Consider the following 57,330-nt stretch of genomic DNA (forward strand, 5'->3'; position numbering starts at 1 on the left):
ATGGTCACCGCCGTCGAGCGCCGCTTCGGCACGACCAAAGTCCCGCATGCCGTCGAATGGCTGTCAGACAACGGCAGCGCCTATATCGCGAAGGAGACCGCCAACACTGCCAGGGCCCTCGGCCTGATGCTGCTCTTCACGCCCGTGCGCAGCCCGGAGTCGAACGGCATGTCCGAGGCCTTCGTCAAAACTCTGAAACGGGACTACGCCAGCATCACCGTCCTGCCCGACGCCGACACCATCCTCGCCTTGCTCCCCGACTGGATCGAGGATTATTGCGAGGTTCACCCGCACTCAGGCCTGAAGTTCCGCTCGCCTCGTGAGTTCATAAGGCTCAGTGCCTAAACCCAACAGCCGCCTGTCCGGCGAAATGGGGTCCACTCCAGTCTGGAAGGTTGGGGTGGCACATATCACTCCGGTCGAGCCGATGGGCGCGCGCGAACCCGGTAACCAACGATGCCTGCTGGATGTGGACGCGCATCCATGCGAAATCGGCAAACTCGGCGTAGACGCTTGCGGTGGGGTGGCGCGCCAGAAAACGTCGCCGAACCCGCGAAAACGCCTCGTGAGAGCGTGGGATCTCCTCGGCATCGCCATTGAGCGTCATGCGAGGCTGAGAGAGCGGGTCGCCTCGTGCGACGTCCCTGATCATCAGCGATGCCTGCCCGTCGCGCAGTAGTGCCGCAGTATGGCGCGCCAGTTTCGAGACGAGCAGAACGGGATCCCCCTCGTGTCGGTCGCCACGAGAACGCGGCTGTCGGCGGGTGCACCGGTGTCCGGATCGATGCAGGCGAGCGCCGCATGGCGGGCTTCGCCACGAAGCGCACGGGCCGCTTGCCGCACGACGTCGTCGACCGGCTGGAACGGCGAGCGTGCGGCTTCGGTCATGCTATCCTCTTCCCTCGCGCGCGACATCGATGGACCTCGATGCCTCCCATTCCGGCCCGATGTGATCTATCTGCAAGGCCTAAGTCATCATGGCTGTGCGCGTGCCGCGGCATTGCCTTTCTCGATCGTGGAACTCGCATGAACCAGGCTCTGACCGATCGTATTCTCGCTGCTCTTCGCGACATTCCGATGCCGGGGGGCGGCCCCGACGTCGTGACGCGCGGCATGGTGTCGGAGATTTTCGTAGGGGACGGCAAGGCCTTCTTCTCGCTCAGCGTGCCCGCCAGCGAAGCCGATCGCTTCGAGGGCTTTCGCCGAGAGGCAGAGCGGGTGGTCACCGAGATCGACGGCATTCGCTCGGCGATGGTCGCCCTGACCGCCGAGCGCAAGGGCGGCGGGCTGGCGTCGCGTCCGGCGCCGACCCCGCGCGCCGCGCCGCCGCCCCAGCCCCATCATCATCCACGCCCCCGCCCGGCCAGCGCGGCTTCGCCCGCCGCTCCGGCGCAGCCCAAAGGCGCCAAGATCGGCGTTCCCGGCATTGCGCGCATCGTGGCGGTGGCGAGCGGCAAGGGCGGGGTCGGCAAGTCCACCACGGCCGTCAATCTCGCGCTCGGGTTCCAGTCGCTGGGCCTGCGCGTCGGCCTGCTCGACGCCGACATCTACGGCCCGTCCGTGCCGCGCCTTCTCAACCTGAAGGGCCGCCCGGAAACCGTGGGCGGGCGCACGATGGTGCCGCTGCAGGCCTATGGCCTGAAGGCGATGTCCATGGGCTTCCTCGTGGAGGAGGAGACGCCGATGATCTGGCGTGGGCCGATGGTGATGTCGGCGCTGACGCAGATGCTGCGCGAGGTGGAATGGGGCGAACTCGACATGCTCGTGGTGGACATGCCGCCCGGCACCGGCGACGCGCAGCTCACCATGGCCCAGCAGGTGCCGCTGGCCGGCGCCGTGATCGTCTCGACGCCGCAGGATCTCGCGCTCATCGATGCGCGCAAGGGGCTGGCGATGTTCCGCAAGGTCGAGGTGCCCGTGCTCGGCATCGTCGAGAACATGAGCTACTTCATCGCACCCGACACCGGCACCCGCTACGACATTTTCGGCCATGGCGGAGCACGGGCTGAGGCCGAGCGGCTCGGCGTGCCGTTCCTTGGCGAGGTGCCGTTGGAGATGGTGATTCGCGAGAGCTCCGATGCGGGGCATCCGGTCATGGCTTCGCAACCGGACGGACGTCATGCCGCGATCTATCGCGAGATCGCGACACGCACGCTCGCGTCGATCGAGGGCGTGGCCGCGTCCAGCGTCAAGGCACCGACGATCGTTTTTGAGTGAATGGTCGGAAAATAGTCTTGCGTACGAACTGCTATCCGGTCGAAATGCGCTCTTCCGGCAGCAATGGCGCTGTCCTCGACGTTCATGGGAGAACGCATTCATGCGTCTGACGAACACGCTTCTCGCCGCGACGGCCATCGTCCTGGCCCTTGGTTCGGCGGCTTCCGCCAAGACCTTCGTGTTCTGCTCGGAAGGCTCGCCCGAAGGCTTCGACCCCGGCCTCTATACGGCGGGAACGACGTTCGATGCTTCCGCCCATCCGATCTACAACCGGCTGGCCGAGTTCAAGAAGGGCACGACCGAGACCGAGCCGGGCCTCGCGACCAGCTGGGACATTTCGCCCGACGGCCTTCAGTACACGTTCAAGCTGCGTCCCGGCGTCAAGTTCCAGTCGAATGCCGACTTCACCCCGACGCGCGACATGAACGCCGACGACGTGGTGTTCTCCTTCGATCGCCAGGGCAACAAGGACAACCCGTACAACCAGTACGTTTCCGGCGCATCCTGGGAATACTACGCGTCGATGTCGATGAACGAGATCGTCAAGTCGGTCGAGAAGGTCGACGACATGACGATCCGCTTCACGCTGACCTCGGCCTATGCGCCCTTCATCGCCAACGTCGCGATGCCCTTCGCCTCCATCATGTCGAAGGAATATGCCGACAAGCTGGCCGAGGCCGGCAACCAGGCGCAGCTGAACCAGGCGCCGATCGGCACCGGCCCGTTCCAGTTCGTGGCCTACCAGCCCGACGCAGTGATCCGCTACCAGGCCTTCGCCGACTATTGGGGTGGTAAGCAGCCGATCGACGATCTCGTCTTCGCGATCACCAAGGACGCTTCGGTTCGCCAGCAGCGTCTGCTCGCCAACGAGTGCCAGCTCATGGCCTATCCGAACCCGGCCGACGTACCGGGCCTACAGGCCAATGCCGACCTCACGGTCGCCGAGCAAGAAGGTCTCAACATCGGCTTCCTTGCCTACAACACGCAGATGGCACCCTTCGACAAGCCGGAGGTCCGCAAGGCCCTCAACATGGCCATCGACAAGGACGCCATCATCTCGGCCGTCTACCAGGGCGCCGGCCAGAAGGCGAAGGCGCCGATCCCGCCGACCATGTGGTCCTACAACGACGCGCTGAAGGACGATGCCTACGATCCGGAAGCGGCGAAGAAGGCGCTCGAGGCCGCCGGCGTCACCGACCTCTCGATGAAGCTCTGGGCGATGCCGGTGTCGCGCCCCTACAACCCCAACGCCGCTCGCATGGCCGAGTTGATCCAGGCCGATTTCGCGAAGGTGGGCGTCAAGGCTGAGATCGTGACCTACGAGTGGGGCGAGTATCTCGAGCGCTCGAAGGACGTGAAGCGCGACGGCGCGGTGCTGCTCGGCTGGACCGGCGACAACGGTGACCCGGACAACTTCCTGGCCGTGCTGCTCGGCTGCGACGCCGTGGGCGGCGCCAACCGGGCGCAGTGGTGCAACCAGGACTTCAACAAGCTGATCCAGGAAGCCAAGACCAAGCCGACGCAGGACGAGCGCGCCAAGCTCTACGAGCAGGCGCAGGTGATCTTCAAGGATCAGGCGCCTTGGTCGACGATCGCCCATTCGGTGGTCTACGTGCCGATGCGCAAGAACGTCACAGGCTTCGTCCAGAGCCCGCTCGGCGACTACACGTTCGACGGCGTCGACATCACGGAGTAACCGATCGATCGGAACCATCAGGGAAGGGCGGCTTCACGGCCGCCCTTTTCCGTTTGGTCAAAATCTTTCGTTTCCTACACGATTTCAAACCGCTATCGGGTGCGCCGACGGCAAAACCTTTGTAGAACGCTTCCATGTTGCGCTTTCTCTTCGCTCGTATCGGCGTTCTCCTGCCGACCTTCGTCGGCGTCGCCGTCGTCGCCTTCTCGTTCATCCGCCTGCTGCCGGGAGACCCGGTCACGCTGATGGCGGGCGAGCGTGGCATCACGCCCGAGCGCCATGCGCAGCTGACGGCGCTGCTCGGCTACGACCAGCCGCTGCCGGTCCAGTTCTGGTACTATCTGACGAACCTGTTCCAGGGTGACTTCGGCACGTCGATCGTGACGCGCCGCCCGGTGCTGACCGAGTTCCTGACGCTGTTTCCCGCCACGGTCGAACTGTCGCTCGTCGCGATCTTCCTCGCCGTCCTCATCGGCGTGCCTGCCGGCGTCGTCGCCGCGGTGAAGCGCGGCTCTTGGATCGACCAGTCGATCATGGGGACGGCGCTCGTCGGCTATTCCATGCCGATCTTCTGGTGGGGCCTGCTGCTCATCATCTTCTTCTCGGGAACGCTCGGCTGGACGCCGGTCTCGGGTCGCATCTCGCTGATGTATTTCTTCCCGCCGGTCACCGGCTTCATGCTGGTCGACAGCCTGATCTCCGGCCAGCGTGGGGCCTTCTCGTCGGCGCTGAGCCACCTCGTTCTGCCGGGGATCGTGCTGGCCACCATTCCGCTCGCGGTGATCGCGCGCCAGACCCGCTCGGCGATGCTCGAGGTGCTGGGCGAGGACTACGTGCGCACCGCGCGCGCCAAGGGCCTCGGGCAGGGCCGCATCATCGGCATCCATGCCTTGCGCAACGCGCTGATTCCCGTGGTCACCACGATCGGCTTGCAGATCGGCGTCATGCTCGCCGGCGCGATCCTGACGGAGACGATCTTCTCCTGGCCGGGCATCGGCAAGTGGATGGTCGATTCGGTGTTCCGCCGCGACTACCCGGTTGTGCAGGGCGGCCTTCTTCTCATCGCGCTCGTCGTGATGTTCGTCAATCTCGTGGTCGATCTCCTCTACGGCCTGATCAACCCGCGCGTGCGCGCCCGATAGGAGCCGAGATCCATGTCGCATATCGAAGCCCAGGAAGCGGCCGAGGGCGTCGGCTCGCTCATCCCGCAGCGCACGCCGACCCCGAGCGGACGCCGTCAGGTTCTGCGGGAGTTCTGGTATTATTTCTCCGTCAACCGCGGCGCCGTCGCGGGTCTGGCCGTGTTCGCGATCGTGGTCTTCGTCGCCGCCTTCGCCACGGTCATCGCCCCGCATGACCCGATCCTGCAAAACCGCGACGCGCTGCTCGTGCCGCCGTTCTGGATGGAGGGCGGACGCTGGTCCTACCTGCTCGGCACCGACGCGGTGGGACGCGACATCCTCTCGCGCCTGATCTACGGCGCGCAATATTCGCTGTTCATCGGCACGTTCGTGGTGGTGCTGGCCGTCTCCACCGGCATCGTCATCGGGCTCGTCGCCGGATATTTCCGGGGCTGGGTCGATACCGTCATCATGCGGGTGATGGACGTGATCCTCGCGTTCCCGTCGCTGCTGCTGGCGCTGGTGCTGGTCGCCATCCTCGGGCCTGGCCTCGTCAACGCGATGATCGCCATCGCGCTGGTGCTGCAACCCCATTTCGTGCGGCTGACGCGCGCCTCGGTGATGGCCGAGAAGGAGCGGGAATACGTGACGGCCGCGCGCGTGGTCGGCGCCGGACCGCTGCGCCTGATGTTCGTCACCATCCTGCCGAACTGCCTGGGTCCGCTGATCGTGCAGGCGACGCTCTCCTTCTCGAACGCCATTCTCGATGCCGCCGCGCTCGGCTTCCTCGGCCTCGGCGCGCAGCCGCCGACGCCGGAATGGGGCACGATGCTGGCCGAGGCGCGCGAGTTCGTGCTGCGCGCCTGGTGGGTCGTGACCTTCCCGGGCCTCGCCATCCTCGTCACGGTGCTCGCGATCAACCTGGTCGGCGACGGCCTGCGCGATGCGCTCGATCCGAAGTTGAAGAAGAGTTGAGAAGGGATGGCGAACGGTTGGCTCGCTCCGGCCCTTCTTGCAGCGATCGTCGCGGCGCTGGTGAGCGTCGTCGGCTGGTTTGCGACGGCGCGGCAATCCGTCTGGCTGGAGCAGCGGCGACGACTGGAGCGGATGCGGGACTTCCAGATTGCGCTACGCGCCGAGATCCGCGCGGAGCTCGTGGATCTCGAAGCCTACGATCTGGAAGAAGCGTATGCCGCAATTCGCGATCGCTATGCGAACGAACCAGGTTTTTCGGTACGGGTCTCGGCGCCGCCGAGGCATCCGATCTTCGAGGCGATCGTGGACGAGATCCACGTCCTGCCGGAAGAGGTGATCGATCCCGTCGTTCTCTACGCGCGCCAGCGTTGGGAAATGGAAGGTGTCGCGAACGACATCCGAGACCCGAGCTTCAACGCCCTGTCAGCGGAAAGGCAGTTGGACGTGGTCGGGGACTACGTGAATGCGAGACGTCGCCTCACGACGCTCGCGCAAACAGCCGTCGCCGCTCTCGGTCAACTGCCAAGATGACGACGGAAAGTTGCTGCTCAGTAGAACGGGCGGCGTCCGCTCGGCTCGCGGATCGGCACCACGACCGGCAGGGGCTTGGGCTGGGGGCGGGGCGCCACCCATTCGAGGACTCGGTTCCAGAACGACATCGTTTCCGTCTCCATCAATTCCCGATGAACGTAAGATCCCCAGTCGGAAAGTTCAAATAGAGATATGTCCCTTCTCTCCCTTCGAAACCTCTCCGTCACCTTCGAGACCGCGGCCGGCCCGTTCCGCGCGGTGGACGGGGTCGACGTCACGGTGGAGCCGGGCGAAGTGCTCGGCATCGTCGGCGAATCCGGCTCGGGCAAGTCGGTCGCGATGCTCGGCCTGATGGGCCTGCTGCCGCCCTCCGCCACCGTCACGGCCGACGAGATCCGCTTCGAGGGCCGCGACATGCAGGCGATGAGCCCGCGCGAGCGGCGCTCGATCATCGGCCGCGACATCGCGATGATCTTCCAGGAGCCGATCGCCAGCCTCAACCCGTGCTTCACCGTCGGCTACCAGATCAAGGAGGCGCTGAAGGCGCACACCGATCTCGACCGCAAGGCGCGGCAGGCTCGGGCGATCGAGCTTCTCGGCGCCGTCGGCATCTCCGAGCCCGAGCGCCGGCTGCGCGTGTTTCCGCACCAGCTCTCGGGCGGCATGAGCCAGCGCGTGATGATCGCCATGGCCACCGCCTGCCGACCGAAGCTGCTCATCGCCGACGAGCCGACCACCGCCCTCGACGTGACGATCCAGGCGCAGATCCTCGATCTCCTCGTGGACCTGCGCGAGCGCTACGGCATGGCGATGATCCTCATCACCCATGACATGGGTGTGATCGCGGAAGCCGCGAACCGTGTGGTCGTTCAATATGCGGGGCAGCAGGTCGAGCGCCAGCCGGTGCAGACGCTGTTCGACCAGCCGCATCACCCCTATACGGCGGCGCTTCTCTCGGCGATTCCCGAGCGCGCCACCACCAAGCGCCTGCCGACCATCCCGGGCATCGTGCCGGGGCAGGGCAACCGGCCGGACGGCTGCCTGTTCAACCCGCGCTGCCCGAAGGCCGACGATCGCTGCCGCAGCGTGGTGCCGCCGCGCCAGCCGCCCGCGCTCGGCGAGGCGCTCTGCCACTACCCCGAAAACATGCCACAGACCCGCGAGGCCGCCTGATGGGTGCGATCATCACCGCCAAGGATCTCAATCAGGTCTACGAGGTGGGCGGCGGGCTCTTCCGCAAGGCCGGCTCGCTGAAGGCCGTGAAGGACGCGAGCTTCGAGGTGGCCGAGGGCGAGACGCTGGCGATCGTCGGCGAATCCGGCTGCGGCAAGTCGACGCTCGCCCGCATGCTGACGCTGATCGAGATCCCGACCGAGGGTCAGCTGACGATCGACGGCGTGCGCATCGAGAAGGGCGACCGCTCCGCGGTGGCCAAGCTCCGCTCCACCGTGCAGATCGTCTTTCAGAACCCCTACGGCGCGCTGAACCCGCGCCAGAAGGTCGGCGCCATCCTCGAAGAGCCGTTGAAGATCAACACCAAGCTCTCGGCCACCGAGCGCCGTGCGAAGGCGGAGGCGGGGCTGGCCGAGGTAGGCTTGCGGCCCGAGCATTACGACCGCTACCCGCATATGTTCTCGGGCGGCCAACGCCAGCGCATCGCCATCGCGCGCGCCATCATGCTGGAGCCGAAGATCCTCGTGCTCGACGAGCCGGTCTCGGCGCTCGACGTGTCGATTCAGGCGCAGATCCTCAACCTTCTGGCCGACCTGCAGGAGCGGCTGGGGCTGACCTACGTCTTCATCAGCCACGACCTCTCCGTGGTGCGCCACGTCGCGAACCGGGTGATGGTGATGTATCTCGGCAGGCCTGTGGAGATCGCCCCGGTCTCCGCCGTCTATGCCGAGCCGCTGCATCCCTACACGCGGGCGCTGCTCTCGGCGACGCCGGCGACGCGGCCCGAGGACAAGGTCGAGCGCATCCGCCTCAGCGGCGAGCTGCCGTCGCCCTTCAATCCGCCGCCGGGCTGCTCCTTCAACCCGCGCTGCCCCTTCGCCAACGACCGCTGCCGCTCCGAGCGGCCCGAACTGACGCGGCACGGCGAGACGATGGTCGCGTGTTTCGCGGTGGACGAGGGGCGCTTGCCGCATCTGCAGCGCGCCGTCGCCGCCTGACGAGTGTCGTCCTTCCCCCATCAGGGGAAGGTAGGTTGTCCTGAGAAGCCGAAGCCCGAAAGGTCAGCCGCGCGGCGATAGCACGGCTTGAAGCTCGCGCGTCCCGATGCGGCCGAGCAGGCGGCCGCGGTCGGCGACGACGACATCGCCGCGCGCTAAGGCCGGCAGCACGCGCGTCAGCGGCGTGCCCACCTGCACGAGGCCGGCGAAGGACGAGGCGACGTCGTCGGGCGCGATCGGTCCCATCACGTCCTCGGCCTGAAGGAAGGACACCGGGCTGAGTTCGCTGAGATAGGCCGCGACATGCGGCGTCGCGGGTTCGAGCAGCAGGTCGCGCGGCGTGCCGGCCTGCACGAGGCGGCCGTTGTCGAGCACGGCGATGCGGTCGCCGACGCGCAGCGCCTCGGCGGGGTCGCGGCTCGTCAGCACCACGCTCTTGCCCGTGCGCTCGCGCAGGCGCCGCAACGCTCCCACCATCGAAGGGTCGCGCCACGCGTCCACCCCGTCGAACGGATCGTCGAGCAGCAGGATCGGCTGCCCACCGAGCGCGGCGACGAGCAGTTGCACGCGCGGGCGAAGGCCCGGCGGCAGGTCGGCGATGCGAATCTCGCCCCAGTCGCGCAGTCCGGCGTTGGCGAGTTCCAGCGTCGCGCGAGGGGCGCGGTCGCTTCTCGGCGTGCCGTGCCTAGCGAGCGCGGCGATCACCGTTTCCGCGATGGTGCTTTTCGGGGTGAGCGCCACCGGGCCGGCAACGAGCGCCGCCGCCTCCTGCGCCCAGCGGTCGCGCTGGCGCTTGGTGGCCGAGCGCAACTCCACCGGCCCGGAGGCGGTCTCGGCCGCGACGCTGCCGCGCTCGGGCGCGAGATCGCCGTGCAGCACCGCGAGGAGCGAAGACTTGCCCGATCCCGGCGCGCCGAGCACCACGAGGATCTCGCCGGGGTGGATGTCGAGATCGACGTCGATCAGCGCCACGGCCGTCTCGGTGGCGAGGCGAACGGCGTGCAGATCCTCGCCGCGATCGGCTCGGTCGAGGGCCGCACCAGGGCGGCGGCCATGCGTGGCGGCGAGGCGGCGAACGTGGATCTGCGGGGTCATGGCCGGCTTATGCGGCAGCGGCCCGGACCGCGCAAGCGACGTGGGCGAGGCCGCCCAAGCGACGTGGCCGAGGCGAGGCGAGCGAGGTGCGGCGGCGCCCGTTCAGACGGGCAGGGCGGTGGTGTTCTTGATCTCCTCCATCACCGCATAGGTGTGGGTCTCGCGAATGCCCGGCAGCTCCAGCAGCGCCTTGGCAAGGAAGGCGCGGTAGGCGTTCATGTCCTTCACGCGGGCCTTGAGGAGATAGTCGAACCCCCCCGCCACCATGTGGCATTCCATGATGTCGCCGTTCGCCTTGGCGGCCGCGCCGAAGGCGGTGAACACGTCCTCGCTCGTGCGGTCGAGCTTCACCTCGACGAAGACGATGAGCCCGCGGTCGAGCTTCTCGGGCGAAAGCCGCGCGTGGTAGCCGAGGAGGAAGCCCTCCCGCGTCAGCCGCTTCACCCGCGCCGCGGTGGCCGTGGGCGAAAGGTGGACGCGCTCGGCGAGTTCGATGACGCTGAGCCGGGCCTCGGTCTGCAGCGCCCGGAGGATCTTGCGGTCCTTTTCGTCGAGGTCGGCGTTTTCCATCGGCAGGGCTCGTGTCGGTGGCGGGATGCGTCGTTTCTTCCCGCATAAACGATGGGATCCGCGCCGGCGAGGGCTGCTATGAAAACGCGACCCCGTTCGCCCCTCGAAGGATCGTTCGCCGATGTCCGTCTCGCCATTTTCCGCGCCCTATTCCCCCAGCGACGCGCAGGCCGTCGCCGAGCTTCTCGAGCGCGAGGCGAGCTTCGGACCGGACGACGCGAAGGTGAAGCGTCGGGCGCGATCCTATGTCGAGACGATCCGTTCGCGCTCGGGCGGCGTCGGCGCGGTGGAAGACTTCATGCGCGAGTTCGGCCTCTCGACCCGCGAGGGTCTGGCGCTGATGGTGCTGGCCGAAGCGCTGCTGCGCGTGCCCGACACGGAGACGCAGGACCGCCTGATCGAGGACAAGATCGGCGCCGGCGACTGGGCCAACCGCGAGCCGATCGTCGACCAGAAGCTGATGGCGGCCTCGGCCTGGGCGCTCGGCCTCTCGGCCCGCATCATCCAGCCCGGCGAGAAGCCGTCCGGCGTCGTGTCGTCGCTGGTCAAGCGCCTCGGCGCGCCGGCCGTGCGCACCGCGACGCGCCAGGCGATGCGCTTCCTCGGCCGCCAGTTCGTGCTTGGCGAGACGATCGAGGACGCGCTGGAGCGGGCGCGGGGGCTGGAGAAGAAGGGCTATCGCCACTCCTACGACATGCTGGGCGAGGGCGCCCGCACGAAGGACGACGCCGCGCGCTACTTCAAGTCCTATGCCGACGCGATCGAGGCGATCGGGCGCAAGGCCGGCAACAAGGCGCTGCCGGACCGGCCCGGCATCTCCGTCAAGCTCTCGGCGCTGCATCCGCGCTACCACCCGACGCATCGCGAGACCGTGCTCCGCGAACTCGTGCCGCTCGTCGCCGATCTCGCGCAGAAGGCGCGGGCCTACGATCTGAACTTCACGATCGACGCCGAGGAGGCCGAGCGGCTGGAACTGTCGCTCGACGTGATCGACGCGGTGGTGCGCTCGCAGGACTTCCGCGGCTGGACCGGCTTCGGCCTCGCCATCCAGGCCTATGGCAAGCGCGTGGTGCCGGTGATCCGCCATCTCGACGCGCTCGCCGAGGAGACGGGAATCCGCATGATGGTGCGCCTCGTGAAGGGCGCCTATTGGGACACCGAGATCAAGCAGGCGCAGGAAAAGGGGCTGGCGGGCTTTCCCGTCCACACCGTGAAGCCGGCGACGGACCTCTCCTATCTCGACGCCGCCAACGAACTGCTGCGCCGCCGCGAGCGGCTCTATCCGCAGTTCGCCACGCACAACGCGCTGACGGTCGCGGCGATTCTGGAAATGGCGGGCGAGAACCCCTCGGGATTCGAGTTCCAGCGCCTGCACGGCATGGGCGAGTCGCTCTACGAAGCGCTCCGCGACGACACGAAGGGCGCGGTCGCCTGCCGCATCTATGCGCCGGTCGGCGGCTACAGCGATCTTCTCGCCTATCTCGTGCGGCGCCTTCTGGAAAACGGCGCCAATTCCTCCTTCGTCGCCAAGGTCGGCGACGCCAAGGTGCCGGTGGACGAACTTCTCGTGCATCCGCGCGATCTCCTGAAGGGCGGTCGCACCACCCATGCCGGCGTCGCCACGCCGGCCGCGCTCTTCGGTGCCCGCGCCAATTCGAAGGGCACCGAGTTCGGCGATCGCCGCGCGCTCGCCTCTCTGCTGCGCGCCCGAGACGGCGCCAAGGTCAGTGGCCTGACGGCCGATCCCGCGAGCGGGCTCGACGCCGCCGCGCCGGCCGAGATCCGCTCGCCGGTGGACGGGGCGGTGGTCGGACACAGCCGCTTCCTCACCGCGCAAGGCGCCACGGCGCTGGTGGAGCGCGCCAAGGCCGGCGTGCGCGCGGCCGAGGCGGTGCCGGCCGCGACGCGCGCCGCGCAGCTTCGCCGTGCCGCCGACCTGATGGAGGAGCGGCAGGGAACGATTCTGGCGCTTCTCACCCGCGAAGGCGGCAAGACGCTCGACGACGGCATCGCCGAGCTGCGCGAGGCCGTGGACTTCTGCCGCTTCTATGCGGCGGAGGCCGAGCGGATGTTGATCCACCCCGTGCCGCTGCCGGGGCCGACGGGCGAGGAGAACCGCCTCGTCTATCGCTCGCGCGGCGTCGCCGTCTGCATCTCGCCCTGGAACTTCCCGCTGGCGATCTTCATCGGCCAGGTCGCGGCGGCGCTCGCCGGCGGCAATGTCGTCATCGCCAAGCCCGCCCCGCAGACGCCGCTCATTGCGAAGCTCGCGGTGGATCTCCTGCACGAGGCGGGCTTCGCGCGCGACGTGCTGCATTTCGCGCCGGGTGGCGGAGAATGCGGCGCGGCGCTGACGGCCCATCCCGCCACCGCGCTCGTCGCCTTCACCGGCTCCACCGACACGGCCTTCGCCATCAACCGCGCGCTCGCCGCGCGCAACGCGCCGATCGCGCCGCTCATAGCGGAGACCGGCGGGCTCAACGCGATGATCGTCGATGCCACGGCGCTGCCCGAGCAGGTGGCCGATGACGTCGTGCGTTCGGCCTTCCGCTCGGCCGGCCAGCGCTGCTCGGCGCTGCGGCTGCTCTTCGTGCAGGCCGACGTCGCCGATCGGATGCTCAGGATGATCGAGGGCTCGGCGCGCGAGCTGCATGTTGGCGATCCCGCCGAGCTCGAAACCGACGTCGGCCCGGTGATCGACGCCGCGCAGCTCGCCATGCTGAACGCGCATATGACGGACATGAAGCGCACGCAGAAGGTCCGCTTCACCGGCGAGACCGGGCCGGCGCTGCCGGAAGGCGGCCATTGGTTCGCGCCGGCGATTATCGAGCTCGACCGCGCCGAGGCCATGACGCGCGAGATCTTCGGCCCCGTGCTGCACGTCATCAGATGGAAGGCCGGGGAGCTCGGCAAGGTCTGCGACGCCATCGAGGCCACCGGCTTCGGCCTGACGCTCGGCGTCCACTCGCGCATCGACGAGACCATCGACTTCGTGAAGGAGCGGCTGACGGTCGGCAACGTCTACGTCAATCGCAACATGATCGGCGCCGTGGTCGGCTCGCAGCCCTTCGGCGGCTCCGGGCTCTCGGGCACCGGACCGAAGGCGGGCGGGCCGAACTACCTCGCCCGCTTCGTGCGCGAGCAGGTGATCTCGACCAACACCGCCGCCGCCGGCGGCAATGCCAGCCTGATCGCCGGCAGTGGCGAGTAAGCCTTCCGGCTCGACGATCGCCGATTGTCGGGCCGGGCACGCCATGGTTAACCTTCGCAGGGCCCAAGCCGCCGCAGAGTGGACGGGCGTTTCGGGAAGGGACTGCAGATGATCAGCCGTATCGGCCTCAAGGGGCTCGTCGTCGCCGCCGCACTGCTCGCGCCTCACGGATCGTGGGCGCAGCAGACGGCGCCCGCCTGGACGGCGTCCTGGGGCGCCAGCCCGGTCTTCGATGTCGGACCGGAACTGAGCAACACCACGGTACGCCAGTTCGTGCGCCTCTCGGCCGGCGGGTCGCAGGTGCGCATCCGCTTCTCGAACGAGACGGGCAGCGTACCGCTGGTGATCGGCGCCACCAACCTCGCGCGGCCCGGCAACGCGGCTGGCTCGATCGATGCCGCCTCGGCGGTGCCCCTGACGTTCGCGGGGGAGACCACCGTCACCGTGCCGCCGGGCGCCCCCATGCTGTCGGATCCGGTGGATCTCGCTGTGGAACCGCTCTCGACCCTGGCCGTGACGATGCACGTGACGCGCTGGACCGGGCCGTCCGTGATCCATCTCGACGCCGTGCAGACCGCCTACATGGTGGAGGGCGACCATGTGGCGGAGGCCGAGTTCACTCAGCCGAAGACCGCTCTGAGCCGCTTCTATCTCAGCGGCGTCGAGGTCTCCTCGCCGGGTCGCGCCGCGCCAGCGCTCGTCGCCTTCGGCAATTCCATCACCGACGGCTACCATTCCACGGTGGACGCCAATCGTCGCTGGCCCGATCGCCTCGCCGAGCGCCTGTCGCAGCGCGGTGGGGGCCGCGACGTCGGTATCGTCAACGCCGGCATCAGCGGCAACCGCGTGCTGCACGACCGGCCGGAGGAGATGTTCGGCCCGAGCGCGTTGGCGCGGCTCGATCGCGACGCGCTGGCGCAGCCCGGCCTGCGCTGGCTGGTGGTGATGGAGGGGATCAACGACATCGGCCATTCGACCTCGGCGGGCCTGACCGAGCAAACCGTCACCGCCGACCAGATCATCGCCGGGCACCGGCAGATCATCGCGCGCGCCAAGGCCAAGGGGATCAAGGTCTACGGCGCGACGCTGACGCCCTTCGAAGGCACGGTCTTTCCCGGCTACTTCACGCCGGAGGGCGAGACGAAGCGGCAGGCGGTCAACGCCTGGATCCGGACGGGAGGCGCCTACGACGCGGTGATCGACTTCGACGCGGTGCTGCGCGACCCCGCCGACCCGGCGCGCATGAAGGCCGAATTCGACGAGGGCGATCACCTTCACCCCAACGACGCCGGCTACCGGGCGATGGCCGATTCGATCGATCTGGCGCTGTTCGACTGATCCCGAAGGGCAGCGTCGCTGGGAAAACGCAACACCGGGGTGTTTCCTTCGGCGCCGGGATGAGGCACCTCCTCGGCGAAGACGGACCGGACGAGGGACCCCGAGACATGAGCGAGCCGACCTCCGACATCGCGATCGCGCGCCGTGCCTCCAAGCGGCCCATCACGGAGATCGCCGCGCGGCTCGCCATTCCCGCCGAGGCCGTGATCCCCTACGGCCGCGACAAGGCCAAGATCGACGTCGGGTTCCTGCGCGGGCTGGCGGATCGCCCGAGCGGCAGGCTCATCCTCGTCACCGCGATCAACCCGACGCCGGCCGGCGAGGGCAAGACCACGACGACGGTGGGGCTCGGCGACGGGCTGAACGCCATCGGCAAGCGCGCGGCGATCTGTCTGCGCGAGCCCTCGCTCGGTCCCTGCTTCGGCCAGAAGGGGGGCGCGGCCGGCGGCGGTCATGCGCAGGTCGTGCCGATGGAGGACATCAACCTCCACTTCACCGGCGATTTCCATGCCATCACCACGGCGCACAATCTCCTCGCCGCGATGATCGACAACCACCTGCACTGGGGCAACGCGCTGGGGCTCGACCCCCGCCGCATCGTCTGGCGCCGCGTCGTCGACATGAACGACCGGGCGCTGCGCGACATCGTCCAGTCGCTCGGCGGCCCCGCCAACGGCCTGCCGCGCGAGAGCGGTTTCGACATCACGGTGGCCTCCGAGATCATGGCGATCGTCTGCCTCGCCGCCGATCTCGAAGACCTGGAAGCGCGGCTCGGGCGCATCGTCGTCGGCTACCGGCCCGACAAGAGCCGCGTCTACGCGCGCGACCTCAAGGCCGACGGCGCGATGGCGGTGCTCCTCAAGGACGCGATGCTGCCGAACCTCGTGCAGACGCTGGAGAACAATCCGGCCTTCGTCCATGGCGGGCCCTTCGCCAACATCGCCCACGGCTGCAACTCGGTGGTGGCGACGCGCGCGGCGCTGCGGCTGGCCGACTACGTGGTGACGGAAGCGGGCTTCGGCGCCGATCTCGGCGCCGAGAAGTTCTTCGACATCAAATGCCGGCAGGCGGGCCTGACGCCCGACGCCACGGTGATCGTCGCGACGGTGCGCGCGCTCAAGATGAACGGCGGCGTTGCCAAGGCCGATCTCGGTCGCGAGGACGTCGCGGCCGTTGCGCGCGGCGCCGTCAATCTGCAGCGCCACATCGGCAACTGCCAGAGCTTCGGCGTTCCGGTGATCGTCGCGATCAACCATTTCGGGACCGATACGGATGCAGAGATCGCAGCCGTGCGAGCGGCGGCCGAAGAGGCCGGCGTCGAGGCCGTGCTCTGCCGGCATTGGGCGCAAGGCTCGGCCGGCATCCTCGAACTGGCCGAAAAGGTCGCGGCGCTCGCAGACGGCGGCACGGCGCGCTTCAAGCCGATCTACGCGGACGAGACGAGCCTTCTCGGCAAGATCGAGACCGTGGTGAAGGACATCTATCACGGCGTCGCCGTCACCGCCGAGCCGGCGGTGTTGCGCGAGCTCGAAAGCTTCGAGCGCGACGGCTACGGGCATCTGCCCGTCTGCATGGCCAAGACGCAGTACTCGTTCTCCACCGACCCCGGCCGTCTCGGCGCGCCGAGCGACCATGTCGTGCACGTGCGCCAGGTGCGTCTCGCGGCCGGCGCCGGCTACGTCGTGGCGATCTGCGGCGACATTCTCACCATGCCCGGCCTGCCGCGCCACCCGGCGGCGGAGGCGATCCGTCTGAACGAGGAGGGGCTGGTCGAAGGGCTCTTCTGAGGAGCCCGGCGCGCCGCCGCTTGGCGGGCGTTCGCGCGAGGCGTAGCGTCGCGAGCGTCGATCTGGGAGGATACGCATGAGCGAAGAGCTGGTCTTCTACACGAACCCGATGTCGCGCGGGCGCATCGTGCGGTGGATGCTGGAGGAGGTGGGCGCTCCCTACCGCACCGAGCTTCTCGAATACGGCACCACGATGAAATCGGCCGAGTACCGGGCGATCAATCCGATGGGCAAGGTGCCGGCGATCCGTCACGGCGCGGCGGTGGTGACGGAGGCCGCCGCGATCTGCTGCTATCTCGCCGACGCCTTTCCCGAGGCCGGGCTCGCGCCGGAGCCGGGGCCGGCCCGCGCCGACTATTATCGCTGGTTGTTCTTCGGCGCGGGGCCGCTGGAGGCGGCGATCACCAACCGCTCGATCGGCGTGTCGGTGGCGGAGGACCAGAGCCGCATGGTGGGCTACGGCACGTTCGAGCAGACGATGGCGACGCTCGATTATGCGGTGTCGCGCCACCCGTTCGTGGCCGGAGACCGGTTCACGGCGGCCGACGTCTATGTCGGCGCCGGCATCGGCTTCGGCCTGCGCTTCGGCTCGATCGAACGCCGCCCGGCCTTCGTCGCCTATCACGAGCGGCTGGCGAGCCGCCCGGCGCTGCGGCGGGCGCAGGAGATCGACGACGAACTGATGCGCAGAATGCAGGCTTCGGCCGAGTGATGCCGCGGGCGAACCAGCGCCCGTGGCGGGCCTTGGGCGCGCCCGGTTCGCCGCATTTGCGAAGCACTGGCAAAGAGGGGATTCAGCCGTTTTGCCGTTGCGGGCGCGCGGTGCTTCGGCTACCTGTTTCGTCATGACGAACGTGCGCAACACGACCAATTGGTGGCAGACCCGCTCCTAAGGCGGCTTTGCGAACCCTTGCACGCGTTCGACGAACAAAGGCCGCACCGGATGATCCGGCGGCCTTTTTTTGCGTTTGGTGGCCGCGAGGGCCGGTGCTCTCTCTCGGAGTGAATGTCATGACCCTCGAAATCGATGCCGACGGCGCCTTCCACTACGTGACCGAAGGCGGCGTCTCCGTTGCCCGCACGCGGCGCGACGTGCCCTATGCCGGTGCCATCGAGCCCTATGTCGACCGGCTCGACACGCGCCGCGGCGCCGTCTTCTCGTCGAACTACGAGTATCCCGGCCGCTATACGCGCTGGGACACGGCGATCGTCGATCCGCCGCTCGCCGTGACGTCCTCGGGCCGCAAGGTCTGGATCGAGGCGCTGAACGAGCGCGGCCGGGTGCTCATCGGCTTCATCGCCGAGGCGCTGGCGGGGCACGAGGACATCGCCGAGGCGAGCGTCGGCGAGACCCGCATCGACCTGACGGTGGCGCTGCCCTCGCGCGCCTTCACCGAGGAAGAGCGCTCGCGCATGCCGACCGTCTTCTCGGTGCTGCGCGCGATCGTGGCGCTGTTCAAGTCCGATGCGGACAGCGATCTCGGCCTCTACGGCGCCTTCGGCTACGATCTGGCCTTCCAGTTCGATCCGGTGGTGCAGACGCAGCCGCGCGACGGCACGCAGCGCGACCTCGTGCTCTACCTGCCCGACGAGATCCTGATGGTGGATCACTATGCGGCGAGGGCCTATGTCGAGGCCTACGAATTCGAGAAGGACGGACACACGACGGCGGGTCTTCCCGGCGGCGGCGAGGACGCGCCCTTCGCGCCGGCCGACCGCATTCCGCCGCGCGGCGACCACAAGCCCGGCGAGTATGCCGCGCTGGTGCGCCGCGCCAAGGAGAAGTTCATGCGCGGCGACCTCTTCGAGGTCGTGCCGGGGCAGACCTTCTACGAGCGGGCCGAGCACAAGCCCTCCGAGATCTCGCGCCGGCTGAAGGGCATCAACCCCTCGCCCTATTCCTTCTTCATCAATCTCGGCGGCAACGAGTTCCTCGTCGGCGCCTCGCCGGAAATGTTCATCCGCGTCTCCGGGCGGCGGGTCGAGACCTGCCCGATCTCCGGCACGATCCGGCGCGGCGAGGACGCGATCTCCGATTCGGAGCAGATCCTCAAGCTTCTGAACTCCAAGAAGGACGAGTCCGAGCTGACCATGTGCTCGGACGTCGATCGCAACGACAAGAGCCGCGTCTGCGAGCCCGGCTCTGTGCGCGTCATCGGGCGCCGGCAGATCGAGATGTATTCGCGCCTCATCCACACGGTCGACCATATCGAGGGCCGGCTGCGCGAGGGCATGGACGCGATGGACGCGTTCCTCTCGCACGCCTGGGCCGTGACGGTGACGGGCGCGCCGAAGCTCTGGGCGATGCGCTTCATCGAGGCGAACGAGAAGAGCGCCCGCGCCTGGTATGGCGGCGCCGTCGGCATGATGCATTTCAACGGCGACATGAACACCGGCCTGACCCTGCGCACCATCCGCCTGAAGGACGGCATCGCCGAGGTGCGCGCCGGCGCGACGCTTCTCTACGATTCCAACCCGGAGGAGGAGGAGGCCGAGACCGAGCTGAAGGCTTCCGCCATGATCTCCGCCATCCGCGAGGCCGGCGCGTCGAACGCGGCGCCCGGCGCCACCGAGCGGGCGAAGGTCGGCGTCGGCGTGAAGATCCTGCTCGTCGATCACGAGGACAGCTTCGTCCACACGCTCGCCAACTACTTCCGCCAGACCGGCGCCGAGGTGGTGACGGTTCGCACGCCCGTGCCCGAGGAGATCTTCGACCGCGTGGCGCCCGACCTCGTGGTGCTCTCGCCCGGTCCCGGCAAGCCCGACGATTTCGACTGCCGCGGCACGATCGCCCTGTCGCGCCGGCGCGGCACGCCGATCTTCGGCGTCTGCCTCGGGCTCCAGGCGCTGGCCGAAGCCTATGGCGGCACGCTGCGCACGCTCCACGTTCCCGTCCATGGCAAGCCGTCGCGGGTGCGGGTGTCGAACAGCGGCATCATCTTCTCGGGGCTTCCGAGTGAGGTGACGGTCGGCCGCTACCACTCGATCTTCGCCGATCCCGTCCGCCTGTCGAAAGATTTCGAGGTCACCGCCGAAACGGAGGACGGCGTGGTGATGGCGTTCGAGCACAAGAGCGAGCCGGTGGCCGCCGTGCAGTTCCACCCGGAGAGCATCATGAGCCTGGGCGGCGACGCCGGCATGCGGATGATCGAGAACATCGTCGCGCATCTGCCGCGGCGCTCGCGCGTCAAGGCGGCTTGAGCATGGCGGCCGCGGCGGCGTTCTCGGTCGTCGAGGATCCCGGTCGGCTGGTGAAGCGCACCGCGGCAATGACGATCGGCGTCGCCTGCGCCGTGTTGGCGATCAAGTATCTCGCCTACATGGTGACCGGGTCCGTCGCGCTCTTCTCGGACGCGCTGGAATCGATCGTCAACGTGGTGGCCGGCCTCGTCGCCCTCTGGGCGGTGAGCGTCTCCTACAAGCCGGCCGACAGCGACCACCCGTTCGGGCACACCAAGGCGGAGTATTTCTCCGCCGTCATCGAGGGTGTGCTCATCGTCCTGGCGGCGCTGCTCATCCTGCGCGAGGCCTGGGGGGCCTATCTCAGTCCGCGCGCAATCGAGGCGCCGTTGCTCGGCATCGCCATCAACGGCGTGGCGACCGCGATCAACCTCGTCTGGGCGCAGGTTCTCGTCCGCAAGGGTCGCGAGCACCGCTCGCCGGCGCTCGACGCCGACGGCCGCCACATCATGGCGGACGTCGTGACGTCGGTCGGCGTGCTCGCAGGACTCGCCATCGCCGGCGCCACCGGCTGGTCGATCCTCGATCCCGCACTCGCCGCGCTCGTCGCCCTCAACATCCTGCGCGAGGGCTGGAAGGTCGTGGCCTCCTCGCTCTCGGGGTTGATGGATCGGGCGCTCGACGCGCAGGAGGAAGCGCGCGTTCGCGAGATCATCTCGAAGTATGGCGAGGGCGCTCTCGAGGTCCACGACGTGAAGACCCGGATCGCCGGCCGCGCCATCTTCATCGAGTTCCACATGGTGGTCGCCAGCTCCATGTCGGTCGGTGCCGCGCACGTGATCTGCGACCGACTGGAAGATGCGCTGCAGGCGGAGTTCGACGGGGCGCGCGTTCTTATCCATGTCGAGCCCGAGGCCGAGGCCAAGCAGGTCGGCGTCCCCGTCATCTGACGAAGCGGCGGTGCCCCCGCGCTTCGCGATCATGTCGATCCGAAGGCGAAGCGCGGGGTTCCGTCGCTATGACGCAACGCACTGTTCAGGATCCGCATCTCGCATCTGCGAAGAGAGTGATTACATCCTGATCATCGACCGGCGGCACCGTGGCTCTTCAAGAGGCAGACGGAGTTATGCCGGCTCAGGATCAAGGAAAAACAAAATGAAGATCGTTGCTTTCGCTTCCGCCGCTCTCGTCTCCTTCGCCGCCCTGACGGGCGCCGCTTCGGCCGCCGGCATCGTCCCCGGCTCGGACCACTTCACCGAGGCCCGCGCCGACTACGAGGCTAATACCGTCATCGTCGGCGTGACCCAGGCCCCCGGCGTGATCGCAAACACCGGCGCGACGCAGGCCTACGGCTACCCGACGACCGGCTCCGAGGACGGCATCATCCCGGGCTCGCGCGCCACGACCCACGCCCAGGAGACACGCGACTTGAACGCCGTTTCGCGTGGCACCTTCCACAATGGCTACCGTGTGGTTCCGGTCACGAACGGCAACTACGTTCCCGGTTCCGACTCGTTCTGATCACGCGGACCGTGACATCGAAAGGCTCGACCGGCGACGGTCGGGCCTTTTTCGTCTGAGCGCCCTTGCTTTCGCGGCCCGCATCGGCGAGCTTGGCGGCATGAAACGCGTCGCCGATCCCTTCGGACCTGTAGACATCGCCGTGGCGCCTGCCGCGGCTTTCGTCGTTTCGCTCGATCTCGGCCTTCTCCTCGCGCTTATCCGCGACCGTCGGGCCCATTGATCGAAGGGACGCCCGGCGGTCGAAGCCGGCGCATCCCGCCCCTTGTTCCTTCGGCTTTACATCCCCGTCAAATCCTCGGAAAGACGCGCCAGGCCGCATCGTGATGCGCCACCGTCTTCGCCGAACGAACAAGGTAGTTCCATGTCCCAGTCCGCCCCGGTGATGGCGAAGGCCGCCACGAAGTATCAGCCCTATCCCGCCGTCGATTTGCCCGACCGCCAGTGGCCGAGCCGCCAGATCGAAACCGCGCCCATCTGGTGCTCGGTGGACCTGCGCGACGGCAACCAAGCGCTCGTCGATCCCATGGGCCAGGACCGCAAGGCGCGCATGTTCGCGCTTCTGAAGGCGATGAAGTTCCGCGAGATCGAGATCGGCTTCCCCTCGGCCTCGCAGACCGACTTCGACTTCGTGCGCTGGTGCATCGAGGAGGGCGGCGTGCCCGACGAGATGTCCTTGCAGGTGCTCGTACAGTGCCGGCCCGAGCTGATCACCCGCACCTTCGAGAGCCTGGAAGGCGCGCAGCGTCCGATCGTCCATTTCTACAATTCCACCAGCGAGCTGCAGCGCCGCGTCGTGTTCGGCAAGGACCGCGCCGGCATCCGCCAGATCGCCGTCGATGCTGCCAAGATGATCGCCGAAATGGCCGACAAGGCCGGTGGCGGCTTCCGCTTCGAATATTCGCCCGAGAGCTTCACGGGCACCGAGCTCGATTTCTCGCTGGAGATCTGCAACGCCGTCGCCGAGGTGATCCGCCCGACGCTGGAGAACCGGCTGATCTTCAACCTGCCGGCGACGGTGGAGATGTCGACGCCCAACATCCATGCCGACCAGATCGAATGGATGAGCCGCAATCTCGACAATCGCGACGCCATCATCCTGTCGCTGCATCCGCACAACGACCGCGGCACCGCGGTGGCCGCCACCGAGCTCGGCTTGCTGGCCGGCGCCGACCGCGTCGAAGGCACGCTGTTCGGCAATGGCGAGCGCACCGGCAACGTCGATCTCGTGACGCTGGCGCTCAACATGTTCACGCAAGGGGTGGACCCCGGTCTCGACGTCTCCGACATCAACGGGATCAAGGAGGTCTACGAGTACTGCAACCAGCTCGCGATCCCGGAGCGTCACCCTTACGTCGGCGAGCTCGTCTACACGGCATTCTCCGGCTCGCATCAGGATGCGATCAACAAGGGGTTGAAGGCGGCGAAGGTCGCCAACTCGCCGCTCTGGGAGGTGCCCTATCTGCCGATCGATCCGAAGGACGTTGGCCGTTCCTACGAGGCGATCATCCGCATCAACTCGCAGTCCGGCAAGGGCGGCATCGCCTACGTGCTGCAGGCGGACTACGGGCTCAATCTGCCGCGCAGCCTGCAGGTCGAGTTTCGCGAGGACATCCAGCGGATTACCGATGACGAGGGCCGCGAACTGCCGGTGAAGCGGATCTACGACCGCTTTGTCGAGCGCTACGTCGACCAGCCGGGCGCGCGATTCGAATATGTCGATCACATCACCCGCACCGAGGGGCAGAAGACGCAGCGGATCGTGGAGGCGACGATGCTCGACCGGGGGCAGGAGGTCCAGATCGTCGGGCGCGGCACCGGCGCGATCGACGGCTTCATGGATGCGATCACCCGCCATCTCGGCACGGACCTCTCCGTCGCCGACTATTCCGAGCATTCGCTGCAACGCGGATCGAACGCCTCGGCCATCTCCTACATGGAGCTGGAGCACGATGGCGGGCGCGTCTTCGGCGCGGGCATCGACCAGAACGCCACGACCTCCTCGCTGCGGGCGATCGTCTCGGCGGTGAACCGGTTCGTGGACAATTAAACTCGAATGGTTCCGAACCGGGGTCGGCAGGGGGCGTTGTGCCCTCTGAAGGCTCCGGTTCGGTTTCGCGAAAGCTCGCTCGGATAGTCCGGAGAAGATCCGCGCGTCGGCCATGATGGCCGGCGGACCTGCGGTCGCAGCCGAGGTGGCAAGATGGCCGATGCGAGGACCGCGATGGCGGTGTCGAATGGAACGAAGCGTCTGGCCGACGCCGTGCGCGCGGCCAAGATCGCCGCCGCCCAGCGGACCGACATCGTGGTGGACATCCGCGAGGCCGATCGCGCGCGTCTCGAGATCTTCGCCGAGGAGCTGCAGCCGATCATCGACGCGGTGCCGGCGGGCGACGACCTGTTCGACTTCTCGCTCTCGGGCGGGCCGCAGCCGCGCTTCTGGATCGACGGCACGGCGCAGGTGATGATGGCGCGCGACCGCCGCACCTACCGGTTCGTGCGCGAGACCCGGCTCGGCCGGGTGACGCTGGCGGAATCCACCGAAACGCATCTCATCGTCGACCGCGTGACCGACTATGTGGCCGAGCGGATCGTGGAGCGCGACAAGGCGCTGGCGGTGCATGACGGCCTCGGTCACCGCGCCGCGCCGGAGCGGGCGCAGACCCCGCTGACGGCGCCCATCGCGACCGACGATCCGCTGCGGCTGCCGCCGCGCTCGCGCTCGGCCGATTTCGTCATCGCGCTGTCCTGGCTGATGATCGGCATCGTCGCCGGCTGCGGCATCCTCCTTCTGATAACGTCGATGCGCGGCACGCCGCTGTTTTGAGCCCCTCGTTTACAATTGCCGGCCGACGGCGGCTCGTCTGCGCCGCTGCACGGCCAGCAGCACGCCGCCGGCGACGAGACCCCAGAACGGCGCGCTGATCCCGAGGAAGCTCGTGCCCGATGCGGTGACGAGAAAGCAGATCGTCGCGGCCTCGCGCTCGGCGCGGTCCGTCATCGCCGCATGCGCGGAGGCCGACAGCGCGCCCACCAGCGCCAGTCCCGCCATCGCCTGTACGAGGAGCGGCGCCTCGCCGGCAAACGCCGTGACGATGCCGGCCGTCAGTCCGAACAGGACGTAGACGATCCCCCCAATGATTCCCGCCCACCAGCGCTGCGATCGGTCGGGCCCAGCCTCGTCGCCGGCGCAGATGGCGGCGGTCATCGCAGCGAGGTTCACCGAATGGCCGCCGAACGGTGCGGCGATCAGCGTCGACAGGCCGGTGATGGTGAAGAGCGGGGCGGGCGAGGGCGCGTAGCCGCTGACCTTCAGCACTGCGAGGCCAGGAATGTTCTGCGAGGCCATCGTCACGACGAAGAGCGGCAGCGCGATGCCGACGATCGAGGCCAGCGTGAACTCCGGCCGCACGAACACGAGATCGGGCACGATCGGCCCCGCGAGCGGCGCCGCGCCGGCATGGCGCCAGAGGATGATCGTGACGGTGACGAGCGCGGCGGCCGGCACGGCGAAGAGCCGACGCCATTGACCCACCACCAGCCAGGTTCCCGCGATCGCGAGGCCGGCAGCCGGGCTCTCGGCCACCGCGCGCACCGGCGCAAGGCAGAGGGCGAGCAGGATACCGGCGAGCATGGCGTTGGCGAGCGACGATGGGATGGCCGCGATGGCGCGGCTGAGCGGACGAAACAGGCCGCTCGCCACCACGAAGACGCCGGCCAGCAGAAACGCCCCGACCGCAACGGGGAACCCGCCCTCGGGCATGCCGCTGGAGGCCAGCAGCGCGGCGCCGGGCGTCGACCATGCGATGGGAATGGGCATGCGCAGGCGCGCCGACATCACGATGCCGCAGCAGCCCATGACGATCGACAGGATCATCAGGCCGGACGCCGCCTGCTGCGGCGTGGCGCCGGCGGCGGTCAGCCCCTGCAGGATGACGGTGAAGGAACTGGTGAAGGCGACGAAGGACGAGAGGACGCCGGCGGACAGGGCGGCAAAAGGCGGCGCTCGCATCGGCGACTTTCAGGCAGACGTGGATCGTCCGATCGCCTTATGGCGCTGGCCGTGCCGCCGCAAGAGAGATGCACCGCGACGGCGGCTCGGTCAGGGCGAGACCGCTGCCGGCGCCGCGTCCACCCTAGGGCTGGCATCGACCGCCGTCCCGTTCGCGAGGAGGCGGCGCTCGCGGATCCAGCCGATGCCGGACCCGTCGGCCGCGTGTCCACGCTCGCGCTGGGTCAGCGACCAGCGTCCGGGCTCGCCTTCGATCTCGAACAGGTTGTAGCGCGAGGCCGGCTTGCTGCCGCCGGCGTTCTGGCTGGCCGAGGGCACGCCGACCACCGGCACCTTTTCGCCGTCCGGTCCGCTCAGCCAGTAGAGCGTGTCGAGATGCGTGTGGCCGTGCAGCACGAGCTCGGCGCCGACGTCGTGGATGACCTTCGAGAAGAACTGCTTGCCGATGAGGCGCTTCGACCAGGCGGCGGCGCCTGCGATCGGCGGATGATGGATCATCACCACCCGGAACAAGCCTTTCGCCTTCGCCTCGGCCAGCAGCTTGGCGGTGGCGAGCGCTTGGCCGCGCTTGAACGTGCCGGTGGCGAAGAAGGGCACGGTGGCCTCGGCGCTGGACGTGCCGACGATCGCGACGTTGCCGCGAACGCGCAGATACGGGAAGTGCCGACCCGCAATGCTGCGGCCGCCGTCGCCGATGAGATAAGGGTGCCATTCGCGATAGGCGCGGGCGAGTGCTCCCGGCACGTAGGCGTCGTGATTGCCGGGTACGAGCGACACCAGCGCGGGATCGCCGAGATCCTCGAGCCAGATGCGGGCGCCGGCGATCTCGGTCTTCGTCGCGAGATTGACGAGGTCGCCGGTGACGGCGACATGGTCGGGATGCTGCGCCTTCATGTCGGCCACGAGGCGCAGCAGCGTATCGCCGAACATGGCGCGCTTCCGGTTGCGCTGCCAGTTGATGTAACCCGTGATCCGCTTCGAAGCGAGCTCCCGATAGGAGAGTTCGGGAAGCGGCCCGAGATGGATGTCGGAGAGATGTGCGAGGCGAAACATGAGGGCTGAACTAGCCGGCCCGCCGCGATTGGGAAGGGCCGAGCGTTGAAGCCGTCCGCCACCAGACTCCTGTCGAAGGGTCTGCGCGCCGTTGCCCTGTTGCGCCGCCCGATGACGCTCGGCGTGCGCGTCGCGGCGTTCGACACGGCGGGGCGGATCTTCCTCGTGCGCCATGCCTGGCGGCCCGGATGGTATCTGCCCGGCGGCGGCGTCGACCCCGGCGAAACCGCGGAGGCGGCGGCTCACCGCGAGGCGCAGGAAGAAGGACGTCTGACGCTCGGCCCCGCGCTCACGCTCGTCGCGATCTACTACAATCGCCGTCAGGGCCGTGATCACGTCGTGCTCTATCGCAGCGACGACGCCGTGCAGACCGCGTCCCGGCCGGCCGATCGGGAGATCGCGGAGGCGAAATTCTTCCCCCTCAATCGGCTTCCCGACGGCGTGACCCCGGCGACGGTGCGACGCCTCGCAGAACTCGGCGGCGAGCGCCCGATCGCAGCCGACTGGTAGGCTCCGAGTTCAGCCGAGCCGGTCTCGGCCGTGCGGAACGGCGAGATCCTGCTCCGGCCCGAGCGGCACGATGCGGGTCGGATTGATGGTGCCGTGGCTCTCGTAATAGTGGTGCTTGATGTGGTGGAAATCCGTCGTCTCGGCGACGCCGGGCCACTGGTAGAGTTCGCGCATGTAGGCGGACAGGTTCGGATAGTCGGCGATTCGCTGCCGGTTGCACTTGAAGTGGCCGACATAGACGGGATCGAAGCGGATGAGCGTCGTGAACAGGCGCCAGTCGGCTTCGGTGACGCGCGAGCCGACGAGATAGCGCTGACGGCCGAGCCGCGCCTCCAACTCGTCCAGCGTCTCGAACAGCGTGTGGAACGGCTTCTCATAGGCGCCCTGCGTCGTCGCGAAGCCGCACTTGTAGACACCGTTGTTGACGGCCTCGTAGACGAGATCGTTCACCGCATCGATCTCGGCCTTCAGCTCCACCGGGCAGAAATCCTCGCGGTTGCCGGTGATGCCGTCGAAGGCGCCGTTGAACATGCGTAGGATCTCGGACGATTCGTTGCTGACGATCGTTCCCTCCTTCTTGTCCCAGAGGACGGGCACCGTGACGCGGCCGGTGTAGTGCGGATCGGCCTTCAGATAGACCTCGTAGAGCTTCAACGCCCCGTTCACGCTGTCGGGGATCGTGCCCTGCCGGTCGGAGAACTCCCAGCCGTTCTCGCCCATGAACCAGTCCACCACCGACAGCCCGACGAGATCTTCGAGGCCCTTCAGCCGGCGTAGGATCAGCGTCCGGTGGGCCCAAGGGCAGGCGAGCGAGACGTAGAGATGGTAGCGCCGGGCCTCGGCCGGCACGGCCTCCTGGCCCTCCGGGCCGGAGCGGCCGTCCGCCGTCACCCAGCGCCGGAAGCTCGTCGTCGTGCGCTGGAACGCGCCGCCGGAGGATTTCGTGTCGTACCACTGGTCCTGCCACTTGCCGTCGACCAAAAGGCCCATCGCTTCCTCCATCCGCTTCCTGTCGCCCCAGCATAAGGCAAGGGGCCCGGCGCCGTTCCCGCCGCCGCGACGACGCATCGTCACCGCGGCGGCATCCGATCGTGCCACGGTTCGCGCTGGACGGACGCTAGACACAATGCTATCGACGCCCGCCGGTCTCGTGCCGGCACCCCGAAGCGATGGGATCCCCGAGACGATGGCCCTCCTGCGACGACGACGCGCCGTATCGGCCTCGGCCGCCCGGAACCGCCATTCCGCCGCCTGACCTCCACGAGGCCTCGGGCGCGCGGATCGAACCGACCCGCGTCTTCAGGACTCGTTCCATGCTTTCCCGCCTTCAGGACAGTGATCTGCGCTTCGTCGCAGAACTGCCGAACCACGCTGCCGTCATCGATCGGATCTGCGCCGAGGCTTTCGGCCCCGGCCGTTTCGTGCGCGCAGCCGAACGCGTGCGTGAAGCCGCGCCGCACGATCCCCGCCTTTCGCTGGTCGCCGTCCTCAATGACGAGGTGGTGGGATCGGTGCGCCAGACGCGCTGCGCCATCGGCACGACGCCCGTGGTCATGCTCGGCCCGCTGGCGGTGCGCCCCGCCTTCAAGCGGCGCGGCATCGGGCGGACGCTTCTGGCAATGGCAGCCGAGGTGGCGGCCGAGGCCGGCGAGCGGGCGATCTTCCTCGTCGGCGACCGCGCCTACTACACGCCCTTCGGCTACCGGCCACTGCCGGTGGGCAGCGTGCGCATGCCCGGCCCGGTCGACGAGACGCGGATTCTTGGGCTGGAACTGGTGGAGGGGTCGCTCGACGGCGTCGGCGGGATGGTGGGTCCGCGCCACTGATCGGTCAGGTGCGCCGACGCGCCCGAACGAAAGACCGCGCTAGCGACGGTGTTCTCCGATCAGGACAGAAGGCCGTAGTTCCCTTCGAGGCTGCTGCGGCGGCCGAGATCGTCTTCGTGGGCCGCCAGCCAGCGCTCGGCGGCCGCGCGGCCGAGATCGCGCAGGTCCGTCAGCTCCGACCAGCGCGTGTCCAGCTTGCCGATCGTGCCGCGCCGCGTCAGCGCGTCGCCGGCCGAGATCATGTGCAGTCGCAGCGACGCGATCCGCCGCAGCACCGGGTTTTCGAGATCCTCGCCCTTGGCGAGGCGCGCGACCTCGGTCAGCATGCGCAGATCCCGCAAGAGCGAGGCGTTGAAGGTGATCTCGTTGACGCGGCCCATGATCTCGGTCGGCTCCTCCGGCACGCCCGCGCGCACGAAGGGCGTCACCTGCACGATGAGGATGTCGGTGGTTCCCCGATCCTCGGCGAAGAAGGGCGTCAGCACGGGATTGCCGAGATAGCCTCCGTCCCAATAGGCGCGGCCGTCGATCTCCACCGCGCGAAAGATGTCGGGCAGGCAGGCGGAGGCGAGGAGCGCGTCGGCCGTCAGTTCCTCTCCGGTGAAGACACGGGCGGTGCCCGACTCGACGTCCGTTGCCGAGATGAACGTGGGCGTCTGCGTCTGCCGGCGCAGGAGATCGAGATCGACGGCGGTCTCCACGACCCGGCGTAGCGCGTTGGCACGGGGCAGCCCGGCCGAGTAGGGCGAGACGAACTGGTTGAAGAACTGGATCCGCTCCAGCGCCCGGTGAAGCAGCGAGCGGGGAAGCGGGAAGAAGGGAATGGAATTGACGGCCGCGCCGAGCGGCGACAAGCGAGAGACCGTCTGCCAGAGGTCGAGAAGCGCGGCGCGGGCCGCCGCCGGCCCCTCCTTCGCAAGGCCGACCGCCAGACTTGCCGCGTTCAATGCCCCGGCGCTCGTGCCGCTGACGGCGGCGATCTCAAGACCGTCCACCTCCAGCAGCCGGTCGAGGACGCCCCAGGTGAAGGCGCCGTGCGCGCCGCCGCCCTGAAGGGCGAGACAGACTCTTGGCATGATCCGCGTCTCCGTTCACCTCCCGATGGTGCCCGTCTCCCGCCCGTCTCGGGAAGGTTCGGCGTGACGGTTCGTTCCCTCAGCGCCCCTCGCGATACCAGGTGGCGGAGATCGCCAGCAGCAGGACGGCGAGCCCGAGGAAGCCGGCGAAGAGCGGCGTGCGCTCGACGCCGCGCAGCACGGTCTCGTCGGTGGTGCGAAGGCCGATCCAGTCGCGGCCCTCGGCATCCGCCCGGCCGGCCACGGGCACGATGCGCGGCACCTCGATGTCGCCGGTCGCGCCGGCCAGGCGCCGCGTGCTGCCGCCCATCGCCTCCGCCAGCGGCTGGAGCTTCGCCTCGGTCGAGATCGCCTCGCGATATTCGCGCGGATTGACCGGCCCGATATTGGCGAGCGCCCGCAGTTCGCCGTTGGCGATCTGGTAGAGGCCGAGTTCGGTGGTCTCCAGCGTGCCCCGCCATTCGCCGGCTCCCTGATCGACCAGCACCAGCTGTGTCGCCTGCCCCGAGGGCGTCACCACCGTCGCGGGGCCGGGATCCTCGCCGATCGTGCGGCGGGTGACCACGAGTTCGCTGCCCGCGCCCTCGGCGTCGAGCGCCTCCTCCTCGAGCTGGGGCTCCTTCATCAGCCAGTGCGCGAGGCGGCGGAAGAGCGGCACGTGCGGGCCGCCGCCCTCGTAGCCGCGCGACCAGAGCCAGCCCTGATCCGACAGCAGCAGCGCGACGCGGCCTTCGCCGGCGCGGTTGAGGACGAGCAGCGGCTTGCCGTCCGGCCCGTTCATCACCGTCTCGCCCTGCACCGGGCCGACGTCGACCGTGCGGAACCAGGGGCTCCAGTTCGGCGGCGAGACCTCCGAGCCCGGCAGGCCGCGCGTCACCGGGTGCTTGCGGCCGAGATCGGAGAGGACGGGCCGGAAGGCACGCTCGTCCACGGCGCCGGTCGGCATCGCCGGCAGGATCGCCGAAAGCGGCGAGTTGGCCACCGAATCCGGCCCGGCATATTCGGGGCCCGACGCGATGAGCATGGCGCCGCCGTTCTCCACGTATTGCGCGATGTAGTCGTAGTAGAGCGTCGGCAGCACGCCGCGACGCTGGTAGCGGTCGAAGATGATGAGGTCGAAATCGTCGATCTTCTCGACGAAGAGCTCGCGCGTCGGGAAGGCGATGAGCGACAGCTCGTTGATCGGCGTGCCGTCCTGCTTCTCGGGCGGGCGCAGAATGGTGAAGTGGACGAGATCCACCGCCGCGTCGGATTTCAAAAGGTTGCGCCAGGTGCGCTCGCCGGCATGCGGCTCGCCCGAGACGAGGAGCACGCGCAGGTTCTCGCGGATGCCGTCGATGACGGCGATGGCGCGGTTGTTGACGGGCGTGATCTCGGTGGGCTCGCGCGCCGCCGAGAGTTCCACGATGTTCTTGCCGGCGCGCGGCAGGGTGATCGACACGTTGGCGTCGCGCCCCGGCACCGCGCTCTGGCGTTCCACGAGATCGCCGTTGAGGAAGATCTGCACGTCCACCGGGTTCTGCGACGCCTTCGGTCCTTCCTCGACCACACGGTAGGTCACGGTCTGCGGCTGGTCCACCAGTCCGAAGCGCGGCGAGGTGACGAGTTCCAGCCGGCGGTCGAACTCGTCGGGCCGGCCCGTCACGAGCCCGTGCACCGGCGCCGAGAATCCGAGTGCGGCGGCGCTGGCGGGAATGTCGTGGACCTGCCCGTCGGTGACCATGATCGCGCCGCCGACGCGCGAGGGCGCGACGTCGCGCAGCGTCGTACCGAGCGCGCCGAAGAGAGCCGTCGTGGCGTCGCCCTCGCCGGTGGATCGCGCCTCGACGGTGCGGACCTCGAACTCGGGATGGCCGGCGAGATCGGCCTGCAGGGCGGCGACGGCGGCGTCGGTCTGGGCGGTGCGCTCGCCGATCGTCTGGCTCTGCGAGCGATCGACGACCAATGCGACGACGCTCTTCAGGGGGGCGCGCTCCTCGCGCAGCACCACGGGGTTGAGGATCGCGAGCAGCAGCGCGGCAATGGCGAGCACCCGCATCACCGAGCCGCGCAGGCGCGCGAAGAGGAGGGCGGCGGCGAGCGCCAGCGCCGGCACCGCGAGGAGAGCGATCCCCGTCCACGAGAAGAAGGGCGAGACGTCGATCGACCAGTTCATCGCGTCACTGCCCCAGCCGTTCGAGGAGCGCGGGCACGTGGACCTGGTCGGCCTTGTAGTTGCCGGTCAGCACGTACATCACGATGTTGACCCCCGCTCGGTAGGCGTATTCGCGCTGCGAGGGATCGGCGGAATCGGTGGGGAAGACGAAGAGCCCGTTTTCGTCCACCGCCCAGGCCGAGGCGAAGTCGTTGGACGTGATGAGGATCGAGGAGACCCCGTCGCCGGCGCTGGCGGAGCGCGCCTCGGCATCGGCCGAGCGCACGAGCGACTCGACCCAGAGATCCCCGCCGGTGTGGCGGCCGGGAAAGCCGTCCATGATGTAGAAGGCCTTGGTCAGCACGTGGTCGGCCGGCACCGGCTCCAGCGGCGGAATGTCGAGATCGACGAGGATATCGCGCAGCCGGCGCTGGCCGGGCGAGACGGCGCCGCTGTTCAGATCGCCGCTCATCGCGTCGCCCTCGACGTCGAAGAGGACGGTGCCGCCCTGTTTCATGTAGGCGTCCACCCGGCTGATCGCCGCGGCCGTCGGCATCGGCGCGGAGGCATGCACCGGCCAGTAGAGGATGGGGAAGAAGGAGAGCTCGTCCTCGGCGATGTCGACGCCGAGCGGGTCGCCCGGTTCCAGTGCGGTCTTCGAAGCGATGTATTGCGAGAGCCCGTGGAGCCCCTCGCGCGAGATCTCGTCGGTGGCCGCGTCGCCGGTCTCGACATAAGCGAAATGCGTCGTCTCGGTGGCTGCGATGGCGCGGGCGGTGTCGATGTTCTCCAGCCCATCGGTCGCGGCCGTGGGAGAGGACACGGGCGGCGTCGGAACCTGCGCCTCGGCGCGGGGCGGGGCGGCAAAGGCGAGAAGCACAGCGGCGAGCGCGACGGCCGGCAGGGCTGAAGCGGTGCGCCGGCGCGTCAGCGTGCGGGCCGCGCGGCCGAAGACGCCGTTCAGCCAGAGCAGCGCCAAGGCGTCCAGTGCGAAGAGGGCGATCGCGGCGGCGAAGAGCCAGGGCGTCAGGTCGGTGGCGTCCGCCGTGCCGTAGGCGCGCGAGACGCTGGGGATGCCGAGATCGAAGGCTTCGAGCGGGCGGAGCGTCGCGTCGGCGGCGAGAAGGTTCAAGGCGCGATATCCATCGGATGTCCCGTAGAGGCCCGGCGGGTTCTCTGGCGTCACGGCGGGCGTGGCGCCGGCGGCGACGGTGAGCGGCTTCACGTCGACGCCGGGCGGGGTGAGGCGGCCGGCGCCGTCCATGATGCGGTAGGGCGGCAGGATCTGCGTGCCCGTCTCGTCCGCCGTGGTGGCGGAGGCGCGCGACAGGGTGACGACGCGCCGGAGCATGTCGACGAAGGCGCCGGAGATCGGCAGGTTCGACCAGGTGGCCTCGGCGGTGGTGTGGAAGAGCACGATGCTGCCGGCGCCGCGCGCGGCGGCGGTGACGATCGGCGTGCCGTCGCGAAGGCTCGCCCAAGTGTGGTCGGCGAGATCGGCCGAGGGCTCGGCGAGGATCTGGCGCGCCACGGTCACGTCGTCGGGGATGGCGATGCCGGCGAAGGGGCTCGCCGGCGCGATCGGCGCCACGGTCTGCGGCTCCGACCACGAGAGCGCCCCGCCGAGCTGGCGCTCGCCGCCGCGAAGCCGCACCGGGACCAGCGTGTCCTCGGCCGTCGAGGCGGCGAGACGCGGGCCGGCGAAGCGCAACAGCGTGCCGCCGCGCTCCACGAAACCGGCGAGGGCGTCCGTCGCGGCCGGCGGCATGACGCCGATGTCGGCGAGCACGATCACCGAGGGGCGCTGCTCGACGAGCGCGGGAATGGCGGTGGCGAGATCGGCGCTTCCGGCACGCACGAGATCGGCGAAGGGCTCCAACGCACGGGTGATGTAGTAGAGCGGCGAAAGCAGCGGCTGCGCGAGATCGGCGGCCTCGCCCGAGACGAGCCCGACCTTGCGCCGCTGGAAGCTGTCGTCGACGAGGCGCACGGCGGCGGCGTCCGCCGCCCCGTCGCGCTCGATCCGCGCGATGTCGTTGCGCAGCTCCACCGGCACCGCGAAGCGCGCCTCGCCCTTCGAGGCCCCGGCCGCGAAGACCAGCGGCGCGCGGCCGATCTCGCGCTCCTGCACGTCGAGCGCGCGTAGAACCACGCTCGCCGACGCGGCCTCGCCCTCGGCGCGCACGCCTTGGATGACGAGGGCGTCGGTGGCGTTTTGGGCGCCGGTCAAACCGACGAGGCCGGCCACCGATGGCGCGTAAAGGATCGACTGCGCGGGCTGCAGTGCGCGCAACGCCGCGGCAGCCGCGCTCGTGCCGGCGGTGTCGAGCCCGTCCGACAGAAGGGCGACGCTGGCACCGGGTGTGCCCTGCAGGACACCAGCGAGGCGGGTGGCGGCTGCGAGGCGGTCGGTCGGGATGGGCCGCGGCTCGGCGGCTGCGAGGCGCTCCAGCGCCGTCGCCGGTTCCACCGGCGCGGGATCGTTGGCGGCGCCCTCTGCCGTCAGCAGCAGCGAGACGGGGCGGCCGGCCTGTCCGGCCTCGCGCACGAGGCTCTCGGCGGCGCCGCGCTGCGCCGGCCAGCCGCGGGCGCTGGCCCAGCCGTTGTCGAGCACCACCACCACCGGCCCGTCGCCGGTCAGCGCGCTCTCGCGCGGGTTGAGGATCGGCGCGGCCAGCGCCAGGATGACGAGCGCGGCGAGCGCAAGGCGCAGCAGCGTCAGCCACCACGGGCTCTTGGCGGGCGTCTCCTCGCGCTTCACCACGCGCTCGAGGATGCGCAGCGGCGGGAAGGTCTCGCTCTGCGGACGCGGCGGGGTGAGGCGCAGCAGCCACCAGATGGCGGGCAGCACGGCGAGCGCCGCCAGCACCAGCGGCGCGCCGAAGGACAGGGCGAGGCCGCCCATCAGGCGCGCGCTCCCGCGGCCTGCGGCAGGCCGCTGAGGCGCCCGTGCACGGCGATCAGCGGCTCGGAGGTCCACCGGTCCGTGGCATGGAAGACGTGGCTCCAGCCGAGATGCCGGCAATGGTCGGCGAGAAGCGTGCGGCGGGCGTCGAACAGGGTGCGGTATTCCTCGCGGATGGCCTCGGCCCGGCCGGCTGTCAGCTTGGCGCCGGTCTCGGGATCTCGAAACTCCGTCCGCCCATGATAGGGGAAGCTGACCTCGGCGGGATCGGCGATCTGCACGAGATGGCCGCGAACGCCACGCTTGGCAGCGGCGTCGATGCGATCGACGATCTCCTCGATCGGATCGAGGAAGTCGCCGACGAGCACGACTTCGGAGAAGCGCCGGAAGCGCTCGATGTCGGGAAAGCCGGCCGGGGGACGGCTGGTCATCAGGGCGCCGGCGATGCGCTCCGAGGCGTTGCGCGCCGAGACGGGATCGAGCACGCCGGGATAGCCGACCCGCTCGCCCGAGCGCGACAGGAGTTCGGCGAGCGCCAGCACGATCACCAGCGCCCGGCTCTCCTTCGAGACGAGGCCGTCGTTCGACTGGAACAGCATGGAGGGCGAGGGGTCGGCCCAGAGCCAGACGGTCTGGGCGGCCTCCCACTCGCGGTCGCGCAGATAGACGTTGTCGTCGCGCGCCGAACGGCGCCAGTCGATCCGCGACACCGGCTCGCCGTCGACGAAGGGGCGGAACTGCCAGAAGTTCTCGCCCGCGCCGCGCCTGCGGCGGCCGTGCCAGCCGGTGGTGACGGTGGCGACGACGCGGCGCGCCTCGACGAGGAGATCGGGCAGCAGCGCGGCGCGCTGGCGGGCGCGCAGCAGCGCCTCGTGGCCGGTGGTGGGCTCGGAGACGCGCCCGAGGGTCGCCATCGCGCTCAGCCGACCGAGCGGGTCAGGGAGGCCACGACGTCGCGAACGCCCGTGCCCTCGGCGCGGGCGGCGAAGTTCAGCGCCATGCGATGCTGCATGATGGGCTCGGCCAGCGCCCGCACGTCGTCGATCGAGGGCGCGAGGCGCCCTTCGTAAAGCGCGCGGGCGCGCACGCAGGTCATCAGCGACTGGCTGGCGCGCGGGCCCGGCCCCCAGGCGATGTGCGCGTCGGCCTCCTTCGAGCCGTGGCCGGGGCGCGCCGAGCGCACGAGCGCGAGAATCGCTTCCACCACCGTCTCGGGCACCGGCATGCGGCGCACCAGCATCTGGATCTCTCGCAACCGCTCGGCCGACATCACCGGGGCGGCCTTCTCTTCGGCGACGCCGGTGGTGGCGAGGAGGATCTTCCGCTCGGCGTCGAGCGTCGGGTAGTGCACGTCGACCTGCATCAGGAAGCGGTCGAGCTGGGCCTCGGGCAGGGGGTAGGTGCCCTCCTGCTCCAGCGGGTTCTGCGTCGCCAGCACGTGGAACGGGGCGGGCAGGTCGTGCCGCTCGCCGGCGACGGTGACGTGATATTCCTGCATCGCCTGAAGCAGGGCCGATTGCGTGCGCGGCGAGGCGCGGTTGATTTCGTCGGCCATCAGCAGCTGCGCGAAGACGGGGCCGCGCACGAAGCGGAACGAGCGCCGGCCGCCGGCATCCTGGTCCATCACCTCGGTGCCGACGATGTCGGAGGGCATGAGATCGGGCGTGAACTGGACGCGCTTGGCGTCGAGCCCGAGCACCACGCCGAGCGTCTCCACGAGCTTGGTCTTGGCGAGGCCGGGCACGCCGACGAGCAGCGCGTGGCCGCCGGCCATGATGGCGACGAGCACCTGCTCGACCACGCTCTCCTGCCCGAAGATCACCCGGCCGACGGCTTCCCGCGCGGCTGCGATGTCGGCGAGCGCCGTCTCGGCCTGGGCCACCATCGCCTTCGGGTCGAGAACCGGTTCGGTGGGTGCGAGAATCGTCATCCTGCGGTCTTCCTGCTGGGGGATCGCGGCATCGCCGACGTCGCCGGGAACCATTGGACCGGCTGGCCCGTCGTCTGGCAAGCACGTGGCGCGCAACTATTTCGTGACGGGCAAGGCCGGCCAAAATAAGACCGCCGGGGCCGGCGCCGGGCCCGGTGGCGACGCCCTGCCACGGCTCGCGCGGATATGAGAGGAGACAGGATGCCACAGGGCGGAAACGATCAGATCGACCGCGACGGGTCGGGCGTCTCCCTCGAAGCGCTCGCCTCGCGGGCCGAGCGGGCGGGCGTCGGCGCTCCGCCGGTGGAGCGATGGAACCCCACGCATTGCGGCGAGATCGACATGCTCGTCGATGCCGACGGCCGCTGGTTCCACGAGGGAACGCCAATCGAGCGCGAGGCCCTGGTGCGCCTGTTCTCCAGCATTCTGCGCCGCGAGGCCGATGGCAGCTTCGTGCTCGTCACCCCTGCCGAGAAGATGACGATCCGCGTGGAGGACGCGCCCTTCGTGGCGGTGGAGTTGAGCGTCGCGGGCGAGGGGGCGAACCAGGTCGTGAGCTTCCGCACCAACTTGGGCGATCTCGTCGCGGCCGGTCCCGATCATCCGCTGCGCTTTGCCGAGGGCGGCGAGGGCTTTCGCCCCTACCTCACCGTGCGCGGCGGACTGGAGGCGCGGCTGACGCGCTCGCTGGCCTACGATCTGGCGGGGCTCGTCGAGGAGACGGCGGAAGGCCTGCGCCTGCGCTCGAACGGCGCGAACTTCGCGGTTCCCTCCGCATCGGGCGCATGAGCGGGCAGGCCGGAATGTTCGACGTCGCGGATCTGCGCCATCGGCTCGATGCGCGGGGCGCGGCGCTCTTCGAGCCCGACGACGGCGACCATCGGCTCAACCCCGAGCTGGAGGCGACGATCGGCGAGGCCGCGACCCGCGAGGCCGCCGTTCTGGTCGGGATCGTGGACCGCGAGGCGGGGGCGAGCGTGCTCCTCACCACGCGCGCGGCGGGCCTGCGGACGCATTCCGGCCAGATCGCCTTTCCTGGCGGCGCGGTCGATCCCGGCGACTCTGGCGTCGAGGCGGCGGCGCTGCGCGAGGCGCAGGAGGAGGTCGGTCTGGACCCCCGGTTCGTGGAGGTGCTGGGCCTCCTGCCGCGCTACCGCACCACCACGGGCTTCGCGATCACGCCGGTGCTGGCGATCGTCCAGCCCGGTTTCTCGCTGCGGCCCAACCCCACCGAGGTGGACGACGTGTTCGAGGTGCCGCTCGCCTTCCTCATGGACGAGGCCCACCACGCCCGTGACAGCCGCGTCTGGAAGGGCCATATCCGGCACTTCTACACGATGCCGTTCGGCGAACGGCACATCTGGGGCGTCACCGCCGGCATCCTGCGAACGCTCTACGAAAGGCTCTACGCATGGTGACCCGCATCGAGGCGGAATGGCTCCGCGATCCCCTCCTCCAGTCGCTGCTCTCCGCACTTTCGGCGGGCGGCGAAGAGGCGCGGGTGGTCGGCGGCGCGGTCCGCAACACGCTGATGGGACTGGCCATCACCGACATCGACGTGGCCACGACGACGCTGCCGACCGAGACGGTGCGGCGCATTGAGGCGGCGGGCTTTCGCGCCGTGCCGACCGGCATCGAGCATGGCACCGTCACGGCCGTGCGCGAAGGGCGCGCGTTCGAGGTGACGACGCTGCGGCGCGACGTCGAGACCGACGGCCGCCACGCCAAGGTCGCCTTCGGGCGTGACTGGAAGGCCGACGCCGAACGCCGCGACTTCACGATCAACGCGCTGACCTGCGATGCGACGGGCGAGGTCCACGACCTCGTCGGCGGCGTCGCCGATCTCGAGGCCGGCGTGCTGCGCTTCATCGGCCAAGCCGAAGACCGGATCACGGAGGACACGCTCCGCATCCTGCGCTTCTTCCGGTTCTTCGCCTGGTACGGCCGGGGGCGGCCGGACGGCGAGGGGCTTCGCGCCGCCACGCGGCTGAAGGCGGGCGTCACGCAGCTTTCGCCCGAGCGCGTCTGGGCCGAGCTGCGCAAGCTGCTCGCCGCCCCCGATCCGTCACGCGCGCTTCTGTGGATGCGCCAGACCAGCGTTCTCTCGCTCGTTCTGCCCGAAAGCGAGAAATGGGGGATCGACGCCATCCATGGGTTGATGCAGGCGGAAGCCGCCCACGGCATCGCGGCCGATCCCATCCTGCGGCTGGAGGCGATCGTGCCGCCAGATGCCGATCGCATGGGGGAACTCGCCCGGCGGCTTCGCCTGTCGAATGCCGATCGCGACCGGCTGGTGGCTTGGGCGCGCGAGCGCGAACCGCTTGGCGACGAGAGCGATGCGAGCTTCGCCGCGCGACTCTATTTCGGCGACCGCGGAGCCATCGCGGATCGTCTAGCCCTCGGGCTCGCGCAACTTCAGCCCAAGCTCGCCGCCGATCCCGACAATCTGGCGACCGCAGCGCTATGGGGGCGTCGCCTCAAGGAGACCCGCGGCTTTTCCGCTCCGGCCTTCCCGCTGTCGGGTCACGATCTCACGGAGCGCGGCATCGCGGCGGGGCCGGATCTCGGCCGGCATCTCCTGCGGCTCAAGACCGCGTGGGCGCAGAGCGGTTTCGTGATGGGGCGCGAGGCGCTTCTGGCGATGCTCGACGAGCGTCCGGCATAAAAAAGGCGGGCCTCGGCCCGCCTCGTCTTCTGTATCATTCAACGATCAGTGACGAACGGCGTCCGCCTCGTGCAGACGGTCGCGGAACGAGTCCATCATACCGGCAGTGATCGTCTGCACACCGAGTTGCTTGGCCTGCGAGACAGCTCGGCGGATGACCTCGGCTTTCGACTCCGCGCGGATGACGCGCTTGCAGCCCGGAATGACGTCGGCACAATCCAGTTCATACATGGCAAGACCTCCCTTGATGGTATTCCCAAGGGAAGAGATCGCCAGTTTCTCACCTGAATCAAGTGCTTTGCTTGGCAAATCATCAGACGGCAAAACTGATTGTCGGAAGGCTTGCCGGATCGCGAACGAAAGATCGTTCAGCCTCAAGTGGCTGGCTCATGCGGCGGATGTCTCGCCTTCAGTCGCGGCTCACGGCCATTTGACGACGGGCGGCATCGAGGAGAGGATCGAGTGGACGTTCCCGCCCGTGCGCAAGCCGAAGAGCGTGCCCCGGTCGTAGAGGAGATTGTACTCGACGTAGCGCCCGCGCCGAACGAGTTGCTCCTCACGCTCCTCCTCCGTCCACGAGTGGCCGGCATTCTGGCGCACGAGATGCGGGTAGACGACGAGGAACGCCTTGCCGACGTCCTTGGTGAAGGCGAAGTCGGCGTCCCAGCCGCCCTTCTCCTCGGGCGAATGCAGCCAGTCGTAGAAGATGCCGCCGACGCCGCGCGACTCGTTGCGGTGCGGCAGGAAGAAGTACTCGTCGCACCATTCCTTGTACTTCTCGAAATCGGCCACGGCGTGCCGGTCGCAGACGAACTTGAGGGCGCGATGGAAGGCCTGCGTGTCCGGGTCGGAGGCGATTCGCCGCCGGTCGAGCGTCGGCGTCAGGTCGGCGCCGCCGCCGAACCATTGGCCTGTCGTGACGACCATGCGCGTGTTCATGTGGACGGCGGGCACGTGGGGATTGCGAGGGTGGGCGATCAGCGAGATGCCGGAGGCCCAGAACGAGCGGTCGGCGCCTGCGCCGGGGATCTGCTTGGCGAAATCCTCCGAGAGTTCGCCGTAGACCGTCGAGGTGTGAACGCCGACCTTCTCGAAGACGCGGCCGTGCATCATCGACATGACGCCGCCGCCACCGTCGTTGTCGCGGCTCCAGGGGGTGCGCTCGAAGCGGCCGGCGGGCATGCCGTCCTCGCTGCCGAACTCGTCCTCCAGCGCTTCCAGACCCGTGCAGATGCGGTCTCGCAGGGCCTCGAACCAGATCCGGGCGAGATCCTTCTTCTCGTCGATGTTTTCCGGGAGACCCTGGGGCAGCTCGGGACGTTCCATCTGCAAGTCTTTCTCGCCGTCTCGCGCGGGCGTTCTGCGGACCTTCCCGTCTCGCGTACCAGCAACGCCGGCACGCCGAAAGCACGAGAGCACCCCTGCTGCCCGAGATTCACCATGATTCTCGCGAGCGCCTGTCCGAGACGGCTCGTTTCGACTCGAAACGGCCTGTTTCGACACTATTTCGATTCTATTCGCGACGACGATTCGAGGTCGGAACTGGACCTGCCATGCGGTCTCCTCCCAAACCACCCCTGGATGGGCTGCGTCGGCAGCTTCGTAACCCGCCGTCCGGCCGCCCTGCCTGCGTGGAAAGCTTCGTGCGCGAGACCTTCACGCTGCCGCGGCCGGATGCACGCGTCAAAGCACGGGAGTGGTTCGCACGCTATCCCAAGGCCGGCTACTGGACGCAGGTGGAAAGCTGGCGGCTGCTGCCGAACGGTGACGTCGAATTCACCATGCGCCGCCTGCCGACCGCGGATTGACGGTCGCCGCTCACAATCGCTGGGCGGCCGCGGCCGTCCTTGAGGGCGTCAGTAGTAGGCGTTGAGTGGAAGCCGCAGCGGCTCGCGCATCTTGCCGACATTGACCCAGGACTTCACGAGCATGCGCATGCCGTTCTGGCGGCGGAGGCTCAGAAGGGCGATCGAGGCCGCGAGGGTGAGCATCGCGCGCAGCAGCGAGCCGACGAAGAAGCGCATGCGCGACCAGAGGCCCGGACTCATCTCGCGCCGCGCGAAGGTCTGGCCCTTGCGCAGAGACCGCCGCCACAAGTCCCGCGGCCGGCAGCGGGCGAGCGCGATCTCCTCGTCGATGCGCGCCTCGGGCGCCGAGGCCAGCGTGCCGCCCATCTTCTGGAGGCGCCGAAACAGGTCGGCGTCCTCGCCGCCGGATCGGCCCAGCGCGGGGTCGAAGCGCAGGCCGAGGTCGAAGAAGACGCGGCGCCGCACCAGGCAATTGGCGGTGGAGGCGTAGCGAACCGGCTCGCCGGTCGGTCCCGGCGACTTGGTGAACGGATCGCCCCAGACGATGAAGCGATTGGCGCCTTCGGGATAATGGGCCGTCACCGGCCCGAACACCGCATCGGCGCCGGATGCGTTCAACGCACGCACGAGGGCGTGCAGCCAGTCCGGCCCGACCCATTCGTCGTCGTCGACGAAGGCGAGGGTTTCGCCCCTTGCATGCTCCACCGTCAGATTGCGCGCGACCGAAATGTTGCGCGTCCCGGATGCGACGATCACAACTTCGGGATGCAGGAGCCCTTTGGAGCGAAGAATGCCGGCAACGCGATCCTCGCCGCTATCGTCCGCGATCACGATCTCGAACGGAAGGCCCAGCTGCCGCGCCGACGCATGAACGGTGGCGACGGTTCGCGCGAGCGTCGCCCGCCCGATGCTGGCGATCAGGATGCTGATCTGGATGCGGGAGCTGGCCGGCAAAGGCGGGTACTTTCCGAGCAAGAGCGTCGCAGCTTCCCTACCACCCGCGCCGGAACGATAGAAGCATCCGGCAGGACGCTGAGCCGATTTAACACCAGTGTTAAAGCCATAAGGCAAGCGATCTATTCCCGTCGTCGGACACCGCGCCATATCGGCGAACGACCAGTCCCCAACCGGGTGGTCCCGATCACGACATCGCGATATGCAACGGCTCAATCGGTCCACTTCCATCTCTTCTCGTCGAGGGTGCCTGCCCGGGCTCGACCTCGACTCTCTATCAATCGGAGGTGCTGCAATCCTTCCCACCCGCCGTGATACGATCCGATGGGCTGCGGCCGGACTCCTGAGCGCGAGCTGGGGTGAAACGGCAGAGGCACGCCCGACTCGCGTCGATGCCGTCTCGCCCCTGATGTTCGCATCCACGCGTCTTCATCCTCCGATCCGATCCTACCTCGCCCAGACCCCCGACAGCGCCGGACGCCTTTCGCAGATCGCGTTTTCGACGCCGGACTATCCGATCACCGGACTGCGTCTCGCCTTCGTCAACTGGTTCTGCCTCAGCGGCACCCGGCGGCCGGCCGAATTCGACGTCGAGAACGAACTGGAGATCGAAGGGGTAGCGCTTCGATGGGGCGCAGAGTCGCGGCGGTTGCGGTTTGGCGGACGGGATAGGGTCAGCCTGCCGCCCGGCGGCGTCGCGCTGTCCGATCCGATCGAAGGGACGATCGCGGCCTGGAGCGACGTCACCGTGCGCACGTTCGACCGCGTCGCGCTCGGCGGCAGCCGGCCGGGCGGTCTCGTGCGACAGGCGTTCCGCGGCGAAGCCTGCGAACTCGTCGGCGGGGATCTCGACCTGCGCCGGCTCGCCGAAGGCGACGTCGAACACAACGTCTCGGACGGGGGCCTCTACGGTCCCTGCCTGGCGGTCGGGGAGGGATGGGATGGGCGCGCCGTCGTCCTGTCGGTCGGCGACAGCATTTCCTTCGGCCAGGAGGATGGCGGCCCGACCGCCGATGCGCGTGGCAATTTCGGCTATGTCGCGCGGGGCCTCGATACCCGCGACGGCCTGTCTCTACCCTATGCGCAACTGGCGGTGCCGGCCTCGGCACCGAGCGAGGTGTCGTCGCAAGATGTTGGCCACTTCCGGCGGCGCTTCGAGCTTCTCTCCGCAGTGCGCCGGCTCGGCGGCCGCTGGCCCTTCACCCACATCCTCTCGGAACACGGCGTCAACGACAGTTACGCCTCGAAGGACTGGCGCAGTCTGCAGGGCATCATGCAGGACTGGTGGGATTTCCTCGACCGCTCCTTCGACCACGCGCCGATCGTCCAGACCACCTACACGCCGCGAAGCCTTTCGCCCGGACCGGACGCGTTCACGACGCTCGCCGCGCAATCTCCCGCTCAGAACAATGCCTTTCCGGATGGGAATCGCTGGAGGGTGGCGGACTGGATCCGCACGCGGCCCGCGCCGCTCGCGGGCGTCGTCGACATGCAGCCGTTTTTCGGCAATCGCGCGCAGCCCGATCTCTGGCGGCTGCGCGACTACCGCTCGGTACTGGTCGCCGACGCCGAGATGGGCGCACGATCGCTGCTCCTGGCGAATGCACCGGAGCCGGGCGAGCTTTTTCTGATCGAGCCGGGAACGCCCCGATCCGACCGGGGCGTCGGCGTCCTCAACGTCGTCGGCGTCGCGCGCGAGGGAGCGAGCTACCGCGTCTCGCTGTCTGGCTCGACTGCGCAGGTGCATAGAGCCGGCGCCGGAGTGGCGGCTATGGCGACGCGCGACGGCAGCCATCCCTCGCCACTCGTCCACCGACAGGCTGCGGCGGCGATCGTGACGGCAAAGCGCGAAGGCATCTTCCAGACCTGATCGAGGGCCGTTTCGCAAGGAGCGTGTCGTGGGCGCGGCACCTGCAATCGGCGCGTGCGCGCAGTGCAGCATTCGTGTCGATCCAGCAACCATCTTCGCTCGAACGTCCGGTCCTTGCGGGATCGGTCATCGCTCCCCGGCGGTTTGTGCCGTACGGAACAGAAAGATGCGCAGACTATCAGGGAGACTTCGATTTATGTGGACCAGAGGTCTTCGCTCGGGCGGCACCCTGATTGCGGTTCTAGGCGTTTCCGCCTGCACCACGCTGCCGCGATCCGGCCCCGACGACAAGGCGATCCGGCAGGAAGCGGCCTTCCACATCCAGGGTCCGAAGGCGGGCAATCCGCTTCTGGACTATGCGCTCGTCGATCTCACGCCCAACGTCCTGTCCTACTTCCCGCAGAAGCCGGCCACGTCGCTGAGCGCCGGGTTCGGATCGAAGCGAAGCGGACCACCGTCGGTGTCGCTCGGCGTCGGCGACGTCGTCGAGGTCAGCATCTTCGAATCGGCGGCCGGCGGTCTGTTCGTGCCCGCCGATGCCGGCAGCCGGCCCGGCAACTACGTGACGCTGCCGCGCCAGACCATCGATACCGGCGGAAACTTGTCGGTGCCTTACGCCGGCCGAATCCGCGCGGCGGGCCGCTCGATGGCGCAGGTGCAGGCCGACATCGAACGCCGGCTGGCCGACCGCGCGATCGAACCGCAGGTCGTGCTCAATCTCGTGGAGAGCCGCTCCAGCCAGATCTCCGTGCTCGGCGACGTCAACTCGCCGGCCAAGTTCGAGACGACGCCGAACGGCGACCGCGTGCTCGACGCGATCTCGCGGGCCGGGGGCATCACGGCGTCGGGGGCCGAGAGCTACATCACGCTGCAGCGCAACGGCACCTCGGCGACGGTGCTGTTCAACACGCTGCTCGAAAAGCCGGAGGAGAACATCTACCTCTATCCCGGCGACACGATCTTCGTGAACCGCGAGCGGCGCACCTTCCTGGCGCTCGGCGCGTCCGGCCTCACGGGGCGCATCGACTTCGAGGAGTCGAACATCACGCTGGCCGAGGCGGTCGGCAAGTCGGGCGGTCTCCTCGACGCCTCCGCCGATCCCGGCCAGGTCTTCGTCTACCGTCTCGTCGATCCCGCCATTCTGGCGCGGATGGGCATCCCCGTCGATTTCAAGGCGGGAACGGGCTATCCCGTGATCTTCCGCTCCAACATGCGCGATCCCTCGGCCTATTTCCTGGCTCAGAGCTTCCCGATGCAGGACAAGGACATTCTCTACGTCTCGAACGCCGACGCGGTGGAACTGACGAAAGTGTTCAACATCGTGGCGTCGGCGACGTCGACCGTGTCGGGCACGGCGACCGACGTCGTTCTGACGAGCAATCCGTCGCGCGCCTTCCGGAAGTAGCGGAAGGACCGGCCCTCGCCCTCTACGGCAGGGGAGCCCCGCGATCGGTCAGGACCGCTTTTCGCGGCGCTTCCAGCGAAAATGGTCGAACGGAAGCTTGAGATAGGGACCGGGAATGTAGATCGGCGCCGTCCACGGGAAATGGCGCAGCAGAAACGCGGCTCGCGAGCGCAGCGGCAGCGCCAGGGGATGCTGCATCTGCCGATAGCGCTGCATCAGCGTCAGCCCCGATCCGCCCCAGCGCAGCCGGTTCGAGACGTTGGCGGCGCAGAACCCGACATAGCCGGGCGCCAGCCAGAGGCCCGCGCCGCGCTTGCGGGCGCTGAGGCCATAGTCCCAGTCTCCGAGCGTGTGCTGGTAGACGTCCGGGATGTTGCCCAACTGGTCGGCGAGTTCGCGCGGAAACAGCAGCATGTTGGCGTTCATCAGGTCGCAGGACAGCGGCTCGTCGGGGCTCGGCAGCACCATGCGGAACGGCTGCGGGAAGCGGCGGTTCTTCAGGCGGAACCCGCCATAGCTCGGCTGCTTCGTCTGCGGATCGAGCATCGCGCCGCTGATCATGTGCGATCCGCCGAGGCGAGCGTGCAATTCGTCGTGGGTGGCGACGAGCCGTGCCACGGCGTCCGGCTTGGCGACGACGTCGTCGTTCATCCAGATGTAGAAGTCGTGTCCGCGCTCCAGCGCCGCGCCGTACGCGACGCGCATGCCGCCGGCCCACCAAAGGTCGCCTGCGCTCCCGAAGAGGTGGACATGAGGATAGCGCTCGCGCACCGCGTCCGGCGTGCCGTCGGTGCTGGCGTCGTCGAGGAGGTAGATCTCAATGCGGAGTTCAGGTGGCAGCGTTTGAGCGCCCAGACTTTCGAGGCAGGCCAGCGTCTTCTCACGCCGGTTGAAGGCGGCGATGCACACGGCCACGGTTCGAGGCGGTGTCGCGCCCGACGCTCGGTCGTCGGTCTGCGGCGTGCTGGCGTCGGTCATGTCGTTCTCGCAGGCTCGTTGCGCATCAGTCTGCCCAGTCGTCGAAGCTGAACCGGTATCGTCCTTCCGCCTTGGCGTCGGCGATCGACTTGATCGCCTTGGCGGGAAATCCCGAGATGAGGCTGAGGTCGCCCTCGACCTTCGAGAGGACGACGGAGCCGATCGCCACGAGATTGTCGTTGCCGATCGAGGCGCCCGGCGCGAAGCGCACGGCCGATCCGATGTAGTTGCCGCGGCCGATGATGATGTCGCGATCGAGGACGCTGACGCCATGCGTCCAGAACTGACTACCGACGCCGGCGATCCAGCTGCCGTCGCCGAGCTCGAAACGGCCATAGACGTCGAAGTAGTGGTCGTTGAGGATGAGGCAGCCGTCGCCGATCGCGAGCTCCGGCGTGTATTTCATCGCGGCGTAGCGCGGCGACCCGAGCTTCCAGTTTGCCGTGAACACGTTCTTGCGGCCGATGCGGGTGCGCGCGCCGATGGCGACGTCGATCGGGCCCTTGAAGACGTTGAACGCGCCGATGCGCGTGTCCTCGCCGATGCTCAGCGACTTCACCGCGAAGACGCTGAGCCAGCCGACCGACGCACGCTCGTGGATCGTGAAGCCGAAAAGCCGGCGGTAGAGCAGCTTTCGCAAGCCGTTGCCCGGCATGAGCGACACCAGCGCGGCCTTGATCAATCTGCCCTTCAAGACGGTCTCCTCGTCATCGAACCTGCCTGCGGCGCCTCATGCACGACGCATTCCAACGTCTGTCATCGGTATCGGCTCCGCTGCGCGGTTTACCATGCTTCCCGATCGATCGGCCAACGCCGTATCTCGTGAGCGAACGCTCACGACGGCGTCGCATCCGGTGCGGCGGGCGCACGCTGACCCAGCAACTGCCGAAGGCGCACGCTTTCCCGCCGCAGCACGAACAACACGAGCACGACCGTGAGCACCGGCATCAGCCAGATCGGCAGCCCCAACTCGCCGTAGAAGAGCGAGCCGATCGCCGCGGCGATGGCGCCGAGCACCGGCAGGAGCGGGACGACCTCGTGGTGCACCGGCGAGATGCGCTGCGACAGGGTGCGCCCGGCCGTGGCGGTCACGACGTAAGTGCCGAGGCGCGCCATCGCCGCACCGGCGGCTGCGGCGAAGTGGATGAGCGGGAAGCCGAGCGCCAGCATCGCCGTGGTGCCGCAGGCGACGACGAGGGCGTTGAGATGCGTCTTCTTCTCGCGCAAACCCCCGATGTTGAGGACGATGCCCAGCGCCTGCGGCACGATCGTCAGCGTCAGGATGCAGAACACGAAGGGATGAAACTCGAGCCCGGGGAAGAGCCAGGGCCAGAGGAAGGGGGCGAGCAGGAACGCGCCGAGCATCAGCGTCGAGAGGGCGAGGAGCAGGATGATGACGACCGCCTGGAAGAAGCCTGCCTCGGCGACGGTGTCGCGCCGCATGGCCTCGACGGCGAACCAGAGATTGAGCGGCGTCACGGTCAGCACGCCCATGATGCCGGTAAGGCGCTGGTGCGCCGCGTAGGAAGCGATCACCGAGAGATCGACGTCGAGCGTCGCCATGATGAAGCGATCGGCGCTGGTGGTCATGTTCGCCACCATCGCGGCGCCCGCGATGGGCAGGCCGTAACGGATCATCCGCATCATCAGCGCCCGGTCGACGCCGAGGCGGGCCTTCAGCACGAAGGCCACGGTGACCACGGCCGCCATCGTGAAGGTGCCGCGCAGGATCAGGAAGCTGTCGACGCTCCTGACCCAGGAGAGATCCAGCCAGAGCGCCAGGAACGCGATCGCCACCAGTCCGAGCGAGCGGATCATCTCGAACAGGATCCAGGCGCCGGTGCGCCTCTGTCCGCGAAGGCTCGAGATGGCGAGCATCGCCAGCGTCTCGGCCACCAGCGGCAGCACGAGGCTGAGGTAGCCGACGGGGCCGAGCCACTGGCGCGATGCCAGCCAGACGAGACTGGCGAGGACGAGGGCGAGGGGCGCGGCCAGCGTGAACGCGGCGCCGAGGCCATGGCGCGGCTCGCTGGCGCCGCTCGCCGTGGTGAAGAGGAGCCCGTACTGGATGCCGAGCGCGCCCACGGTGCCGAAGATCATCATCATCGGCTCGACGAGCGACCAGAACGCGAACCCGTCGATGCCGAGCCCGCGCAGCAGAACGAGGGTGAGGAGAAGGTTCGAGCCGGCGGGAATGGCGGCGATGGCGATGAAGCCGAGCGGCTTGGCGATCTGGGAGAGTTTCAAGTCGGCCGTTCTCCGCTGAAGGCCGGCCTTTCTCGCCGCCGGATCGTATCGGACCACCGTCCTCGTCGCGGAGCGTCCCGCGCAGACGATCGGCGGGCCTGACGCCCGTTGATCGCGCGTCTGCCTATAGACGCCATCGTCCGTAAGGCAAAGAGATTATCGCGCTGCACAACGAAGCGGACGAACGCAGCGCGCGGCGGACGGGATCCGATCCCCTCCGCCGCGCGCGGTTCGGTCCGACGACGGGTTTGAGCCGTCAGGCGAAGACCCAGTTGATCGGGGCGCCGTCGGTGACGCCGACGCGGAACTGGGCCGAGGTTCCGTCGGTGTCGTGGATCGCGAAGATCGAGCCGCTCACCCGCGCGATCGTCGAGCCCTCGTGGAAGCCCTGCAGCACGACGGTGTCGCCCTTGCCGTAGTCGTTGATGCGGTCGTCGTCGACCTCGCCCTTGCGCAGGATGAACGTGTCGTTGCCGGCGCCACCATAGTAGTTGTCGCGGCCCGCGCCGCCGTCCAGCGTGTCGTTGCCGTCTTCGCCCCACAGCATGTCGTTGCCCGCGCCGCCATGAATGATGTCGTGGCCCGTGCCGCCGCGCAGGCCGTCGTCGCCGTCCTCGCCGAAGAGCGTGTCGTCGCCGTCTTCGCCGCGGATGAGGTCGTCGCCCGCTCCGCCGTGGATCGTGTCGTTGCCGAGACCGCCGCCGAGCGTGTCGGCGCCGATGCCGCCGTCGAGGCGGTCGTGGCCGTTGCCGCCGTCGAGCCGGTCGGCCCCGCTGCCGCCGAAGAGCTGGTCGTCGCCATCGCCGCCGAACAGCTGGTCGTCGCCGTCCCCGCCTCGCAGGATGTCGTTTCCGGCATCGCCGTAGAGGACGTCGTTGCCGGTGCCGCCGTCGAGCGAATCGTTGCCTTCGCCGCCCGCCAACGTGTCGTTTCCGGCGCCGCCGTTCAGCGTGTCGTGACCGTCGAGCCCGTTGAGGACGTCGTGGCCGCCGCCGCCGTTGAGAACGTCATGACCGCCCGCACCCATCATCTTGTCGGCGGCGTCGGTGCCGGTCTTGACGATGGCCGCGGCCTCGGCCGGTCCGGTGCCGGACGCAGGGGCGGCGGCGGCGTGATCGGTTGGCGGCACCACCGGGGTCGTCGCGCCGCCCCCGGCGGGAACGCCGGGAACCACGGCGCCGTGGTCGTCGGACGGCCGCGTCAGCAACGAGCCGACCGCCTGCAGGTTCTTCAGGGCGGCGGCGTCGCCCAGCAGCTTGATGCCGGCCGCGTAGGCCTTGTCGGTCTGGTGGCTGAGGTCGAGCACCTTCAGATAGTAGTTGGCGGCGGCCGGGTTCTTGTAGTCGAGGACGAGATTGTTCGTGGCGTTGGCCGGCGAGCTCAGGAGGATGGCGGCACCGGACACGTTGTCGGCGACGGTCACGTTCTTCGACCCGACGGGGACGATGATGTGGATGCCGTCGTTCTTGCCGTCGCCGGACGGCGTCTGCTGGTTCATCAGCACGGTGTTGCCGCGGATCGTCAGCCCGTCCGCCTGATACACGGTGATGCCGTGATAGGTGTTGTTATGGATCGTGTTGTTCTCGATCAGCACGTTCTTGTAGTCGATGTTCGACTCGTTGCCGAAGAAGATCGCCTGGGTGTAATTCCCCTTGCCGCTGTCGAGAACGTTGTTCTTGATCGTGATGTCGGTCGATGCCGTCTTCGTCCCGCTTGTGAAGAACTGGATCATGTCGTTATGATTGATCGACCAAGCCGACCCGAGAAAATCGTGCAGATTGTTGCCGTCGATGGTGATCTTGTCGACGTCCGAGAGCTGCATGCCGTCGGCCTGCAGCCCATGGATGTTGTTGTTGAGGATGACGGCGTTCTTCGTCTCGGTGATCTGCATGCCGAAATTATATTTCGACACGTCGTTGTTCTGGAAGACGAAACCGTCCGTACCCTTCACCCGAACCGCGTTGTCGGCGACCACCACCTTGCCGTCGTTGAAGGCGGTCGCGCCACCGACCATCACCGAGTTGAGGACCGCGATGTTCTTCGAATTCTCGACGAAGACGTCGGTCATCCAGGCGGCGCGCTCCACCCCGACGCTGTCGAACTTGACGCCGTCGACCGTCAGGTTCGAAACGTTCGTCAGCTTCAGCGAATTCATCACGGCCTTGTCGTCGGCGTCGAGAGACTTCAGGGTCACGTTGCTGGCGAAGGAGACGTTGTTCAGATTGACCGAGAAGTCGTCGCCGCCGCCTTCGAGATAGATGGTCTCGCCGCCCTTGGCCGCCTTCAGCGCCTTGGTGAGTTCTGCAGTGTTCGAAACGACGATCTTGGAAGCCGACATCACAATCTCCATAACCGCGCCTGGTCGCGGGCTGTCCTGAGATTGTATTGGCCAACTTAACATCGGGACAAAGACAACGGATAATATACTTGCAATCATTCTCATCGGCTTCGAATCAAATCTCAGATAAAATTAGTTCAAATTCTAAGGTTCGGGTTCGGGGTCGATACGTTGTCGGCACTGGGCTAGCGCGTGCGGCTGGCGGGAATGCGGCGTCCGGCTTCGTTCTCGCGCAGGCGTGATCCACGAGGCGACACCGCATCGATCCGGTTTCAGACGGGCGAGGGGGCGGCAGAGCTGCGGACCGTCGATCGTTCGCCTTCCTTCCTTTGCCGCAACGCGGTAGCCAACGGCGACGGGAATGCGTCGACGGGCAAGACCCGCGCGATCAACGAGGACATGCCGATGCTTCGAGGTCTGGTCTGGAGACTATCCACCTTCGTGGCCTGTGCACGGCTGCGGCGTGCGGGCGCGCAGCTCGGGCGCAACCTTCGGTTCTACGGACTGCCGATCGCCAGCGGCGACCTGCGCCGCCTGCGCCTCGGCGACAACGTCGCGATGATCAACCGTCCCGAAGGCACGGCGCTCGGGGTGCGGGCGCCAACCATCCTGCGCATTCTCGGGCCAGACGGGCGCATCGACATCGGCGCCGACACCGGGATCAGCGGCGGCGTCGTCTGTTCGGCGGCGGGCGTCACCATCGGCCGGCGCTGCCTGATCGGGGCGGACGTGATGATCTTCGACACCGACTTCCACAACACCGCTGCGGAAGGGCGCCGCTACGCCGCGCCCGACTGGCCGGCGATCAGCCGGCCGGTGGTGATCGAGGACGACGTCTTCGTCGGCACGGGATCGAAGGTGATGAAGGGCACGCATATCGGGCGCGGCTCGATCATCGGGGCGGGCAGCCTCGTGACGGGCGTCATCCCGCCCTTCTCTATTGCTGTCGGAAACCCCGCTCGCGTCGTTCGCTCGATCGAACCGGGTGCTTCGGCCGCCGCCATGCCGTCGCCGGAAGACGTGGCCGATCTCGGCTGACGCCGTCGATCAGGCCTGGAATCGATCGCTTCCGAACGGTTTCGTTACGGCTCTCTTCATCATGCGATGAAGGACGACAACTGTGAATTGCCTCGTTTACGCACCGGAAAGGACGCGCGGTCGAAGTTCGTTCGAACCGGCCGCGCCGAGACGGCGATTGGGAAGCGATTCATGGACACACTCCTCGCCCGCATCGAACGCCCCCTCTATGTCGATCTCGACGGGACGCTGATCCGCAGCGACCTCCTCTGGGAAAGCCTCTTCCTTTTCGCGCGGCAGAACCCGCTGGGTTTCTGGCGCGTGTTCGGCTGGGCTCTCGCGGGCAAGTCCGTGCTGAAGGACGAGCTCGCGGCCCGGGTCGAACTCGACGTCGCGACGCTGCCCTACCGCGACGAGCTCGTGGCGACGCTGCAGGCCGAGAAGGACGCCGGCCGCCACATCGTGCTCGCGACCGCCGCCAACGAGCGAATGGCCAATGCCGTGGCCAGCCATCTCGGCCTCTTCGACGACGTGATCGCCAGCGACCGCGAAACCAACCTCTCGGCCGAGCGCAAGCTGCAGCGCATCCAGGGCCGCTGCTTCGGCACCGGCTTCGACTATGTCGGCAATTCGCACGACGACGTCTGCCTCTTCGAGGCGGCCGACGCCGTGACGGTGGTCGAGCCCGACCGGTCGGCCGGCGCCTGGCTGCGCTCCGCCACGAAGGAGCGGCGGTTGATCGCCGACCGTCGCAGCCGCGGCCGCGACCTCCTCAAGGCGATGCGGCCGCATCAATGGTCGAAGAACGTCCTCGTCTTCGTGCCGCTTCTCCTCAACCAGGACTTCCTCGACTTCGGACTCGTCGCCGCGGCCTGCGTCGCGTTCCTCGCCTTCTCGTTCGCGGCGTCGTCGGTCTACATTCTCAACGACCTGCTGGACCTCACCGCCGACCGGCGCCACAAGACCAAGCGCAACCGGCCCTTCGCCAGCGGCCGGGTGCCCATTCCCAACGGGATCGCGCTCGCCGTCGGGCTCTTCGCCGCGTCCTTCGCCTTGAGCGCGCTGCTGCCGCCGACCTTCACCGCGGTGCTCGCCGTCTACATGATCGCGACGACCGCCTATTCCTTCGCGCTGAAGCGCATGCTCCTCATCGACGTGCTGACCCTCGCCGGACTCTACACGATGCGCATCATCGCGGGCGCCGCGGCCATCGTGTCGATGGAATCCTTCTGGCTGCTGGCCTTCTCGATCTTCTTCTTCCTGTCGCTGGCGCTGGTGAAGCGCTTCGTGGAACTCGCCGATTGCGGCGAGGGGGCGGACGCGAAGGCGAGCGGGCGCGGCTATGTCGGGCTCGATCTCGAGACGATCGGCCAGGCCGGCATGGCCTCGGGCTTCGCCTCGGTGCTCGTGCTCGCGCTCTACGTGGACAGCGCCGAAGTGCGCCAGCTCTACGACCACCCCTATCTGATGTGGCCGCTCTGCCCGCTGGTTCTCTACATCGTCGTGCGCATCTGGGTGCTCGCTCGCCGGCGCCAGATGAACGAGGATCCGGTGGTCTTCATCCTCAACGACTGGCGTTCGCAGATCATGATCGGGCTCGGCGGCCTGCTCTTCGTCGGTGCCGCCTATGTCTGAGACCTATGCCAGCTGGGGTCGGGCGACCCCGCGCGTGCCGAGGCGCCCGGCGACGACGGGGCAGTCGAGCGATCCGTTTCCGCTCGTGCGCGCCGCCGGCGGCCTGCTGCCGCGCGGCAACGGGCGCTCCTACGGCGACTCCTGCCTGAACGATGCCGGGCTGCTCGTCGATCACCGGGCCGGCGCGGCGATCCGAAGCCTCGACGCCGAGACCGGCGTGCTCGTCGCCGACGCCGGCGTGACGCTTGCCGAGATCACGCGCGCCGCCGCCCCGCTCGGCTGGTTTCTGCCGGTGACGCCCGGTACGCAATTCGTGACGCTCGGCGGCGCCGTCGCCAACGACGTGCACGGCAAGAACCATCACCGCCGCGGCACGCTCGGACGCGCGGTGGAGGCGCTGACGCTTCGCCGTTCCGATCGGCCGCAGCCGCTCCGATGCACCCGGCAGACCCAACCCGAACTCTTCGCGGCGACGATCGGCGGCATGGGTCTGACCGGCCTGATGGGCGAGATCACGCTGCGGCTGATGCCGGTTTCTTCCACCGCGATCCTCCAGACCACGACGCGCTTCGATCGGCTCGACGATTATTTCGCCATGGCCGAAGAGGCCGACGTGCGCCACGAGTATGCGGTGGCCTGGATTGACTCGCTGGCCACCGGTCGCCGCTTCGGACGCGGCCACCTCATCGCCGGCGATCATGCGGCTTGCGGTGATCGCGAGGGTATCGCCCGTCCGCCATTCGCCCGCATTCCGTTCACGCCGCCGGTCAGCCCGCTGAAGGGGCTGGCGTTGCGCGCCTTCAACGAGGGGTATTTCCGCAAGGCGAAGGCGGGCACCGAGACCCACGCGGTGCCCTTCGACGGCTTCTTCTACCCGCTCGACCGGATCGGCGCCTGGAACCGACTGTATGGCCCCCGCGGCCTGCACCAGCACCAGAGCGTGGTGCCGGGTGAGGGCGCGCGCGACACCGTTGGCGCGCTGATGCATTGCGCCCGCGCGCACGGGCAGGGGTCGTTCCTGACGGTGCTGAAGCGCTTCGGCGACCTCCGGAGCCCCGGTCTCCTCAGCTTTCCACGGCCGGGCTACACGCTGACGCTGGACTTTCCAAACGCGGGCGCGCGCACGCTGCGGCTGCTCGATGCGCTCGACGCGATCACGGTGGACGCGGGCGGCGCGGTCAATCCCTACAAGGACGCGCGCATGTCGGCCGAGACCTTCGCGCAGTCCTTTCCGAACTGGGCGGCGCTGGAGCGCCTACGCGACCCCGCGCTCATGTCCGATTTCTGGCGCCGCACGGCCGGGCGTCTGACGCTGCCGGCCGAGGCGCGCGCCGCCGCCTGACCGAGGCAGGGCGAGCGAAAGGCTTTGTTGACGCTGGGGCGGGAAAGGCCGGGTCTGCGCCGCGTGTAAACCTTCGCCTTAACCGCTCCGCGACGGCGTGGGCCTAGGGTGCGGGCAACACAACCGCAGGGAGATTGGCGATGAGCCGCTACATACCCTTCATCCTCTTCACCGTCTTCACCAATGCCGCCGCGCAGATCATGCTGAAGCACGGGATGATGCAGATCGCGCCGCTGTCGTTCGCGGGCGTCAATCCCATCCTGAAGATTCTGCAGATCGTCTTCAGCCCCTTCGTCTTTCTCGGCCTTCTCACCTTCGTGGCGTCGATGGCCTCGCATCTCTTCGTGCTCTCGAAGGTCGAGCTGTCCTATGCCTATCCGTTCCTGTCGCTGGCCTACGTCGTGGTGGCCTTTGCCGCCTGGGGGCTGTTCGGCGAGGCGCTGACGCCCGCCCGCGCCGGCGGCATCGCCCTCATCTGCCTCGGCACGGTCTTCATTGCCAAGGACGGCGGTCGGGAGACCCCCGAGACGTCGGCGTCCGCCATTTCCACATCCGAAGGAGTGATCCGGTGAAGCATGTCATCTTCGGCGGCGACGGTTTCGTCGGTCGCCACCTCGCGCAGAAGCTCGTCACCGAGGGCGAGGAGGTGCTGGTCGCCGACATCGCCCGAAGCGAGCTGCCGCACTATGCGCGCGCCGCCCACATGAGCGTCGACGTCACCGATCCCGCCTCCGTGGCGCGGGTGCCGATCGCGGCCGACGACATGGTCTACAACCTGTCGGCCAAGATGCTCTCGCCGCTGCAGGTGCGCGCCAAGCGCCACGACTTCTTCTTCCCGGTCAACTACCACGGCACCGTCCACATCATCGAGGCGATGGACCGGGCGGGGGCTGCGAACCTCGTCCACTTCACCACCGACATGATCTACGGCCACACCGTCACCACGCCGATGACCGAGGACCATCCGGTGGCGCCGCTCGGCGAATACGGCCTGTCGAAGTGGAAGACCGAGGAACTCGCGCACGAGTGGCGGGCGCGGGGCATGAACATCTCGCTGTTCCGCCCCCGCCTCATCATCGGCCCCGGCCGCCTCGGCATTCTCGAGAAGCTGTTCAAGCTCATCGACGCCAATCTGCCGGTGCCAATGATCGGCTCGGGCAAGAACCCCTATCAGTTCATCTCGGTCTTCGACTGCGCCGAGGCCGCGCGCCTCGCCTGGAAGGCGGGCGTGCCGAACGAGGCCTACAATCTCGGCTCGCTCAACCCGCCGCCAGTGCGCAAGCTGCTCGGCGATCTCGTGAAGCACGCGGGATCGAAGTCGCTGCTGGTGCCGACGCCGGGCTGGGCGGTGAAGAAGACGCTCGACCTCCTCGATGCGCTGAACCGGCCGCTGATGGACCCCGAGCAATATCTCATCGCCGACGAGGAATGCGTGCTCGACGTGTCGAAGGGCAAGCGCCAGCTCGGCTGGGTGCCGCAGTACCGCGACGAAGACATGCTGATCGCAGCCTATTCCGAGTACCGGGCGTCGAAGGAGGGTCGTTCGGCACCCGCCGCCGCCTTCGCCCATCCCGCCGAGTGAGGACCGCCCCCATGCTGGATCGCCCGATCGCCGCCCCTCCCTCGCTCGACGCCGCCGCGCGCGTCGGGCCGGCCAAGCCCGACATGCTGACCCTCGACCAGGCCAAGGCCATGGACGTCGGCACCATGGCGGACCTCTTCAAGGAGCACATCAACCCCGGCCAGTTTCACTTCATGAAGCTGCTCGGCTTCCACAAGGTCAAGGTGGAGCGTGCCGAGGGCATGTTCTACGTGGACCAGAACGGCCGCAAGATCCTCGACTTCTTCGGCGGCTTCGGCTCGCTCGCCTTCGGCCACAACCATCCGCGCATCCTCGCCGCCCGCCAGCAGTTCCAGGACGAGAAGCGCCACGAGATCGCCATCGCCTTCCTGTCGCAATACGCGGCGGCGCTGGCGAAGAATGTCGCGGCCTGCTCGCCGGGCGATCTCGACATGGTGTTCCTCGGCTCCTCAGGCTCGGAAGCGATGGAGGCCGCGATCAAGGTGGCCGAGCGCGCGTCGGGCCGCAAGAACTGCAAGATCGTGCATGCCGAGAACTCGTTCCACGGCAAGACCAAGGGCGTGCTGTCGATCACCGATTCGCCGCTCTACAAGGGCGAGTTCAAGCTCGTCGACAACACCTACAAGGTGC

Annotated in this window: 51 protein-coding genes (1 of these 51 only partly in view); 32 read left to right on the plus strand and 19 right to left on the minus strand. The window is 68.4% G+C overall.

The genetic code is table 11. The features are described 5' to 3' along the window. A partial coding sequence (locus GGR04_RS09720; protein WP_183199681.1) for an integrase core domain-containing protein occupies positions 1–345 on the plus strand: 345 nt, incomplete at its 5' end. Here GGR04_RS09720 and GGR04_RS24555 read toward each other — a convergent pair. Further along, positions 335–715: a hypothetical protein gene (locus GGR04_RS24555; protein WP_376769852.1), complete on the minus strand. Its 381-nt coding sequence runs from the start codon at positions 713–715 to the stop codon at positions 335–337. The two genes, GGR04_RS09720 and GGR04_RS24555, sit on opposite strands and share 11 nt — an antisense overlap. Continuing rightward, positions 652–888, minus strand: a complete 237-nt coding sequence (locus tag GGR04_RS23940; protein WP_246393087.1) for a hypothetical protein — start codon at positions 886–888, stop codon at positions 652–654. The genes GGR04_RS24555 and GGR04_RS23940 overlap by 64 nt, the downstream gene beginning before the upstream one ends. 138 nt (positions 889–1,026) lie before the next feature. Between GGR04_RS23940 and GGR04_RS09730 the strand changes: the two genes are divergently transcribed. From GGR04_RS09730 to GGR04_RS09760, 7 genes are all read left to right on the plus strand, one after another. Next, positions 1,027–2,217 carry an Mrp/NBP35 family ATP-binding protein gene (locus GGR04_RS09730; protein WP_183199682.1) on the plus strand — a complete coding sequence of 397 codons (1,191 nt, stop codon included), beginning with the start codon at positions 1,027–1,029 and terminating at the stop codon, positions 2,215–2,217. Between the two features lie 100 nt (positions 2,218–2,317). Further along, the gene (locus tag GGR04_RS09735) at positions 2,318–3,913 is read left to right on the plus strand and encodes an ABC transporter substrate-binding protein (RefSeq protein WP_183199683.1); all 1,596 of its coding nucleotides are present in this window, start codon (positions 2,318–2,320) and stop codon (positions 3,911–3,913) included. 134 nt (positions 3,914–4,047) lie between these two features. Then, positions 4,048–5,055: an ABC transporter permease subunit gene (locus GGR04_RS09740; RefSeq protein ID WP_183199684.1), complete on the plus strand. Its 1,008-nt coding sequence runs from the start codon at positions 4,048–4,050 to the stop codon at positions 5,053–5,055. Between the two features lie 12 nt (positions 5,056–5,067). Then, a complete protein-coding gene (locus GGR04_RS09745; protein ID WP_183199685.1) occupies positions 5,068–6,009 on the plus strand; it encodes an ABC transporter permease subunit in 942 nt (313 codons plus the stop codon). A gap of 6 nt (positions 6,010–6,015) precedes the next feature. Further along, the gene (locus GGR04_RS09750) at positions 6,016–6,540 is read left to right on the plus strand and encodes a hypothetical protein (protein ID WP_183199686.1); all 525 of its coding nucleotides are present in this window, start codon (positions 6,016–6,018) and stop codon (positions 6,538–6,540) included. A gap of 192 nt (positions 6,541–6,732) precedes the next feature. Then, positions 6,733–7,713, plus strand: a complete 981-nt coding sequence (locus GGR04_RS09755; protein WP_183199687.1) for an ABC transporter ATP-binding protein — start codon at positions 6,733–6,735, stop codon at positions 7,711–7,713. Then, on the plus strand, positions 7,710–8,711 hold the full coding sequence (locus GGR04_RS09760; protein WP_281383080.1) for a dipeptide ABC transporter ATP-binding protein: 1,002 nt from the start codon (positions 7,710–7,712) through the stop codon (positions 8,709–8,711). Before GGR04_RS09755 ends, GGR04_RS09760 begins: the two co-directional genes overlap by 4 nt. A 63-nt stretch (positions 8,712–8,774) precedes the next feature. On the opposite strand, the gene GGR04_RS09765 is transcribed toward GGR04_RS09760, so the two are convergent. After that, positions 8,775–9,806, minus strand: a complete 1,032-nt coding sequence (locus GGR04_RS09765) for an ATP-binding cassette domain-containing protein (protein WP_183199689.1) — start codon at positions 9,804–9,806, stop codon at positions 8,775–8,777. Positions 9,807–9,908: 102 nt separating this feature from the next. After that, positions 9,909–10,376, minus strand: a complete 468-nt coding sequence (locus GGR04_RS09770) for an Lrp/AsnC ligand binding domain-containing protein (RefSeq protein ID WP_183199690.1) — start codon at positions 10,374–10,376, stop codon at positions 9,909–9,911. A gap of 121 nt (positions 10,377–10,497) precedes the next feature. Here GGR04_RS09770 and putA point away from each other — a divergent pair, with 121 nt between their 5' ends. The 10 genes from putA to GGR04_RS09815 all read left to right on the plus strand — a co-directional run bounded on the left by putA (position 10,498) and on the right by GGR04_RS09815 (position 24,240). Next, positions 10,498–13,587, plus strand: coding sequence for a bifunctional proline dehydrogenase/L-glutamate gamma-semialdehyde dehydrogenase PutA (putA, locus tag GGR04_RS09775; protein ID WP_183199691.1), 3,090 nt, complete (start codon positions 10,498–10,500; stop codon positions 13,585–13,587). A 108-nt stretch (positions 13,588–13,695) separates the two neighbouring features. Then, complete coding sequence (locus GGR04_RS09780; RefSeq protein WP_183199692.1) at positions 13,696–14,925, plus strand: SGNH/GDSL hydrolase family protein; 1,230 nt, start codon at positions 13,696–13,698, stop codon at positions 14,923–14,925. A gap of 107 nt (positions 14,926–15,032) precedes the next feature. Further along, positions 15,033–16,712, plus strand: coding sequence for a formate--tetrahydrofolate ligase (locus tag GGR04_RS09785; RefSeq protein ID WP_183199693.1), 1,680 nt, complete (start codon positions 15,033–15,035; stop codon positions 16,710–16,712). Between the two features lie 76 nt (positions 16,713–16,788). After that, on the plus strand, positions 16,789–17,424 hold the full coding sequence (locus GGR04_RS09790; protein ID WP_183199694.1) for a glutathione S-transferase family protein: 636 nt from the start codon (positions 16,789–16,791) through the stop codon (positions 17,422–17,424). Between the two features lie 299 nt (positions 17,425–17,723). Further along, a complete protein-coding gene (locus GGR04_RS09795; RefSeq protein ID WP_183199695.1) occupies positions 17,724–19,913 on the plus strand; it encodes an anthranilate synthase in 2,190 nt (729 codons plus the stop codon). A 2-nt stretch (positions 19,914–19,915) separates the two neighbouring features. After that, positions 19,916–20,842 carry a cation diffusion facilitator family transporter gene (locus tag GGR04_RS09800; protein WP_183199906.1) on the plus strand — a complete coding sequence of 309 codons (927 nt, stop codon included), beginning with the start codon at positions 19,916–19,918 and terminating at the stop codon, positions 20,840–20,842. A 205-nt stretch (positions 20,843–21,047) separates the two neighbouring features. Further along, positions 21,048–21,413, plus strand: coding sequence for a hypothetical protein (locus GGR04_RS09805; protein ID WP_183199696.1), 366 nt, complete (start codon positions 21,048–21,050; stop codon positions 21,411–21,413). 100 nt (positions 21,414–21,513) lie between these two features. Next, the gene (locus GGR04_RS24285) at positions 21,514–21,636 is read left to right on the plus strand and encodes a hypothetical protein (RefSeq protein ID WP_281383076.1); all 123 of its coding nucleotides are present in this window, start codon (positions 21,514–21,516) and stop codon (positions 21,634–21,636) included. Between the two features lie 141 nt (positions 21,637–21,777). After that, positions 21,778–23,463, plus strand: a complete 1,686-nt coding sequence (leuA, locus tag GGR04_RS09810) for a 2-isopropylmalate synthase (RefSeq protein ID WP_246393088.1) — start codon at positions 21,778–21,780, stop codon at positions 23,461–23,463. Positions 23,464–23,616: 153 nt separating this feature from the next. Further along, on the plus strand, positions 23,617–24,240 hold the full coding sequence (locus GGR04_RS09815) for a hypothetical protein (protein WP_183199697.1): 624 nt from the start codon (positions 23,617–23,619) through the stop codon (positions 24,238–24,240). Positions 24,241–24,249: 9 nt separating this feature from the next. Here the strand turns inward: GGR04_RS09815 and GGR04_RS09820 are convergent, their stop codons facing one another. Both GGR04_RS09820 and GGR04_RS09825 read right to left on the minus strand, forming a co-directional pair. Next, a complete protein-coding gene (locus GGR04_RS09820) occupies positions 24,250–25,425 on the minus strand; it encodes a benzoate/H(+) symporter BenE family transporter (protein WP_183199698.1) in 1,176 nt (391 codons plus the stop codon). Positions 25,426–25,515: 90 nt separating this feature from the next. Further along, positions 25,516–26,478 (minus strand): metallophosphoesterase family protein, encoded by a 963-nt coding sequence (locus GGR04_RS09825; protein ID WP_183199699.1) that lies wholly within the window; start codon positions 26,476–26,478, stop codon positions 25,516–25,518. Positions 26,479–26,523: 45 nt separating this feature from the next. On the opposite strand from GGR04_RS09825, the gene GGR04_RS09830 reads away from it, so the two are divergent. After that, positions 26,524–26,988, plus strand: coding sequence for an NUDIX domain-containing protein (locus GGR04_RS09830; RefSeq protein ID WP_281383077.1), 465 nt, complete (start codon positions 26,524–26,526; stop codon positions 26,986–26,988). A gap of 9 nt (positions 26,989–26,997) precedes the next feature. Here GGR04_RS09830 and GGR04_RS09835 read toward each other — a convergent pair whose 3' ends face one another. Further along, entirely contained in the window at positions 26,998–27,978 is a 981-nt protein-coding gene (locus tag GGR04_RS09835) for a glutathione S-transferase family protein (protein WP_183199700.1), read from the minus strand. 323 nt (positions 27,979–28,301) lie between these two features. Between GGR04_RS09835 and GGR04_RS09840 the strand changes: the two genes are divergently transcribed. Then, positions 28,302–28,814: a GNAT family N-acetyltransferase gene (locus GGR04_RS09840; RefSeq protein ID WP_183199701.1), complete on the plus strand. Its 513-nt coding sequence runs from the start codon at positions 28,302–28,304 to the stop codon at positions 28,812–28,814. Between the two features lie 59 nt (positions 28,815–28,873). Here GGR04_RS09840 and GGR04_RS09845 read toward each other — a convergent pair whose 3' ends face one another. From GGR04_RS09845 to GGR04_RS09865, 5 genes are all read right to left on the minus strand, one after another. Further along, on the minus strand, positions 28,874–29,890 hold the full coding sequence (locus GGR04_RS09845) for a patatin-like phospholipase family protein (RefSeq protein ID WP_183199702.1): 1,017 nt from the start codon (positions 29,888–29,890) through the stop codon (positions 28,874–28,876). Positions 29,891–29,969: 79 nt separating this feature from the next. Next, complete coding sequence (locus tag GGR04_RS09850; RefSeq protein WP_183199703.1) at positions 29,970–32,045, minus strand: hypothetical protein; 2,076 nt, start codon at positions 32,043–32,045, stop codon at positions 29,970–29,972. Between the two features lie 4 nt (positions 32,046–32,049). After that, positions 32,050–34,929: a DUF4159 domain-containing protein gene (locus GGR04_RS09855; protein ID WP_183199704.1), complete on the minus strand. Its 2,880-nt coding sequence runs from the start codon at positions 34,927–34,929 to the stop codon at positions 32,050–32,052. Beyond that, positions 34,929–35,843: a DUF58 domain-containing protein gene (locus GGR04_RS09860; protein WP_183199705.1), complete on the minus strand. Its 915-nt coding sequence runs from the start codon at positions 35,841–35,843 to the stop codon at positions 34,929–34,931. Before GGR04_RS09860 ends, GGR04_RS09855 begins: the two co-directional genes overlap by 1 nt. A gap of 5 nt (positions 35,844–35,848) precedes the next feature. Next, the gene (locus GGR04_RS09865; RefSeq protein ID WP_183199706.1) at positions 35,849–36,859 is read right to left on the minus strand and encodes an AAA family ATPase; all 1,011 of its coding nucleotides are present in this window, start codon (positions 36,857–36,859) and stop codon (positions 35,849–35,851) included. A 201-nt stretch (positions 36,860–37,060) separates the two neighbouring features. On the opposite strand from GGR04_RS09865, the gene GGR04_RS09870 reads away from it, so the two are divergent. Genes GGR04_RS09870 through GGR04_RS09880 form a run of 3 tightly spaced genes read left to right on the plus strand, consistent with a single transcriptional unit; the run spans position 37,061 to position 39,524 of the window. Further along, positions 37,061–37,648 carry a DUF1285 domain-containing protein gene (locus tag GGR04_RS09870; protein WP_183199707.1) on the plus strand — a complete coding sequence of 196 codons (588 nt, stop codon included), beginning with the start codon at positions 37,061–37,063 and terminating at the stop codon, positions 37,646–37,648. A 14-nt stretch (positions 37,649–37,662) separates the two neighbouring features. Beyond that, a complete protein-coding gene (locus GGR04_RS09875; RefSeq protein WP_246393090.1) occupies positions 37,663–38,277 on the plus strand; it encodes a CoA pyrophosphatase in 615 nt (204 codons plus the stop codon). Next, positions 38,271–39,524, plus strand: a complete 1,254-nt coding sequence (locus GGR04_RS09880; protein WP_183199709.1) for a CCA tRNA nucleotidyltransferase — start codon at positions 38,271–38,273, stop codon at positions 39,522–39,524. The genes GGR04_RS09875 and GGR04_RS09880 overlap by 7 nt, the downstream gene beginning before the upstream one ends. A gap of 45 nt (positions 39,525–39,569) precedes the next feature. On the opposite strand, the gene GGR04_RS23945 is transcribed toward GGR04_RS09880, so the two are convergent. Further along, positions 39,570–39,902 carry a DUF1059 domain-containing protein gene (locus tag GGR04_RS23945; protein WP_246393092.1) on the minus strand — a complete coding sequence of 111 codons (333 nt, stop codon included), beginning with the start codon at positions 39,900–39,902 and terminating at the stop codon, positions 39,570–39,572. A 42-nt stretch (positions 39,903–39,944) separates the two neighbouring features. Beyond that, complete coding sequence (gene hemF, locus GGR04_RS09890; RefSeq protein WP_183199710.1) at positions 39,945–40,850, minus strand: oxygen-dependent coproporphyrinogen oxidase; 906 nt, start codon at positions 40,848–40,850, stop codon at positions 39,945–39,947. Between the two features lie 227 nt (positions 40,851–41,077). On the opposite strand from hemF, the gene GGR04_RS09895 reads away from it, so the two are divergent. After that, entirely contained in the window at positions 41,078–41,332 is a 255-nt protein-coding gene (locus GGR04_RS09895) for a hypothetical protein (protein WP_183199711.1), read from the plus strand. A 48-nt stretch (positions 41,333–41,380) separates the two neighbouring features. Here GGR04_RS09895 and GGR04_RS09900 read toward each other — a convergent pair whose 3' ends face one another. Then, complete coding sequence (locus GGR04_RS09900) at positions 41,381–42,286, minus strand: glycosyltransferase family 2 protein (protein WP_183199712.1); 906 nt, start codon at positions 42,284–42,286, stop codon at positions 41,381–41,383. A gap of 409 nt (positions 42,287–42,695) precedes the next feature. Here GGR04_RS09900 and GGR04_RS09905 point away from each other — a divergent pair, with 409 nt between their 5' ends. Beyond that, a complete protein-coding gene (locus tag GGR04_RS09905) occupies positions 42,696–44,156 on the plus strand; it encodes a hypothetical protein (RefSeq protein WP_183199713.1) in 1,461 nt (486 codons plus the stop codon). Between the two features lie 196 nt (positions 44,157–44,352). Further along, complete coding sequence (locus GGR04_RS09910) at positions 44,353–45,561, plus strand: polysaccharide biosynthesis/export family protein (RefSeq protein ID WP_183199714.1); 1,209 nt, start codon at positions 44,353–44,355, stop codon at positions 45,559–45,561. Positions 45,562–45,609: 48 nt separating this feature from the next. Here GGR04_RS09910 and GGR04_RS09915 read toward each other — a convergent pair whose 3' ends face one another. The 4 genes from GGR04_RS09915 to GGR04_RS09930 all read right to left on the minus strand — a co-directional run bounded on the left by GGR04_RS09915 (position 45,610) and on the right by GGR04_RS09930 (position 51,124). After that, positions 45,610–46,539, minus strand: a complete 930-nt coding sequence (locus GGR04_RS09915) for a glycosyltransferase family 2 protein (protein ID WP_183199715.1) — start codon at positions 46,537–46,539, stop codon at positions 45,610–45,612. A 25-nt stretch (positions 46,540–46,564) separates the two neighbouring features. Then, positions 46,565–47,233: an acyltransferase gene (locus tag GGR04_RS09920; protein WP_183199716.1), complete on the minus strand. Its 669-nt coding sequence runs from the start codon at positions 47,231–47,233 to the stop codon at positions 46,565–46,567. 140 nt (positions 47,234–47,373) lie between these two features. Further along, positions 47,374–48,786, minus strand: coding sequence for a polysaccharide biosynthesis protein (locus GGR04_RS09925; RefSeq protein ID WP_183199717.1), 1,413 nt, complete (start codon positions 48,784–48,786; stop codon positions 47,374–47,376). 256 nt (positions 48,787–49,042) lie between these two features. Next, positions 49,043–51,124 (minus strand): right-handed parallel beta-helix repeat-containing protein, encoded by a 2,082-nt coding sequence (locus tag GGR04_RS09930; protein ID WP_183199718.1) that lies wholly within the window; start codon positions 51,122–51,124, stop codon positions 49,043–49,045. 405 nt (positions 51,125–51,529) lie between these two features. Between GGR04_RS09930 and GGR04_RS09935 the strand changes: the two genes are divergently transcribed. The 6 genes from GGR04_RS09935 to GGR04_RS09960 all read left to right on the plus strand — a co-directional run. Further along, on the plus strand, positions 51,530–52,162 hold the full coding sequence (locus GGR04_RS09935; protein WP_183199719.1) for an acyltransferase: 633 nt from the start codon (positions 51,530–51,532) through the stop codon (positions 52,160–52,162). Between the two features lie 171 nt (positions 52,163–52,333). Continuing rightward, positions 52,334–53,776 (plus strand): UbiA family prenyltransferase, encoded by a 1,443-nt coding sequence (locus GGR04_RS09940; RefSeq protein ID WP_183199720.1) that lies wholly within the window; start codon positions 52,334–52,336, stop codon positions 53,774–53,776. Next, positions 53,769–55,118, plus strand: a complete 1,350-nt coding sequence (locus GGR04_RS09945) for an FAD-binding oxidoreductase (protein WP_183199721.1) — start codon at positions 53,769–53,771, stop codon at positions 55,116–55,118. The genes GGR04_RS09940 and GGR04_RS09945 overlap by 8 nt, the downstream gene beginning before the upstream one ends. 140 nt (positions 55,119–55,258) lie before the next feature. Continuing rightward, positions 55,259–55,690, plus strand: coding sequence for a DMT family transporter (locus GGR04_RS09950; protein ID WP_183199722.1), 432 nt, complete (start codon positions 55,259–55,261; stop codon positions 55,688–55,690). Then, positions 55,687–56,700, plus strand: a complete 1,014-nt coding sequence (locus GGR04_RS09955; RefSeq protein ID WP_183199723.1) for an NAD-dependent epimerase/dehydratase family protein — start codon at positions 55,687–55,689, stop codon at positions 56,698–56,700. Before GGR04_RS09950 ends, GGR04_RS09955 begins: the two co-directional genes overlap by 4 nt. 83 nt (positions 56,701–56,783) lie before the next feature. After that, on the plus strand, positions 56,784–57,330 hold the start of the coding sequence (locus GGR04_RS09960) for an aspartate aminotransferase family protein (RefSeq protein ID WP_246393104.1). The gene runs 836 nt beyond the window's last position; only the first 547 of its 1,383 coding nucleotides appear in the window; its start codon is at positions 56,784–56,786; its stop codon lies off the right edge, out of view.

The sequence above is a fragment of the Aureimonas pseudogalii genome (genome assembly GCF_014196835.1).
Lineage (GTDB): Bacteria > Pseudomonadota > Alphaproteobacteria > Rhizobiales > Rhizobiaceae > Aureimonas > Aureimonas pseudogalii.

Bases quoted from the DNA above. Each gene is read 5' to 3' on its own strand.
- GGR04_RS09815 (WP_183199697.1), top strand. From the start codon at position 23,617: ATGGCCGATGCGAGGACCGCGATGGCGGTGTCGAATGGAACGAAGCGT.
- GGR04_RS09875 (WP_246393090.1), top strand. From the start codon at position 37,663: ATGTTCGACGTCGCGGATCTGCGCCATCGGCTCGATGCGCGGGGCGCG.
- GGR04_RS09770 (WP_183199690.1), bottom strand. From the start codon at position 10,376: ATGGAAAACGCCGACCTCGACGAAAAGGACCGCAAGATCCTCCGGGCG.
- GGR04_RS09845 (WP_183199702.1), bottom strand. From the start codon at position 29,890: ATGCCAAGAGTCTGTCTCGCCCTTCAGGGCGGCGGCGCGCACGGCGCC.
- GGR04_RS09780 (WP_183199692.1), top strand. From the start codon at position 13,696: ATGATCAGCCGTATCGGCCTCAAGGGGCTCGTCGTCGCCGCCGCACTG.
- GGR04_RS09950 (WP_183199722.1), top strand. From the start codon at position 55,259: ATGAGCCGCTACATACCCTTCATCCTCTTCACCGTCTTCACCAATGCC.
- GGR04_RS09795 (WP_183199695.1), top strand. From the start codon at position 17,724: ATGACCCTCGAAATCGATGCCGACGGCGCCTTCCACTACGTGACCGAA.
- GGR04_RS09945 (WP_183199721.1), top strand. From the start codon at position 53,769: ATGTCTGAGACCTATGCCAGCTGGGGTCGGGCGACCCCGCGCGTGCCG.
- GGR04_RS09860 (WP_183199705.1), bottom strand. From the start codon at position 35,843: ATGGCGACCCTCGGGCGCGTCTCCGAGCCCACCACCGGCCACGAGGCG.
- GGR04_RS09825 (WP_183199699.1), bottom strand. From the start codon at position 26,478: ATGTTTCGCCTCGCACATCTCTCCGACATCCATCTCGGGCCGCTTCCC.
- GGR04_RS23940 (WP_246393087.1), bottom strand. From the start codon at position 888: ATGACCGAAGCCGCACGCTCGCCGTTCCAGCCGGTCGACGACGTCGTG.
- GGR04_RS09820 (WP_183199698.1), bottom strand. From the start codon at position 25,425: ATGCGAGCGCCGCCTTTTGCCGCCCTGTCCGCCGGCGTCCTCTCGTCC.
- GGR04_RS09905 (WP_183199713.1), top strand. From the start codon at position 42,696: ATGTTCGCATCCACGCGTCTTCATCCTCCGATCCGATCCTACCTCGCC.
- GGR04_RS09785 (WP_183199693.1), top strand. From the start codon at position 15,033: ATGAGCGAGCCGACCTCCGACATCGCGATCGCGCGCCGTGCCTCCAAG.
- GGR04_RS09800 (WP_183199906.1), top strand. From the start codon at position 19,916: ATGGCGGCCGCGGCGGCGTTCTCGGTCGTCGAGGATCCCGGTCGGCTG.
- GGR04_RS09735 (WP_183199683.1), top strand. From the start codon at position 2,318: ATGCGTCTGACGAACACGCTTCTCGCCGCGACGGCCATCGTCCTGGCC.
- GGR04_RS09740 (WP_183199684.1), top strand. From the start codon at position 4,048: ATGTTGCGCTTTCTCTTCGCTCGTATCGGCGTTCTCCTGCCGACCTTC.
- GGR04_RS09750 (WP_183199686.1), top strand. From the start codon at position 6,016: ATGGCGAACGGTTGGCTCGCTCCGGCCCTTCTTGCAGCGATCGTCGCG.
- GGR04_RS09935 (WP_183199719.1), top strand. From the start codon at position 51,530: ATGCTTCGAGGTCTGGTCTGGAGACTATCCACCTTCGTGGCCTGTGCA.
- GGR04_RS09895 (WP_183199711.1), top strand. From the start codon at position 41,078: ATGCGGTCTCCTCCCAAACCACCCCTGGATGGGCTGCGTCGGCAGCTT.
- GGR04_RS09870 (WP_183199707.1), top strand. From the start codon at position 37,061: ATGCCACAGGGCGGAAACGATCAGATCGACCGCGACGGGTCGGGCGTC.
- GGR04_RS09880 (WP_183199709.1), top strand. From the start codon at position 38,271: ATGGTGACCCGCATCGAGGCGGAATGGCTCCGCGATCCCCTCCTCCAG.
- GGR04_RS09790 (WP_183199694.1), top strand. From the start codon at position 16,789: ATGAGCGAAGAGCTGGTCTTCTACACGAACCCGATGTCGCGCGGGCGC.
- GGR04_RS09805 (WP_183199696.1), top strand. From the start codon at position 21,048: ATGAAGATCGTTGCTTTCGCTTCCGCCGCTCTCGTCTCCTTCGCCGCC.
- GGR04_RS09865 (WP_183199706.1), bottom strand. From the start codon at position 36,859: ATGACGATTCTCGCACCCACCGAACCGGTTCTCGACCCGAAGGCGATG.
- GGR04_RS09835 (WP_183199700.1), bottom strand. From the start codon at position 27,978: ATGGGCCTTTTGGTCGACGGCAAGTGGCAGGACCAGTGGTACGACACG.
- GGR04_RS09915 (WP_183199715.1), bottom strand. From the start codon at position 46,539: ATGACCGACGCCAGCACGCCGCAGACCGACGACCGAGCGTCGGGCGCG.
- GGR04_RS09765 (WP_183199689.1), bottom strand. From the start codon at position 9,806: ATGACCCCGCAGATCCACGTTCGCCGCCTCGCCGCCACGCATGGCCGC.
- leuA (WP_246393088.1), top strand. From the start codon at position 21,778: ATGTCCCAGTCCGCCCCGGTGATGGCGAAGGCCGCCACGAAGTATCAG.
- GGR04_RS24285 (WP_281383076.1), top strand. From the start codon at position 21,514: ATGAAACGCGTCGCCGATCCCTTCGGACCTGTAGACATCGCCGTGGCG.
- hemF (WP_183199710.1), bottom strand. From the start codon at position 40,850: ATGGAACGTCCCGAGCTGCCCCAGGGTCTCCCGGAAAACATCGACGAG.
- putA (WP_183199691.1), top strand. From the start codon at position 10,498: ATGTCCGTCTCGCCATTTTCCGCGCCCTATTCCCCCAGCGACGCGCAG.
- GGR04_RS09745 (WP_183199685.1), top strand. From the start codon at position 5,068: ATGTCGCATATCGAAGCCCAGGAAGCGGCCGAGGGCGTCGGCTCGCTC.
- GGR04_RS09910 (WP_183199714.1), top strand. From the start codon at position 44,353: ATGTGGACCAGAGGTCTTCGCTCGGGCGGCACCCTGATTGCGGTTCTA.
- GGR04_RS09930 (WP_183199718.1), bottom strand. From the start codon at position 51,124: ATGTCGGCTTCCAAGATCGTCGTTTCGAACACTGCAGAACTCACCAAG.
- GGR04_RS09940 (WP_183199720.1), top strand. From the start codon at position 52,334: ATGGACACACTCCTCGCCCGCATCGAACGCCCCCTCTATGTCGATCTC.
- GGR04_RS09730 (WP_183199682.1), top strand. From the start codon at position 1,027: ATGAACCAGGCTCTGACCGATCGTATTCTCGCTGCTCTTCGCGACATT.
- GGR04_RS09755 (WP_183199687.1), top strand. From the start codon at position 6,733: ATGTCCCTTCTCTCCCTTCGAAACCTCTCCGTCACCTTCGAGACCGCG.
- GGR04_RS09855 (WP_183199704.1), bottom strand. From the start codon at position 34,929: ATGGGCGGCCTCGCCCTGTCCTTCGGCGCGCCGCTGGTGCTGGCGGCG.
- GGR04_RS09840 (WP_183199701.1), top strand. From the start codon at position 28,302: ATGCTTTCCCGCCTTCAGGACAGTGATCTGCGCTTCGTCGCAGAACTG.
- GGR04_RS09850 (WP_183199703.1), bottom strand. From the start codon at position 32,045: ATGAACTGGTCGATCGACGTCTCGCCCTTCTTCTCGTGGACGGGGATC.